We start from the raw sequence: 44,816 nt of genomic DNA, 5'->3' as shown, positions 1-44,816 counted from the left end.
GATTATTAGACACAGTCTAACAATCGGAGGTGCACTTTTTACGGATTCGCCCCCTTGTAGGGATTAATTATATTCATTGAATAATGCCTATTTACTCTAACAGCTAGAATTAGAACCGATAATGACAGTAGCGTCCAGTTCCTTATTTCTAGCGACTTTTGTGCTAAGCCCAGCACCAGCAAAGATTTCAAAAGCCTGGGGTGCCTGAACTTCGCTCGTCTCTATCAAAAGATGTCCATCCAAAGCTAACCAGAGTAAAGCTTCTTCTGCGACTCTTCGCAGAATGTTAAGACCATCCTCCCCCCCGTCAAGCGTCACATTTGGTTCATATAGGCGTGCCTCCCGGGGGAGAAACTTTATTATTTCGGTAGGAACGTAAGGTACGTTCGCAACTAGGATATTTACATGGCCCTTAAGTGAGTCTGGTAGAGCTTTATACAAGTCACCTTCAAAAGCATGACCGCCAAAATTCGTTACATTACGGCTAGCGCATTGTACTGCGATAGGGTCAATATCAACAGAATACAATTCAACTCGTCCCAAAGTTGCTGCCAGTGCTGCACCCACAGCACCTGACCCACAACATAGGTCAACAATGATATCGCTAGAACGTGACAACGCCTCTGTTTGATGAACAAGGAACTCGGTACGTTTACGCGGTACAAAAATGCCTCGATCCACTTCTACTCGTAAACCACAGAACTCCGTATATCCAACAACGTATTCCAGAGGTAAACCGTTGACTCGCATTTCTACCATTTCCATAAGGTCCTCTGAAGTTAGTGCCTCTGAAATAAGTAACCGGGTCTCATCTTCTGCGAAAACACAACCAGCGCTCCGAAGCTTGCTAACTATATATTTTTCCATTTTCATATCCAAAAAGAAATTTGTTTTATTCTCTATATTATCTCACCACTTTTGATAAAGTTTGTTTGTAATTCAGAATTCGTTAAAAATAGCTGATATCCTTCTTCAATAATCTGGCTCTTACATACAGTGAAACTTTAATCAGTGGGGGTTTTGTCCATCCCCCACTGATTATTAGCCCGCACCAATCGGGCGTTTACGGGCAGTTATCTCCCGCCTAACTTCCTAGCATTCGCCGAATTTCGAGGTAGGAGTTTTACTGCTCGCAAATAGCGGGGTAAACTGTAATTTGATGGACATATTCGTCTATGACCACCTCTTTCCCTTGTATATAGAGCATTCTTTTCAATTTCAGTTCAAAATGAAATAACATTTCAATATAAAATATCAATCTACCTAGACATTATGACAACCACCTTAAAAATCTGAATTTTCTATATATTAAAGAATATTACTCAAACAACCTCGAATATTGTAATACAGTGAAACTTTAATCAGTGGGGGTTTGTTCATCCCCCACTGATTATTAGCCCGCAAATAGCGGGATGAACATACATAAGGAGGTTGATTTATTTTGTTTCGTTCATTTACAAATGGATGTGTTGCCCTTGTGCAGCGTTTCTTGCCAGAACCGTTTATTTTATCATGCTTATTAACTGTTTTCGTTATCTTCTTCGGCATGTTTGCAACGCACCAAACACCGGTAGAAATGATTACGCATTGGGGCAATGGAATTTGGGGACTTCTTGCCTTTTCTATGCAAATGGCTCTTGTACTCGTGACGGGATCTGCTTTAGCAAATGCCCCTCTTATTAAAAAAGGGTTAACGAAAGCAGCAAAACTACCGAAAACGAATGGCCAAGGTATTATCGCAATTTCAATTGTAAGTTTACTAGGAGCATACATAAACTGGGGATTTGGTATTGTTGTCTCTGTTTTATATGCAAAAGAAGTGGCAAGACAGTTAGAAGGATTAGATTATAGGTTAGCAATCGCTTCTTCTTACTCCGGATTTCTCATTTGGCATGCAGGCCTTTCTGCTTCTATCCCTCTTACGTTAGCAACAGGCGGTGAAACGTTAATTAAAACGACAGCTGGAAGTATTAAAGAAGCGATTCCAATAACAGAAACGTTATTCTCACCATACGCTCTCGTTCCAGTCATTATCTTTTTAATTACGATGCCTCTCATTAATAAAGCAATGCATCCAGATGAAAAACATACGATTACAGTAGACCCTAGCGTGTTCCATGAAGAGGCTGCTGCTCAAGAAGTAGAGCAAAAAACATTCGCTGAAAAAATGGAAAATAGTATGATTATTACACTTTGCATCGGGCTATTAGGTCTTATTTATATTTTTAACTATTTTAGTACGAAAGGCTTTAACCTTACACTTGATATCGTTATTTTTATGTTATTAATTGCGGGTCTTATTTTCCACCGTACTCCGATTCAATATATTCGCGCTTTCTCTGACTCAACAAAGAGCGCTTCTGGTATTTTACTTCAGTTTCCGTTCTATGCCGGAATTATGGGGATGATGATTGGAGTAAATAGTGAAGGGCTTTCGCTTGGAGGAGCTATTTCTACTTTCTTTATTAGCATTTCAAATGAAACCACATTCCCGCTCTTTACATTTTTAAGTGCTGGAATTGTTAATATTTTCGTTCCATCTGGAGGCGGACAATGGGCTGTGCAAGCACCAATTATGATTCCAGCTGGCGCTGAACTTGGTGTACCTGCTGCGAAAACAGCGATGGCAATTGCATGGGGCGATGCTTGGACAAATTTAATTCAACCTTTCTGGGCATTACCGGCATTAGCAATAGCTGGTTTAGGCGCTCGTGATATTATGGGATTTTGTGTTGTTAATTTACTTTATGCAGGATTTATCATTAGTCTGTGTTTCTTATTTATTTAAACGAAAAGCTAGTTTTATACTAGCTTTTTTACATAATAATTCATTTACCCCGCATTAACGGGCAGTAAACCTTCCCCTATGTTAGGCAGGAGATTAACTGCCCGTAAATGCCCGATTGGTGAAGGCTAATAATCAGTGGGAGGGAACACCCCACTGATTAAAGTTTCACTTTATTTCCCATGCAATTTATAATCTTCTTCCACTCTATCTCCGTAAGATTTAATGCCGCAAATGCAAAAAAATCCTCACATACTTTTTCAATCAGATGTGGATTTTCCCCCAAGAAATTCCACTGTAACGCTTTAGGAAGACAATACGTTTCATATTCTTTACTTCCCCGTACTACCTCATCAACTTCTCTTTCACAAATCCCTCTTATTAAGTAATCATTTCTTAATTGAATCTTCATTTGTTGAAACGTTTCACTACATTTTTTCAATTGAAGTAAACATGTAATATACGTCCGAAAAAGTTCATTATCATACTGACAACAATTTATAATACGATCAAGTTCATTCATAATGTACGAGCCTTTTCTTCTATTTGTAATAACCACTTTTCCCGCTTCTCTAGTTTACTCGTTTTCACAGATTGAAAAACAGACCGTTTTATATCACGAATACCACAAAAACGTAAAACTCCTCTTTTCATCATAATCCAATCCGCTGATCGATATAATAGTGCCACGTACCATAACGGTGAGTCTAACGTATTAATAACCCATGCTTTCTTTCCTTTCAATAAACCTTTCGGCAGGGCTCCTTCATATTTATAAGCAAATCCAGCTACAAAAATACGATCGATAAATCCTTTTAAAATAGCAGGCATGCCCCACCACCATATCGGATATATGAAAAGAAGAGTATCCGCCGCTTTCACTAATTCTCTATATCGCTTCGTCTCTTCTTCATATAGTAAATCCCGTCTTTTTTTCTCTTCATTAAATACAAGCACTGGATCAAATTGTTCTTTATATAAATCAAGTAGCGTAACAGAATGATTTGTTTCCCCAAGTCCTTTTTGCACATGCTCTAAAATCGCTGCGTTAAAGCTTGAAGGACTAGGGTGAGCGTATATAATTAGTACGTTCACTACAAAGCAACTCCCCTCTACAGTTAAATCTTCCCTTTCTTTAACATCGTCTCTACGATTTGGACATTTTTTGAACTTTGTAACAAACGATTTAGTACTGTTAGTAATTCTTCTTTTTCTAAACCTTTCAGTTGTTCTTTAACTGTACTCTCACCAGCATCTTGAATATCATACACAACTGCCGCCATATGCTTACAATAATTTTCATTCGGACACTCGCAGCTGCTTTTTGTAAAATCAGTAAGGTCAATAATTACTTCATAGTTTCCTGCATTTCCAGTAACGAAAGCAAATACTTTCTTTTCTTGTATTTCAACATCTTCTACATGTCCCTCTTCATAATATTCATAACCTTTATCTATAATGTACTTTGGAATCCATTTCGTTATATCTTTTAATAAGTAAGCGTACATCCTATCACCTCTTCCTTTAATTCCCTTTTGACTTCAAAAACCCCACATGTTATTCTAATTACTGTCAAGTAGCGAGTCTACGTGACAAAACGACTGACACCTATTCGGCGAAGGTGTCTCTTTTATTTGCAGCCGATAATGAAGTGCCTCTTTCAGGCACATTCAATCTTTGACACTACACACTCAACACCATTCCCTTGTATCAGGCTGCTTTAGCAGTCTTTTACACTACATACTTCAAAAAAAAAGAGAGCCTAGCTCCCTTTTCCCGCTTTATAAAATACCCCTTTTTCAGCATAGCGATATTCATCATCAGCTAAAGTAATTTTCCCATCCAGTTTGAGTTCATCTAATAGTCTTGATAAATAAAATTGATGTAACATTTTTTTCGTGAATTTTCCTTCATGATGCGAAACGATATGTTCTTGAATATCTAACAATGATATTGGCTTATCTTGCTCTATCATATATTCATAAACTGTACTACGCAGTTTTACGTATTTTTCGAGTGTCACAGTACTTCGCAACCCCTTTCTTCTTATTATATGTTTTCGTAATCGGTTTTTTTGCAACAAAAAAACCTCTCCGATAAGAAGAAGTTACGTATATCTTCGTCTTATCTCCCAGAACAAAAATGTTCTGCTGGAATTAGCACCTGCATCGCGGTTGCTGGGTTTCATCGGGCCAGTCCCTCCACCTCTCTGGATAAGAAAATATTCACTTTATAATAAACTATACGTAATTTCATTTTAATTGTCAAATAAATATAACAAATTATATTTTTCTCCTCAGTGTTCATACTACATGTATATGAGTAAAAAAGGAGGACTATGAAATGTATCAAAACGCCCGCGGATATGTACAAGATTCTTTTCAATCATTAAAAGAAGCAAAACATTGTTTAGAAGAAGCACTACAAACAGTTGAAAAAGATTTTAATCGCGCACGTATTGAACAATCCCTTTACGCCGTAGAGCAAGCATTGCAAAGATGTGATTATACCGTTCACATTTTAGAAAAAGATTGAAAACTTCCCATCAATAGATGGGAAGTTTTTTCAAATGGCATACTTCATTATTATTGCCGTTATGATTAAAAAATATACAGAATTAACAATTTCTAAAACCCCTACTTTTAATATAGAAATTTTTTTACCATACAATATAATTGCTCGAATGACACTTGGTACGAATATAAGAGAACACCATGGATTGATAGCAAATACAATTACCGTCAATACAATATGATACCCCCAAGATATGAGACGATACTTCGGATTATTTTTCTCACGAATCATTGTTTTCACATAAAACGTACTTCCTAAAAAATACAAAAATGAAATAAGCGCAATGATTACTGCGGTTTTATCGATTTGCTTCATTGAAAAATAATAACTTATTAAACCACCTATACAAAACACTATAATCGCACAAATATCATTTAGTAATGCTCGTTCATTTTTTTGACGAGCGTAATACATATTTACAATAAACAATGGAATCATTAATACTGCGAATAAAAGAATTCGCCATTCATATAATAAAGAAATCATCCCAAATACGAATGCAATGATAGAATAAACAATTGTAGCGTGTAGAAACTCTTTGTTTCGTCTTTTCCTTATGTACATAAGAAATGGATACGTAGCTAAATAGATAAAGAACCACGCTAAAAACAGTGGGATATGATAGAAAGTAGGGTTCCCAAGTATGACACTTAATAGAAATGGTATAACAAGCATAGCCCATGCACCATGTTGCTTCGGAATAACTAACTTCATTAACTATACACCTCCTCTTTGAAAATAATTCTCACCTAATATTATACAAATATTTTTATATAATAGCCGACTTATATTGGATCTATTTTTTGACAATAAAAAAATGCTCCTTACAATATGTAAGAAGCATGAAAGAGGCAAACGAATATGTAAGTCGCGACCCTACCTTATATGAGTATGCTTTTCTATGTCACGTTATGCTCATCTAATATACCGTATTTCTTTTTAAATCTTGTGAGGATCGTAATCCATGACGTACTAAATAACAGCAGGAAAATAACATTCGATATCGCGTGACTAAGATCGAAAGAAAAACTTGCGACATAGTAAGCAATAACTGTTTCCCAAGTTGCTTCCTGTATAAAACCGAGAAGACCCCAGAAATTCATAATCCAGCCAAATAAAAATCCAACGACGAATCCGTACAACAGTCTCCCCCACAGTTTTTTCATCAAAAATGTATTTCGGAGTAATCCCGCTATAAATCCGATCATACCCCAAGAGAACATTTGCCACGGCGTCCACGGACCTTGTCCTAAAAAAATATTAGATACAGTGGCCGCCGTTGCCCCGATCATAAAGCCAGTTTCACTTCCAAAAACAATTGCAGAAACGATAATGACAAAGGAAGTCGGTTGTACACTCGGTAATATCGAAAATGGTACCCGGCTAACTGCTGCAATCGCTGCTAACACAGCAACGATAACAATTTCACGTGAAACAAACGCCCTCCTTTCAAAACGGACGTAGAAAGGTAGCATAATGACAGCTAATAAAAACAAACTACTTACCATGTAATACCCGTCCATAATAAGAGTCGTAAAGAGTAGTGTACATATTACAACGGCAAAAATAAATATTATAAACGCAACATATCGTTTGGACACGCTTCGTACACATCCTCCCACGTTAATGCAAATGGCAACTCTCTACGGATGAATCGGTTAATAGATGTTGTATAAAAGAAGTTACCACTAAAGAACTCTTTCGGTGCATCATTCATAATGACTTTCCCGTCAAATAACATCATACATTGATCAACGTATTTCGCTGCAAACTCAATATCGTGCGTTGCCATTACAATTGTTGCACCTTCTTTTTGCAATTGTTTAAACAGCTCTCCTACTCTTTCCTTTTTCCATGGATCTAGTCCCTTTGTCGGCTCATCGAGTAATAATAAAGTTGGTTTTGATAATAACGTTGTACATAATGCAAGTAGTTGTTGCTCCCCGCCGCTACAATCATGCGGATGGCGCTCTTTAAGCGAATCTAACCAGAACTTTTCCAACATTTCTTCTGCTATTACTTTTCCCTCTTCGCCATATAATTCACGAGCACGCTCATAAACCTCTTCCCATACTGTATCAAATGTAAAATGATAGTATGGATGCTGTGATACATACCCAATACTTTTAAATCGTTCTTTCGAATCAATTTTATGTATCACTTTTCCATTCCACTTTACCTTACCTCTTCTAGCTTTTTGCAATCCTGCTAAAATCGTTAACAGTGTAGACTTCCCAGTTCCGTTTTTCCCAACTAGAGCTGTCCATTTTCCTTTTTCGATGTTCACTGTTAAATCTCGTAAAATAAGTGGACTATTTTTTTCATATTGAAAAGATATATGTTCTGCACTTAAAATTACTTCTTGCTTTTCACATTGTTCTACTTGCTCATTCCTATATGATAGCGCTGAAAAATCATTCATTTTCATTTGCGCTTCTCGTACTGTAAACGGAATATCTTCTACATTCCACTCTAAAAACAATCTTGGAATTTGGGGAATGAATGGATGGAACTTTTCTACTTCCCACATGTTCGCTATCACACTTTTAGAAGTACCATCATAAATGATTCTGCCATTATCCATACAAACAACGCGTGTTGCGAGCGGTATAACTTCATCTAAACGATGTTCACTTAAAACTATCGTAATTCCGAGTTCTTCATTAATACGTTTTAACAATCCTAAAAACTCTTTTGCAGCAATCGGATCTAGCTGCGCTGTCGGTTCATCCAGTAATAGTAGCTTCGGCTGCATGACTAATACTGCTGCTAAATTTACTAGTTGTTTTTGACCACCAGATAAAGTATGAACAGATTGATGTAACAAATCTTGAAATCCTAAAAAGCTAATGAGTTCCGCTATTCTTTTTTGAATAATATGTGATGGTAGCCCGATATTTTCTAAAGAGAATGCTAATTCTTGAATAACTGTATCCATTACGAGCTGATTTTCTGGGTTTTGAAATACCATACCAATTTCTTGTGCAGATAATAAATCTGGTACATCTTCTAATAAAGCACCATCATAATATGTATGCCCAGAACGCGTGCCAATTGGAAGTAACTCCTTTTTAAAATGTTTCAATAAAGTTGTCTTCCCAGAACCAGAACCACCAGCAAGTACTATAAATTCTCCTTTTTGAACAGAAAGAGAAATATGCTGTAACGCGTATTCATTTTCATCAGCATATATAAATGATAAATTCTTCATTTCTGCATGCGCCACCATATCCATTCCCTTCCTTCCATTACAATCGGTAAACTAATAAACATCATAAATAGGAAAAACATCATTCCATCATATTGCTGGAACAGTATTGATTCCACTTTCGGATAAATAATCAATTTCCCTCCGCCATAATAACTAAATATGAATGAGGCTATAAATAGAATACTTAAATAACTTAGCGTGTACCAATCGCGTCTTTCCATTCTATACCGAATATAAGTCGTACGTTTCGTTACACCAAATCCACGAGCTTGCATAGAATCTGCTGTTTGTAGTGCATCTTCTAACGAACAAACTAATAACACTTGCAGTAATTTCATCCCATTTTTTATACGCTCAATGAGTGAACCTGAATCTAATTGTACACCTTTCGTTTTTTGGACGAGTGTAATTTTCTTTAACCGCCTAATAAATAAAGGAACAAATCGCACTGTAATCATCGTTAACAATGCAACTTTCGGTGAAATTCTTGAAAACAAATATAAAAATTTATGACTCGAAATAATATCGTTATAAGAAGCAAACGTAAACATAATCGCAACTAATAATAACCCCATTACAAGTCCATACATACAAGCCTCAAGCTTAATCCGGCTATCTCCTAAATAAAATAAAGTAGTCGCTCCTCTATGCGTTAACAAAGAATTGAATAAAATTACCATCAAAAAGAATATAAAAGTACTAGGCAGCATCTTTCTTATTTTCTCACCATTCCCTTGTACTATATTTAAGATTACTATTAGTACAATCGCTCCAATTAAAAAAAGAGGATGAAGACACATCATACATAGTATCATCACCCCAATATAATAGAAAAAATTCACAAAAGGATGTAAAGAAGAAAAGCTTATTTTCATAGTCCTTTACCGAAGATCCTTTCTTAATTTAGTATACATACACCCATTCAACTGTATCTCCTGGTTTAACTGTAACTACACCAGCACTACGGTTTGGAAACGATCCGTTCACACGATATTTCCATCCGCTATTATCATTTACATCTTTTTCATATAAATTTTCAATACCTTTTACGTAAACATCTCCTTTAGAGCCCATTGCATCAACATCTAATCCTGTGCTCTTTAACACACTATACACTGTGTCGCCTTCTTGAACATCAACCTTTTTCGCACCTAATAAGTATCCTTCATTTCCTTTTACGGAGATAGTAACTTGTTTTGGTTTTGGTATTACTGGATCTGGCACTGGCGGTACTGGATCTGGTACCGGTGTTGGTGGAACCGGCACAGTTACCTGTTGCCCTTTATTTGGATCTTCTTTTTGCTCCTGCTTTGGTGTTTCTTTCGGCTGATTAACAACCTTTGCTTCTTCTTTTACTTCTGGTGCTTTCGGTTGCTGAGGTTTCTCTTCTTGTACTTTTTGTTGTTCTGGTTGTTTATTTGCAGCAGGCTGTTCCTTTGGTTGCTCTTCTTTTTTTACTTCCGGTTGTGCCTGCGCTTTTTCTTCTTTTTGTTTCTCTTCTACTTTTTGTTCTTGTTTATCTTTCTGCTCTTCTTGTGGTTTCTGCTCCGGTTCAGCTTGTTTCTCTTCCGGTTTCGGTACATCTTTTTGTTCTTCCTGTTTCGCTACTTCTTTTTGCTCTTCTTGCTTCGGTTCTGCCTTCTTCTCAGGCTTTACAGCCGTTTCTTCACATCCGGCTAATAATCCCAATGAAAGAATTAAAGAAATGAACCATTTCATCTTACTCATGCTGTCCCTCACCTTTCATATTAAAGTGAAACTTTAATGAGTGGAGATTTTGTTCATCCCCACTCATTATTGGCTCTCACTTTTATAATAAAATTAGGAGCAAATGATTGCTCCTAATTTTTGTTAAGCTGCTTTACGTCTCCATAATACATATGCAGAAGCAATACATAATACACCCATACCTACTTCTGTTGCTGCACTATGAGAAGATGCTCCTGTTTGTGGTAATTGATTCTTATTCTTGTTTGTTTCTTTATTAACTCGTTCGTTATCTACAACAACTTTTAGATTTTCATCTTTTGGTTGTTTTTGTAACTCTTCTTGTTGTTTCGGCTGTTCTACAACTTCTTTTTCTTCTACAGTTGTCTCTGGCTCTACAATTGGTTTCGTATCGATTTCATTCTCTACTACATTTGACCAATCATAAATCGATTTTCCAAAATCTTTAAACTGAAGTAACGCTAAAAATGCTTGCTCTGTAGCCATTCCGCTACCTTTTTGATCACTCGGTAACCATTTGAACTCACCATTTGGAAGCTGGTATGACATTAAATTTTGTACCGCTTTATTAAGACGATCGTGATCTACATCTTTAACTAGCGATAGTCCAATAATCGCTTGTGCAGTACTATTAGAATTCTCTTGTCCATCAGCGGCAAAACCACCATTACCTAGCTGCTGCTTGTATAAATAATCAACAGCTTTTTGGATAGATGGCTTTACATCTGCTTGATCTTGATAAGGAGCTAATGCTGCTAATACCATACTTGTTACATCAACGCTACTAGCACTTTCTTTACTACTTGAACTATCATACGTCCAGCCACCGTCTGTATGCTGCGTGTTTAAAAGTGCTTGTACTAAAGTAGCTCGATTCCATTTCGCTTCGGCCGGAACCTCATATTTCTTTGTATCTAATGCAAGTAATGTAAATGCGTATCCAGTAACAGAATTCACTTTATCTGATTCAAATAAATTTTGTACTAAATTTTGTCCCTCTACCTTTGTAGGATCTACATTCATTGCATTCATCATAATAATCGTTCTAGCTAAATCTGTTGCTGAAAAACGATTTAAACGCTTCTTAACCTTTTCAGCTACTGGCTGAACATAGTTTATTTTCGTTTCAAGTGGAATATTTACACCTGAACGAGCGAGTCCAATCGCAACCCAATCACTACCAATTCCATCTTGTAACATCTTTTCTGACGTTTTAGAAATTGCTTCATTTAATTGTGCTGCTGGAATTTCAACTTTCTCTTGCTTTGGTTGTTCTGTTGTTTTATCTTCTGGTTTTGGTTCTTCTGTTTTACCGTCTGGTTTTTCTGTTTTCGGTTCTTCTGGTTTTGGTTCCTCTGTTTTACCATCGGGTTTTTCTGTTTTGGGTTCCTCTGGTTTTGGTTCCTCTGTCTTTGGCTCTTCTACAGTTTTACAAGTGCCAAATTTATCTAACGTTTGTTGCAATGTTTCTTGACTCATATTGCTCCAGTCCGCAACGTAACGAAATGCAACGACATCCCCAGACTCTAATTTATAACTATCTGCCCCAACTTCTGCAGATTTGTCATTTACATCATACAACCAACCGCTCGTTGCTCCGGCCATTAATCCGTCGATGCCCTTTATATACGTTCCAAATGACATACTTTCAGATATTACTTTGTCACCCATGACTTTTTGTAACAAACTAAAAGCTGTTTCTCCATCTTCAATGGAAACTTCTTTTGGACATAACATAATTCCTTTTTGTGATTCACCAATAATTGCAAGTTTCGCCGTCTTTCCTTCAGCAAACGTAATATGTACTGTATTCGCAAAAGAAACAAATACAAGTGCCACTGCCATTAATGATGTAAGCAGCCATTTCTTTAACATTGCCATTCCAAAATTCCCTCCCTTTACTAACATTTACACAAAAAAAGACCCTTTAAGGGCGTGTGATTGACACTCTCTTTTTGTAAGTGTCGAACAAAATGCACAACACCTCCTACCCGCATTATTCGCGGCTATATTTGTATAGGAAAAATAATTTCGTTTATGAACGCACCATTGTGATTACATTCATTTTTCTAGGCAAAATTTACTCCCTTTTCAAGTTATCCCGCTATTTGCCGAGCAGTAAGACCCCCACCTCAAATTCAGCGAAAGCAAAGAAGTTAGGTCGGGGTCGGGCTGCCCGTAAATGTCCGATTGGTGAAGGCTAATAATCAGTGGGGATGAACAAAATCCCCACTGATTAAAGTTTCACTTTATCGTAAAACGATAAACCTATACATTCTGCAAATTTTGATTTTCTGTATTATTTTACTATTGACAAAGAATTTTGTCCATGCTTTATCAGATTTATTTTCTAAGAATAATAGTTTAATAAGCTTCCATTAATAGAAGTCATCCCTCACTATATAAACTTTTATCACTAACAATAATTCCATCTTCATCTACATAAACATATTCATTCGGCTTCCATTCAACTTCACCAAATTGCACCGGAATATTTCTTTCTCCTTTTCCTTCTTTTACACTTCTATTTGGCATTGTCCCTAACGCTACAATACCAATATTAATATTTTTTAATTCACTAGAATCACGAACATACCCATTTACAATAATTCCTGCTAAGTTTCTTTCTTCTGCAATAGCTGCCAAATTATCACCGAGTAACGCACAATTTTTAGAAGCTCCGCCATCAACAACTAATACTGTACCTTCCGGCAGTGTTTGTAACCCCTCTTTTACTAGTACATTATCATCCTTCACTTTTACCGTTGCGATTTTCCCATAGAATTGTTCTTTCTTTCCATAAGATTGAAAAGACTGGCGACATATTTGTAATTCCTTTTCAAATTCATCACATAGATCCGTAGTTTTCCACATCTCTTTCCCTCTTTTCTTTTTATATTACATATTCTTGGATTTTTTTCGTTTCCCTGTCTAATGTTGCAATAATTTGTATGTGCGGTGAAAGTCATATACAAATGAAGGAAAATAAAGCTTACCACTTGAAACTATTGCTTTAAGTAAAAAGCTTTATTATAATCTATTCCACTCCTATGAAAACCATTTATTCTAGCATAAACATAAGAAGGGATTGATCATAATGATCAATCCCTTCTGTCAAAGTATAATGTCACTAAAAATCCTTTAAAAATCTTAGTTCCAAATTTCATTTACCCATTCAGGATGATCAATAAAAGGATTGCGATTATGTTGATATTTTGTAAAAATCACTTCATTACGCTTTCGCTCTAAATCATCGACAGGGTCTTGTTCATTCCATTTTAGTAAAATAGATAGTTTCCCCATGTATGGATCTTTGTTGTTATTCACCTTTTCATTTAGTTCTAAGTCTATTTCGCCGTTGTCTCCTTCGTAACGAACAGCCATGTAAAACAGCATTCTAGCGATATCTCCTTTTACACTATCACGAGGTTCCCAAGAATCACTATCATATTTACATTCTGTCGCTTCCGAATGATTCATACCACCATTATCAAAATCCAGATTTCCACGTGAACTATTTACAGATACATCCGTCGCTCTTAAATGATGTAGATCTGTTCCAGGTCCTGCAGCCGTTCCAAAATCACCGTGAGATTTTGCCCAAACATGCTCTCGGTTCCAGTTATCAACTCCTGAACCATTCGTAAATTTCCCTTGCGAACGCCCAGTATATAAGAGCAACACATTATTTTTATTATTTGGATCTTCATCAGTATCTCTTAGCGCTTCCCAAACCGCACTGTATGATATCTTTGTATGATTATCAATAACATTATGAAGTTCCTTCTTTAATTCTAAACCCGTTTTTCCTATAGCGTTATTATAATATGTATCGTCATAGTTTTTTACAGTAATCTCTTGTGCTAAAAACGCATCTACTTGTGGAGATGTAGAAACTACTTCACCATGTATGATATCTGTGAATGATAGAGATGCAAAACCTAAAATGAAAAATGAAGATAGTGTAACCATAGCAAGTTTTGTGTTTCGGAACTTCATATACCCATTTCCCCTTTAAAATATAATTTGAATTGATTAATCCAAAAAGCCTATGTACATAGTTTCTTTTTCATACTGTTCTCCTAAATTTCAGTTTCTTCAATTACATAAACAATTTTAATTTTCACAAAGAATATTCTTCTCTAGTAAAGACTATTAAAATATTCTCTTACAGTAAAAAGTAGTTTAATGATAACTTATAAACTTCAATTTTTTTATGCAATTTTACATAAAAAAGCTCATTTCTTATCTTTTTCAAATAAGAAACAAGCTTTTCTTTTCCAACTACTAATCCTAATATAGGTCTATCTGTCTCGGAAACTTTTGGAGTTACTTGACGTTTATGGTAAAAATAGTACTACTTTTATTTATATGCTTATTTATTTGGCACCGAATCTATATACTTTCTAACTACTTCATATACATATTCTTGATTTGCTGCTGCTGTATTTGGGTTGTATTTTCCACCGTTTGTTTTATTGTTAGATAATACTCGAATCCCTAAAAATGGTACGTCATAAGCTTTTGCGATTTGCGCTGCTGCTGCACCTTCCATTTCTTCTACAGATGTACCGTATTTTGTATGGAACCACTTAATTCTATCAACTTCATTATTCCAAACGTCTGCTGAACCAATAGTACCTTCAACCACTTTACCTTTTGTATATTTATCTTTTACCGCATTAGCTGCTGCAAGTAAATCTTTATCTCCCTCGTAGTATCGGATTTTCTCAGCATTTGGATCTTCTCCTGCACTCCCTTCAGAAGCCATCAAGTCCATAGATATCCATTTTTCCGGTTCAATTCCTTGGTTCTCATCCATATTTGTTGTTTTTAGTGAACCTATATTCGCGACTTGTTTTCCTAACACAATATCAAATACATTTAAATTAGGATCATGTCCACCTGATGTTCCTTGGTTAATAATTGCTATAGGCTTATATTTTTCAATAGCCACTGCTGTAGCGGCTGCTGTATTTTCCATTCCTTTACCTGTTTTCGCAACGATTACAGGATAATTGTCTACAGTTCCTTTATAAAATACAAAACTCCCAGATTTTTCTTCTTTCACATTTTTTAACCTTTTTGCAAATTTTTCAGCTTCTATTGGCATTGGGCCTTGAATTAAGATAGGGTTTTGATTACTTTTTGCCTCAACTACTTGTTTTGGACTAGCATTACATCCTGCAAGTATTGCGAATGACAATGCGATAGTAGTTGCTAGGGCACCATATTTTTTCAACAGATTTTTCTTCATAAATAATCTCTCCTCTTTCTCTTGTTGTTTTCTATACTCAATGTTTTGGTCCAAAGAAAAAAGTTCTAGAAACTGTAGAAGAATCTCTACTTTCTAGAACTACGGTAGTCAAAGTTAATTAAGCAAAAGATGAGGCCATTGCTTAATTATAGATCGGTAGCGGCTCAATACATCGAACGACCGAATACTTTAACCCGTAGTCCAGTTCTTTCATTGGGAACTAGGTAGAAACGCTCGGACCATATTACCGAGTATATACGAGTGATGTTATTTAAAATTATTATATTGATAATATAACAAACCTATAGTGTATACGCAATCAAAATATGAACATTTTTAATAAAAAACAAAAAAATGTTCGTATTTAAAGGGATAATAAATAAAAATCTCATTTTTAATCGGATTATATCGCAAAAAAATATACTAAACTCGATTCACTCACACCAATCAATCTTTTACAGGTAGTTACTCTCCCTTCTACCTTCTTCATATTCACCCAATTTTGATGCGGGAATCTTACTGCCCGCATATTAATACATCTTTTGTGCCGAATGGTCAATAAATCAAATTTTATTATAACTTTAAAATAAAATTTGATTATTTTAGATTACGAATAATTAAAAATAGCCTCTTATTCTACCGTAAGTGTTATTTGAATTTAATATTTTTTCGTGAGATAGAGAGGAACTAGACATAATTCTTTAAACTAAATGAAAGGAGGTCCTATATCAATAGCTAGACCGCTGAATCTTTTCCACTAACTATGTTTTCAGAATTAGCAAGGGATTTAGACTGCCTAATCGTAAAAAGCAAACCGCTGAAAATTAATAAAATCCCCAAACATTGCAGCCAATCTGGACGAAATTCAGTCAGTAAAATATCTAATAGAATGGCCACAGCAGGATCTACAAATATCATAAAAGAAATGACCTTAGCAGGAAGATTACGTAAGCTATTAAAGAAAAGAAGATAGACAACCCCTGTATGGACAACCCCGGTAAGAATCGAATAGAACCACTCGGTTGAGTTTATCGAAGTGTATGCTGAAAAATCAACAAATGGGATTAGTAACAAAATACCTATGGTCATTTGCAGAAAAGTTGTCGCATATACACTCGTCTTTGTAATACTTTTTCCCAAAAGCATAGTTGCTGCGTAGAAAAATGCAGCAACCACACTATATGTAATTCCATTCCATTCAAGGGATGATGAACGAATCTCACCTAACCCCATAATAAATAAAGTGCCTGTAAAACATAGAGAGATTGCTAAAATCGAATTCCATGTCAATTTCTCTCGAAAGATAGATCTTCCTATGATAAGAACAAATATAGGCGCTAAATGATAGAAAGAAATAGCAATAGTTACAGAAGTCTGTTCAAATGATTTAAAAAGAAATATCCAGTTCAACAAGTTAGCTGTTGCACAAAGAATAATGAACACCAATTCTTTTTGGTTCCATATTTCGTTCTTAAAATCCCCTTTTATAAGCCAAACCGTAAACAAAAATATAGCAGCACATACTAAGCGAACAAAAACGAGTTCAATTGCGAAAAGTCCCGTGAGACGAGAAAAGAGGCCAACAGAACCAAATATGGACATAGCTAGTGCTAGTTGCGTTAATGCTTTTTTGTTCATGATGAATCTCCTTATATCTGCACATATTTGTAAAACAAGATTATCTCTTCTCTGGCATACCACCTCGTGTGATTATGTTAGCCCACATTTGATTAGGAATTTCTAATTTTCTTCTGCTATCTCGAGGCAGGATGTTCACAATATTTTCTTCCCTGCCCTCCTCTACTTTTTTCACCCAATCTGGTTCCATTAATATTTCTCTACCTAATGCAAAGAGTGGTACATCATTCTCCAATACATCTAGCGCTTCATCAGGTGTATGAATGGATCCTAGTGAAATAAAACTGGTTCTTCCAGCAATGACATCTCGAAAGATTTCTGTCCGTGTTAATGTTCGATTTGAACCACTCCGAGGAAGAGACCACACATTCTTTACAGAAAGATGTAGATAGGAAAGCTCTTGGTCAGCCAATCTATTTACAAATGCTACTGTATCATCCATCTTTATACCCGATTCCTCCTGTTCTTCAGGTGAAAATCGATAGCCTATAATAAACTGCTTGCTAGCATACTGATCACGTACACGTTTCACTTCCTCTATAACAGCAAGTGGGAAATTCATTCTTTTCTCCAATGTACCTCCCCAATAGTCGCTACGGTGATTAGAATACGAAGAGAAAAATTGTTGAATTAAATATCCATTCGCACCATGAATTTCTACACCATCAAATCCCGATTTGATGGCCCAATAGGTTGCTCTTCCAAAGTCTTGAATCGTAGATACAATTTCATCTTGGCTTAACTCACGAGGGATATATTCTTCTCCAGCTTCTTTATAAATGCTTGCTACAATACCACTTGGACTAACCATTTGTTCTCCGCCTGTATACCCTGGAAGAGATTCACTGCCGCCATGATGAAGCTGTAAAATTGCTTTTGCCCCTTTTTCTTTAATTGAATTTGCTAGATCTGTAAGACCCCTGATACTTTGCTTGTCATACACTTTCATTTGTCTAGGAAAGCTTGTAGCTACAGGTGAAATCGTAGCTGCAGCTGTAATAAACATACCCGGACCTGCTGCTCTTCTTCTATAGTAGGCAAGCTCTTCGTCGGAAACACACCCATCTTCTTGACCTGAGTAAGTTGTCATAGGTGCAACTACAACCCTATTTTTAAGAGTCGTTCCATTGGAAAGATTATACGGAGATAGTATCTTGTTATATTTTTGTTTCATCATTATATGATTCCCCCATCATTCTATTTTTCTGAAGCTGAATTTATTGTATTCTTGATTTTTGCATAAGTAAAATGAATGTTTTTCATTTATTACATTCGACTTTCTCATGTATAATAAAAAGAAGAAGGAGATGAAAAATATTGAATTTTTTTCAGTTGGAAGTCTTTTTAAAAGTTGTAGAGAATGGAAGTTTTACAAAAGCAGGAGACCAAATAGGACTTACACAATCAGGAGTCAGCCATAATATAACAGCGCTAGAGACAGAACTTGGTGTGAACTTATTAAAACGTGGGCGAAATGGAGTATCTTTAACGACTGCAGGTGAGTATATTATCCCTCATATACGTGCAATTGTTGAAAATATGGCACATATTGAACAAAAGGTTGCAGCTGTGAATGGGATAGAAATGGGGAAACTTTCAATTGGGAGTTTTCCAAGCTTTACTGCTAGGTTTATACCGTTTTTATTTTCTATCTTTAAAGAAAAATTCCCTAACATTGAGATAAGGCTTTATGAAGGTGGTTACGATGAAATCATTAAATGGGTGGAAGAAGGAACAGTAGATTTTGGTTTTGCAGCATTACCAGTCAAAAACGTGGAATTTATTCATCTGTTAAATGACCCTTTATCCGCCGTGATATACGAAGGTCATCATTTTGAAAAGAATTCTATTATCAATTTAGAAAACTTTATTGGAGAAAGCTTTATTATGTTACGATCTGGCTGTGAAACACTGATAGAAGAAAAATTTCGTGAAGCAAAAATAAAACCAAGCATTTCATACGATATTAAAGACAACCAAACAGTACTTTCAATGGTTGCCGGAAAGCTAGGAATTTCAATTATTCCTGACCTTGCTTTATCAAAAAAACTAAAAAATATACGTAGTCTGCCGCTGAATCCAAAAATCTTCAGAGAGATTGGATTAGTTAAGAAATCAGCAAAAGAACTAACTCCAGCCGCAACAGAATTTTCCAAGATTGTTCAAGACTATTTTATAAACCGCTAATGTAAATATTTTCTTAAACTTCAGAACGTTTTTAAGCAATCGGGCGCTTTAATGGAAGAAGACTCACAGAAATGATCAGACTTTTTATAAAAGAATGATTCAATTAAATAATTTAAGAGCGTGTTTTAATCAATCTTTTTTCAAAACACACTCTTAATTTTTGCTTGTTTATTCATAAAAACACTCTCCTGTCCTTTATCTATCTTTAAAAGCACCTCTAATCATAATATTGATAATTATGATTGTTTATTTAAGATCCTCACACCGAGACTTTGTCCTCTTCCCAAAGCCAAACAATTTAAATTACATATACAGATTACGCTGATTAAATTAAATATCCTTTTTCATTTCATTCATTATGTAAATAAAAAAGGATAATCAGCCCTCATAATGGACTAACTATCCTATAAATCATTATCTAAAGTTAATTAAATTAGAACTTCTTTTCCTATGTATGTTTACTTCGTTACCTCACCAAACTGCGCTCTCGTCACTTTCGCCAAGTCATCAACTTTCAGCTCAATTTGCACGCCAATTTTCCCACCGCTTACAATAATTGTTTCAAGTGATTGGGCACTCGCATCAATACATGTAGAAAATAATTTCTTCATTCCGACCGGTGAACAACCGCCGCGAATATATCCTGATACTTTCGTAATATCTTTTACAGGAATCATTTCAATCTTCTTTTCACTTACTGCTTTTGCAGCTGCTTTTAAATTCAATTCCTCATCTACCGGGATTATAAAAACATGATAATCTTTACTATTCCCTTGAGCGACAAGCGTTTTATATACCTCTCTCACTTCTCTACCAATTTTCCCAGCAACTGAAACACCATCAATTTTCCCATCGTCCGGATCATATGACATCATCGAATATTCAATTTTTTCTTTATCTAATATTCGCATCGCATTAGTCTTATCTTTTTTCATAGCGCTCTCCTTAAAAGGTTATTTCATATTATTAAGTTTTATTATACACTCTTTTCCATTTCTCCTACATAACTTCACGTATTTTTCAAAACTGAAAATATTGATATTTCAAAAATCATCTGATATAATTTGGAAAAACTTATTGTTAAGGAGAGATTTCTAATGCAAAATTTTAATACTTCTTTCCAACTTCATCATCATACGTAACGCCGTGTATCCGAAGAAAATTTTTTCTTCGTGGGTACAGGGCTTTTCCTGTTGACCCACGAAGCATTCATAAAGCTATGTGGGTATTTTTATACCTGCATAGCTTTTTTTAATTTAAAAAAGGAGTGATTTGGGTGGAAATGAAAAATGTAAAAGGAACAAAAGACTATTTACCAAAGGAGCAAGTATTGCGAAATAAAATTAAAAGAGCTTGTGAAGATACGTTTGAACGTTATGGCTGTAAACCGTTAGAGACACCAACGTTAAATATGTATGAACTTATGTCATACAAGTACGGCGGTGGTGATGAAATTTTAAAGGAAATATATACACTGCAAGATCAAGGAAAACGCGAGCTTGCTTTACGTTACGATTTAACAATTCCATTCGCAAAAGTCGTGGCGATGAATCCAAATATTCGCCTCCCTTTTAAACGTTATGAAATTGGGAAAGTATTTCGAGATGGTCCAATTAAACAAGGGAGATTTCGTGAGTTCATACAATGCGATGTTGATATAGTTGGTGTAGAATCAGTCATGGCCGAAGCTGAACTCATGAGCATGGCATTTGAACTGTTCCGAACGTTAAACTTAAAAGTAACGATTCAATATAATAACCGAAAATTATTAAATGGTATTCTCCAGTCTATTAACATCCCTACCGAATTAACGAGTGACATAATTTTATCATTGGATAAAATCGAAAAGATTGGGATTGATGGTGTACGAAAAGATGTATTGGAGCGCGGGATTACTGTAGAAATGGCCGATACAATATGTAATACTGTTTTATCTTGCCTAAAGCTCACTATTGCCGACTTTAAGGACACTTTCAATAATACACTTGTCGCCGATGGAGTAAACGAATTGCAACAATTACAGCAATATTTAATCGCCCTCGGAATAAATGAAAATGCTATATTCAATCCGTTTTTAGCACGAGGGCTCACGATGTACACAGGTACCGTGTATGAAATTTTTCTAAAAGACGGCTCGATTACATCCAGCATCGGTAGCGGTGGTCGATACGATAATATTATTGGGTCATTCCGTGGTGATAATATGAACTATCCAACAGTCGGTATTTCATTCGGATTAGATGTTATTTATACCGCGCTTCAAAAACAAGAAACAATAGCATCTACAGCAGATCTTTTTATCATCCCACTCGGGACAGAATTACAATGCTTACAAATCGCCCAGCAATTACGTTCTACTACTTCCTTAAAAATCGAGCTTGAACTAGCCGGACGTAAATTGAAACGTGCCCTTAATTATGCCAATAAAGAAAATATCCCGTATGTGCTTATCATTGGTGAAGAGGAACTATCTACAGAAACAGTTATGCTACGAAATATGAAGGAAGGTAGTGAAGTAAAGGTTCCCCTTTCTTACTTACCTAATTATTTATAATACGAACCATCCTCATTTTGGTGGTTTTTCTTGTGCATAAAAGTGAAACTATAATCAGTGGGGGACACCCCCCACTGATTATTAGCCTTCATCAAACGGGCGTTTACGAGTAGCCCGACTCCCACAAATAGCGGGATAAAGAACTAATCAGTTAACATAATATAATTATCTATTTTCCCGAAATGTGAATACAAAAAAATATCCATTCACCACTATATTTGGTAACATATTCATACGTACATATTATTTAGGAGGAATTAACTTTGAAGACAGTCATAAAAGCATTGAAGTGGACTACAGGTATATCCCACCTTTTATTAATTCCTTATTATTTACATCAAGGAATAGTTGACTTATACGGGATACCGCTACTTATAGTAATCACTTTACATATCATTACAATTTTATTGGCTAAAAAGAAAGGCATGAAAACCTATTCTAATTATATAGGTATCCTAACTATTCTAGTTGCCTTCTTTCCTTATATAGCAATCGTTCTGCATATTATAGCAGCGATTTTCCTTTTATTAGATGCGGCTTCCGCGAACACAAAAGAAGTGTATGATTCATAGTAGATTGAAAAACAGAAGTTCGAGAAAAATTTTTCAATCATATACAAAAAAGAGGGCAGATATACATCTCCCTCTTGTGTCAAACTATTCTTGTTCTTGCTCGTCCAAAATCTTCTCAAACGCAGCAGATACTTTTTCAAATACTTCGTCACTCTCAATGTATGAGAATTCACTATCTTCTTCTACTTTTAAAAAGAAGATATCAATGTCTTCCTCAGTTTCTGTTTGAATATCTTCAACAAAGGCAACCGCAATATATTCTGCTCCTTCGACATCCATCGCTCCAAGTACTTCAACTTCTTGTTCTTCATTATTCTCGTCGCTAAGGCTAAAAACTTCGCCTACTTCAATATCTGACATATTCATTCTCCTCCTATCACACTCTAAAAAATAGAACGTTCAAATCGTATACTTACTAACATATCTTTCCATAAAAAGTTAAATTCATACAGAAAGAACAACAAATTTTCGCTGGTTTAGCATAAGTATCCAATTAATACTATAATCGATAAATATATATTTTCATACTAAAGAGACTTATGCAGCAATTCCAGTACATCTTTCATCGCAAAAGGCCCATCTTTTTTCACATGCTCAGCGAATTCCGAAACGAGACGTAACGTTTTCACACTTTCGATTGGATGCTCCCCTGACGCACTTTCAGCAGAAAGCATAACAGCATTCGTCCCGTCCAGTACAGCTTGAAATACATCAGTTACTTCAGCTCTTGTAGGAATAGAATGATCTACCATAGATTGAAGCATTTGTGTCGCTGTAATGACATATGTATTCGTTCGATTGCACTCACGAATCATCATTTTTTGCAAAAGCGGAATAAATTGATACGGTAATTCCACACCTAAATCTCCCCTTGCGATCATAATGCCATCCGCTTCTTTGCATATGTCTTGAAAATTCTCGATCGCTTCCATCGTTTCTATTTTTGCAATTAAATTAGGAGATGTTTCTTTATGTTCATGTATAAAACTTCGTATTTCCTTTATATGACTAGGTTTTCGAACGAAAGAACACGCAATAAAATCAACATTCTCTTCTAAAAGAAACTGAATATCTTTTTTATCTTTTTCTGTAATAGCTGGTAAACTAACTATTGTACCTGGTAAGTTTACCCCCTTATGAGAGGCAATATTTCCACCTGTTTTTATCCTCGTTTCTATTTTGTCCGCACTTACCTTTTCAACAAGTAGTTCAACTTCTCCATCATTAATAAGAATTCTACTTCCAACTTTCACGTCATTCACAATCCCTACATAATCAACACTTGCTTCTTCTTTACTCCCTTGTACTGGATTGGTATGTAAAGTAAATAACTCCCCTGCTTCAAGTGTAATTTGTTCCTCTTTCATTTCACCCAATCTTATTTTAGGACCTTGTACATCCCCTAGAATTTTAATAGAATCATCTAACGATTTTACTAAACGCATGATTGTTTTATGACTTTCATGCGTGCCATGTGATAAATTTAACCGAACAATTTTCATACCATTGTTTATTAACTGCGTTAATGTTTCTTCATTATTACTCGCTGGCCCAATTGTACAAACTCGATCAATTGTCATGTTCCCACCATCCTTTTTCTAATGTTTCCCATAAAATAAAGAGAAGATTCTTTTTATAGAAAAGACTGTGTAACTAAGGATGCAAAGAGGTTTTATATGAAGAAAATATTTTGCTGAAGAAATAGCTTGAATTTAACTTTTTGTGCCCAGTATTTTGACTCAATTATTATTGTTAGTTTCGTGGTAATAGGGTACTACTAATAATAAATTTTGTTTACATACGAACGGTAGATTGGGATATCGAAAACAACCTATGGAGGAACCACAATGACTAATCTTCGTAAAAAGATAATAGGACTAACTTTAGCAGGAACGATAGTTATAGGTACATTGGCAGCAGGAATCATGATGAACGATAACGAGGTAAAAGCTGAGGTGAAAAAAGCAGAAAAGCAACCTAAAAATGTAATTTTCATGGTTATAGATGGGACAAGTTCTTCTGCTACAACATTGGCTCGGTGGTATAAAGGTTCACCTCTTGCACTAGATCAAATTGTATCCGGAGGTGTTCGTACGTATTCCGCAGAATCAGCTATTACGGACTCTGCACCGGCAGCCACAGCTTTAGCGACAGGAAACAAATCAAATTCAGGTTACGTGGGCGTATTACCTTCTGTTGTGAATTCACCTGGCTTAGAACCAGTGAAAGAAGAATGCAAGTTTCGTCCAGTTGCCAACGTCTTAGAAGGCGCAAAACGTTCCGGCCGTGCGACAGGAATCATTGCTACCTCAGAAATCCAGCATGCTACTCCTGCTAGTTTCTCTGCCCACCACGTTAATCGTAAAAATTTCGAAGTGCTTGGTGAACAGCAAGTTTACCAAAATATAGCAGTTGTTTTAGGTGGTGGAAAGGCAGCGCTTCAGCCGACGACAAGCAATGGAATTCGTAAAGACAACGAAGATTTAGTAAAAGTCATTCGAGACAAAGGCTACGACTTTGTCGAAACAAAAGATGCGTTATTAAACTCTAAATCAAATAAAATCTGGGGTTCTTTCTCTAATACTGCCCTTGCGTTCGATATGGATCGTAGAATAACCAATCCTAAGCAGCCAACTCTTTCCCAGATGACAAGCAAAGCCATTCAAACATTATCAAAAGATAAAGATGGCTTCTTCTTATTCGTTGAAGGCAGTAAGGCAGATTGGGCAGCACATGCAAATGACCCAATCGGGATGATTAGCGATGTATTGGCGTTTGATGATGCAGTTACAGAAGCATTAGAATTTGCGAAGAAAGATGGTAACACTATGGTTATTGCTTTAGCGGATCATGGTAATAGCGGTATTTCCATTGGTAACAGTAATACAACAAAAGGATATGATACTACACCAGTATCAGCTTACATTGCCCCACTGAAAAAGGCGAAAATGACACTTGAAGGTGCTACAAATAAACTAAAAGATGATTTATCTAATATAAAAGAAGTAGCTGCACTTTATGGTTTAGACAACCTAACTAATGATGAAAGAGAAAAGTTAAAAACTGCAAATAAGAAAACTGATGTAGGTCCAATTCTTACTAAATTATTGGCCAACCGTGCGAACATCGGTTTTACAACTGGTGGGCATACAGGTGAAGATGTATTCTTATACTCTTACGGTCCTCAAAAGCCATACGGTTTAGTCCAAAATACAGACATTGCGAAAATAATGGCTAAAGCAATGGGCTTTCAATTAGAAGAAATAACTAAGAAATTATTCTTAGATGCTGAAACATCCTTTAAACAAATTGGTGCAAATGTAACGATTGACAAGCAAGATGCACTTAACCCTGTGCTTGTAGTAAAACGCAATAATACGGAGGCCAAATTGTTTGTTAATAAAAACATTATCTATATTGGTGGAAAAGATTATGAATTAGGAGGCATCGTTGTAGAGAGCAACGGGAAATTCTATGTACCTGAAAAAGCAATTCAACTATTTTTAAGACACTCTCTCTAAAAAAGATTGCCTCTTAAGAGGCAATCTTTTTTTCTTTTTCAAATTTTTATTAAGTATGAAATTTATGTTTTTGTAGCCTCTCTCCATCAAAGAGCTATTTCTGTTTTGGCATTGTTCACTATAAAACATATACAGTTTCATATGGTAACGATCGAAAATAAATTCCATCCTTGTATAATCCACATCACATAATACGATTATAATGAATAATAACTACGTTGCATATGTTGTGCTTGTATAGCCTGATAAACAAGCTAGAATTATACTTTGCGCTGGCCCCTGTCCTCCTAAAGGGCGCATTTGCGTTTCATTGTAAAAATAATTGCAAAGCATTCTTTATTCACCTCACCTCTGCATATATTTTTGTCTTCATGTTTCATACTATGAATATTGAATTAAAGTGGACAATTCCTGGGACTTATCATCTTGCAATCCCTAAATTTCTTTCTATTCAATAAGATTAATCAAATGTAAAATAAAAGTTAATTTCAAGACAAATCATTGAGATTTTTGAAATTTTCATATATTGTTTTAATCGGGTTTAAACTCTTGAATGTAAGAGGTGTTATTTATGAAAAAGGTATATCTTATTATCGGTATTTTACTAGTTTCGATACTTATAATTTATAATTTGTTCAATACTTCAATTATACAAAGCCCGAATTTATCTCACGCACCTTCTAAAGAAAAGATGAAAGAAGAAAAACAGAGAGAGCCGCAAACTAACACCGTTTCTTACGGCTTAAAGGATGATCAAGGTCAACATATCGACAATGGAAGTGAAATTATTAGTGAGAATAATAAGATCAACGTATCGTTATCATTTGTACATAATATTAATGAAGACCGAAAATATGGATTAATTATTTTAGAAGATTACGAACAAAAGCCTTTTAAAATAGACGACACTCCAAATGCGGTATCCCACTATTCTTTCGATATAAAGCCAAACAGTTCGCTCACTACTAAAATCCATTTACAAATTTCTCCTACTGCTAGGGAATTAACCTTTTTAATAATTAAAAAACCTGAATATAAATTAATAGATAATGACCTAAATAAAGCCGCTATATTAGAAGAGGTTCTAAGTATGCGATATTCGATTAATACTCATCATAAAGATACTGAGAAAATACAACTTACTCCTGTACAGCCGAAAACTGTTTTAAAAGATGATCTTTATGAACCATTATTTGTTACTAGAAATGAGGAAAAACTACAAGCGGTGCTCTCTGAGAATGAAGGTAAAGAGCTAACTATATCTAGCGGAAATGAAACGACAGAAGAAATGAGTTATGCAATCGTGGCCTTTAAAGATTGGGAGCAAGTTGAACTATTAAATAACCAAAAAGTTGCTTATGCTACGGTCGCTCCTGAAACGAGACAAATTTTTAATTTCACATTACCTATAGTGGAACAAGAAAGTAATTTCCAATTAGTTGCTTTTCCATTTCCTTATAAAGTCAGCAAAAATAATTATATGAGCCAACAAGCATTCGGTTCATTTCGCATCGTAATTAAAGATGAACATTAATAGAGTCAGACTAGCTATGGCCAGCCTCACATACTACCTCAACAAACTAAGAAGGCCTACTCATACGAGTAGGCTTGTTTGAAACTATGAAAGCTTAGTCAATAACTGATTTAAATCCTTTTTCGTTTTCGTCGTTAATGACTTCATTTTATTAACATCTATCTTTTCTTTTTCCGCTCTTATAATTAATGGATACAAACTTTGTTCAATTGTTTTGTATTCAGTTGGATGTGATGCCTCTATATCTTTTTCAATTACATCCCACTTCTCATTAATTTGTTTTCCAAGTTTATTTACTGTTTCTAATTTAGGATTCGCAGCTAATTGCTTGTCTAAGCTGTCAACTAACGCAACAACTTCTTTTACACTTGTTTTCACAGCAACACTTTTCTTCGGATCTTTCGTTGTGTTCCCACTAGTAGTTTGATCATTCGTTTTTCCTGTCGTTTCTTTTTCTTTTGTTTTCACATTCTCGTTTTGAGTTGATGTTTTACCGTTACTTTCTGTTCCTGATGATTCTTTTGTATTTTTTGCATCCTTATCTGTTTTTTCATTTGAAGAAGTATTTGTTTCTTTTTCATTATCTTTCGTTGTTTTTGACGTTTCGTCTGTACTTGTCGTTTTTGCTTCTCCATCATTTTGTGCAGTTACTTGCTCCTTCTTTTCTGTCTCTTTATCTGCCGAAGGGCTACAAGCTGCCATAGTAAGCATTGTACCAATTGTTATCGATGCGATAGCGACCTTTTTCATTTTCATATAAATCCCCCTATGTTTACGTAATTTATCCTCCCCTTTACGATTCGATTTCCCCTTAAAAAATCCCTTTTCACATGAATTACCATCTTTCCGACAGTAATCTTCATAATAATACGTACAAAAACTGATAAGCCGATTTGAATATTCGAGTTTCTTCTACTTCATTTTTCTGCTCTGTAGTAAAAGAAAAAGAGTATATTGTCACATCAAGAATTACTATCTTCATATGACGATATGCTCTCCTATCAAATTTTTATCTTTCTTGACATTTTATTTATACAAAAAAATAAAATTTTCTTTTATTTTTTTGTTTCTCAACAATTGTTAACATAATATATTTATGAGTAACCACCATTTGAATGAATGACTTGCCCGGTAATCCATTTTGCTTCTTCGCTTACTAAAAAAGAAATTAAGCGTGCTGCATCCGCCGGTTCTCCTACTTTACCTTGCGGGAACTTCCATACTAAATGATGCTTCAGCTCCTCTGTAATCCATCCTGTATTCGTCGGTCCTGGATCAACAGCATTCATGTAATCCCCTTCTCCATCGCAACTGGTGCTACTGATTTTGTAAATGCTTCAATTGCTCCCTTTGTTGCTGCGTATGCCAATTCATCTGGCATCGGTCCCAATGATTGCCCAGAAGTAAGATTTATAATACTACCACTCGTTTTAAGTGAAAAATGTCTAATAAATAATGAACTTAATAACATAGTAGCACGAACATTGACCGTGTAATGTTTATCTAACTGTTCTACATCTAACTCTTCAATTTTCGTATGAGTAGAATACGCCGCATTATTAATAAGAATAGATGGCTCACCTAAACGTTCTGATACCATATACAATACACGATTAGGCGAATAAGACTGCGATAAGTTGATCTCTGCCATTTCACATCGAACACCGTAACTTTCAATCTCCTTTTTCAACAAAAAGGGCTCTTGATCATTTATTCCCCATGGCATCGCTTTATCATACTGAGACCAGTACGTGAAAAAAATGTCTATCCCCTTTTGAGCAAGCACCTTGCATACAGCTGCACCAATTCCATTCAGACGAGTTGCCCCTGTTACAATTGCTATTTTCTTCACCTTTTCTCCTCCATCTATGGATAAATCCCCTGCACGAATACAGAGGATCTACCTTCTTAATTAATATTTGACAATATGCGTTCTGCACCTATTTTTAAAATTTTAATAAAGATATAATTTACAATCGTAAACATTATAAATAAAACAATAAACATAACCCACAGTCCTACTTGAAGGAAGAAGTATAATACACTTACTCCCGCTACAATAACTAAAGCTATTAAAATATTAGCTAAAAAATTCCATAAAGTTGTATATCGACTTTTAAATAATTTCTGTTCGGTATCCCAATGTATATCTGCAGTTTGTGCATCCCAGCGTGTACCGATTAAATTAATTAACAATAACCCGTTCGCACTTAGCAAGTACCAAAGTATCATAAAGACTGGTGAAACTCCCGCTACAACTGCCATCGTAATACCGAATACTGCTAAAATGATTACATTAATTAACCAAGCGGTGATTGCTTTCGCAAAAAAGATATCTGAAGCTTTTACTGGTAAGTAACGATTCACAAACCAAGAGCTTCCATCTCGTGAAAATGACGTTGTTGCAATAACGTTACTCCCCATTAAAAATAAGGATGCACAAAGGCCAACACCAATCGCGAAACCTGCTGATTCTGGATTATTAATGTATCCTGTAATCCACTTTAAATTTCCATCTTGTACGAATAAAACAAAGAACAGCATAATTGGCATAACGAAAGTTTGCACAATGCAATTTAAGAAAAATTGCGGTGTACGGAATAACGTATTAAATTCTTTTTTCATATATGCTTTTAAATGTGAACTTTGTACCGTTGATTTCTGTAAACCTTCCGACGTAATAGCTTGTTTCTTTGCTGTACTCGTTGAAAGTCCAATAACCCCTTTTAAATATGTACGCTCTGAAATATAATAAAACAACACAAAAAATACAAATGAAATAACTGCAAAGATCATTACGTATAAAGGACCCTTCCAATTCGCATTTTCTACCAATGCGACTGCTCCAAAATATGTAGTTGGAAAATAATTTGTCATTTGTATTAAAAGAGAGGATTCGTTGTTCGCAAGGTAATTCGTAATTGCATCTTCAGAAAACGAACTTTTATTTCTCCACTGCAAAAATACATTAATTCCTACAATAAATAGTATACTTACGATTCCAATAAATATATTGCCTCGGTCTTTATTTTTCGCTATATTTGTATACCTCATAATAACTGTCATCAGTAACGAAGCTAATACTAACGGCACAATCGGGAAGAGTAAGTAAATAAAAATCATGTATATGTAATATGTAATAAATGCGCCACTTTTCAAACCGTACGTAATAAAGATTGGTAATAAAATGAATGAACTCATTACGTATTGTGTAATTAATACCGTTAAAAATTTTGCCGAGATAATTTGTGCTGGTTTTAATGGTAACGGCAGTAACATTTCAATGTCATTACTGTAATAAAATACGGTTAAAATGTTCGTTATACTCATTAAAAATACCCATATACTCGCAATCGCAAGTCCCATTGCGATAATCATTCCTGGGTCTTGCCCTAAATGTTTCATCCCCTCATACATCGCGTGCGTTATAGAACCAAATATTAAAAAGCCAACAAATAAAATAGCTGCAAAGGAGAATAAATATGCCCATCGTTTCTTCTTATCAGTTATAAAATCTGCATAATTTAATTTCAATAATACCTTCGTTAACGTCCAAATTTTACTCATTACCCGTCATCTCCAAGAACATTTTTTCAAGTGATTCATTGGATTTAAAATGATCTCTCATTTCATTTAAATTTCCTTTAAACTGAAGATTTCCCTTATTAATAATAGCAACACGGTCACATATTTTTTCCGCAACTTCTAATACGTGTGTAGAGAAAAATACAATCTTCCCTTTATCTGCATGTTCTCTCATCATTTCTTTCAAAATATATGCAGATTTCGGATCAAGACCTGTTAACGGTTCATCTAAAATCCATACATCTGGCTCGTGCACGAGCACACCAATAATAACGATTTTTTGTCTCATACCGTGCGAGTAACTTTGAATTTGATCAGATAAAGCATTATAAAGATCAAACTTCTTCGCTAACGACTCTATTCGCTCTTGCCTTTGCTCTTTCGGCACTTCATACATATCTGCCATAAAGTTTAAATATTCGATTCCTTTCAATCGCAAAAACATATCTGGACTATCCGGAACATATCCAAACGTCTTTTTCGCTTCCATCGGCTCTTTCATAATATCTTTGCCATTGATCGTAATGGTCCCTTTGTCCACCCCATGAATACCAGTAATCATCTTAATTGTCGTTGATTTACCAGCACCATTCGGTCCTAAAAATCCAAAGATTTCTCCGCTAGGCACAGATAAACTTAAATCTTTTACTGCATAGGTAGACCCATTATAACTTTTTGACACATTCGTAATTTCAATCATTATATCCAATCCTTTCCTTAATTACCAATTAACTATATTAATATTATAGCATAATTCTATTTTTAGATTTTTACATTTTTCAGTTTATTTAACCTTTAAAATAAATGTACACTCCTAATCCAACGATTAAAACAACGGCTAGTATAATATAAATCATCGTAAGCCGTTTAATATTCCCTTTCGTCGCTTTACTATAATTCGCATCACCATTTCGCCCAATTAACACCGTTGCAATTACAGTAATCACTACAAGTAATATAACGATCATTATCCCAGTTAACATTCCTTCCTCCCCCTCCTCACAACCATTTTACAATATTATCCTCTTTATTTCGCAGTATATTTAGTCTTTTTACTATTATTATGAAAAGAATCGGAAAACTATTATTACCATTCATATCCATATGTGATATATTTATAACATAACGTGATTTATTTCTAACATCGAAAGGAGAATCTATCGTGAAAACAACTTGGATAAAATATTTAGGATTTCTCGGTTTCTTCGGTTTCCTCGGCTTTTTTTATGAAAAAGGATTGTTTACTATGTTCTGTTTCTTCTCCTTTTTCACAACATATAGAACGGTTCAACACGATGAACTGTTTGAACAAATCGTCAATAAATCGTGCCGCAATGCATTTATCGTTACATTACTAACTACCGCTATCATTATGTTTATTGAAATGTTATTTCCAAACCCGGCGCTACAAGAGATTGATATCGCTCTTATTTTCGGCACACTTATTCTTACGTTTGGGTTCTCTATGTTCTTTTACGATAAACCTGTTGATGAAATGGAAGATGCACCATGGCGTTCGTAACGAAGATAAAAGAATACCGCGCCAAATTGAATATGACACAAGAAGATTTAGCGAAAAGTGTTGGTGTACGCCGTGAAACGATTAGCCATCTCGAAAAAGGGAAATACAACCCTTCCTTGCAGCTTGCTCATGATATTGCGAAGGTACTTCATAGTACGATTGATGAGATTTTTATTTTTGAGGATTAATGTAAAAAAAGCCCTTATAATAAAGGGCTTTTTTGTCATAACATGTCGTTAAAACGATATCTCTTGTCGAAACGTCGATACAATTTCATTCAGATTAGGAACAGACTACACTTTTTTCCGCAATATCTACAATCCCTAAAATTTGCAGCAAACTCTCCACTTCATAAGTCGGCTTAACACTTGTCTTGTTTTCTTTCAGACTCGGATTATACCAACAAGTATCAATACCGTAATCTTCTCCGCCTTTCATATCAGAAGTTAAGGAATCTCCAACCATTAGTACACTGGATTTATCAGTAATTCCTAACTTTTCAAATGCATAATCAAAAATCTCACGTGCTGGTTTTTGATGGCCAACCTCTTCTGAAATAATAATATGTTCAAAGAGGTTACATACAGGCGAATTTCCAATTCTTGATTGTTGCACCTTAGTATATCCATTCGTAATAATACCTAACTTGCAATCTTGAAGGTTCTCACATAATTGCACTGCACCTTCTATAAGATGTACTTCTTTCCCTAAGTTTTCAAGGTATACATCACTAAATTGCTGTGCATCTACTTCTATATTATGAAGTGCAAATAATTGTCTAAATCGGTCTACCGCTAATTCACTTAGCGTAATCATTTTATTTTCTAAATCTCTCCATAATCCATTACTAATCTCTTTATAACTTGCAAGATAATCATCATATCCTGTAGGCATGCCGAACTGTACAAACGCGTTATGTAATGCGTTCCTTTCCGTTTCAGGGAAATCTAATAATGTATCGTCTACGTCGAATAGTATTACTTTGTATTTCATGATGTTCTCCTCAATTCCTAATTTAAAAACTTCATTCTCATAGCTTAATTATAAGCTTATATATATTTCATTATAAAGTGCTTTGACTCGCTCTTTATAGAATACACCTTTATCTTCTATTTTCAAATGTGCTATAAATAAGTTTGCAAGCATGACCGCTGTATCTAACCTATAAAATAAACTAACAATATGCGGGGTAGCGTTAAAGATACTATCATTCTTATATCCCGCTTTAAATTCTTCCCAATTAACCTCATTCGTTTCAGCTATTCTCATAAGCTCCAATAATGGATGACCAATTAGAGCGTTATCCCAATCAACTATCGCTTTAACTTCTCCATTATATCCAATTAAGTTTGCTGGTCGAATGTCCATATGCAATAAACTCTTTATATGATCAGCCCTACTAAGAATATGTTTAATTGTTTGTACATCCGGAAGTTTAATCCCACAATCTGTAATTGTATTAAACCCTTCCACTCTTTTCACAATGCGTTCCGCTATATACTTACTAATCGGCTCTCTAATGTTCTGCTCATATTGTAAACCATCGATTGGTATACTATGAAGCTCACTAACTAACTTCCCTATTTTACATGCAGAAATTGGCATATGATCAGTAGATACATAATCCGATATTAAAAAATCAAGTTCGGCAGAAAGATGCAATTCATGTATCTTTGGCACTGGAATACCTTTTGAATAACAAAACTTAGAAAGCTCTGTTTCCTTTTGCAAAGAAATCCGGCTATTAAATAAATCTTCATTTATATTTTCTACTTCACGTTCCCACGGCACTCGAAAAGCTAAAGCTCCCTTTTCTGAATCTCCGCGAAAAACAATATTTTGCACTCCCGTTCCAATCACCTTTAAATTCTGAACAGCTAGTTCCTTATAATCTTGACTTAGTATTGTTGATAGCTTTCCTCTTAACCCCTCTGCTTTTAAACGTGTATGAATCATTTTATCCCCCGATTCGTAAGTTCTTTTCATCCATTTTCTCCCCGGTGCACAACAATCCTCATAAGCAAAATTATAGCAACAATAATAAAAGGAGGCTAATCCAATCAGCCTCCCTCCTCATTATTTATCTTCTAGCAATAATTCTTTCATTTCCTCTAACGATTCCTTCGTAAAGCCAAGAGCTTTTTCAGCGTATACTTCAACTGATCCATATTGCTTTTTAACTTCATCAATCGCAGCTTGTAAATATTCAGCACGAGCTTCAAACATCGCACCTAATATTGCTCTACTTTCATCGTTTTGTAATTTCGCACCTAAAAAGGCCATCATTTTTTCATTTAACTTTTCACGGAAGCCGTTACTTAATAAATAGTCTTCCATGACTGTTTCTTCTGATACACCTAATAGAAGTAATAATAATGCAGAACCAAATCCAGTACGGTCTTTTCCAGCTGTACAGTGGTTTACTAACGGTAAGTTTTCTGGATTTCGAGCTAGTTTTAAGAAGCTCACAAACGCCTCATTACCATTTACAAAATCTTGATTCATTTTCACAAGGTATTCGCCTGGTTTGCCTAATACTGATAAATCACCAACTTGGAAAAACTCATTTATATTTAAATCTTTCGCTAATTCTTGCATAACTGGTAAGCATATTTGACGAGCGCCTGTAATACCTGGATTTGGCTTATGTTTCACTTCAAAATCTGTACGATAATCACAAATTAATTTTAAGCCAGACTTTTGTAAATACTCGATATCCCACTCTGTTAATCCTGCTAATTCTTCAGAGCGGTACAACTTGCCCCATTTTACTTTACGGCCTTCTGTCGTTTCATATCCGCCCATATCACGGAAGTTAAACGCGCCTTGTAATGGCAGTCTACGCTCAGCTACTGTTACTGCTTGTCCATTACTACCTACTAGTCTAAAATATGGACGCTCATTTCCGCTTAAGTTTTCAATTGTATATGATGATTCTCCATTTACCGTTGCAAGTAATTCTCCAGTTTCTTCAATATGATCTGGTGAAGTACTCCAATAAATACGAACTTCTTCTATATTATTTTCCCACTTTATTTGTAACGTATTATCTTCGTTTCTTTCTACAGTTGCTTGTAGCCAATTTCTTTGCTGCTCCATTCTTTCACCAACGCTTTCTCTTATAATCGAATCTTACTCTATTGTATTATAGGAATATCTACTTTGTCGTTCTCATTTTTCTTTTTATCTTACAAACAGGCAAAAAGTTCTTTTACTTGTTCAAAATTTGTACACGGAGTCCCTCGAAATACATATGCGATTTGCTCATCATCTAAATCTTCATATACAACTGTTCCCCGATCTGGGTGCGAATAAAACTCTAACCCGTTTATCATCTGTTTAACGCTATAATTCGTTGTCCATGAAGAAACAGGATAGTACGCTTTGTTTTTATGCCTACAAACCCAAAGTGCATATAGTTTACTATCTTCATCCCAGTATACATACTGCGTTTCGTCATTTCCTAATCCGACCGATTCGAGCTTCCAACTTAACTTTTCATGAATTGGCAATTTCGAATAGATTACGTCATCTGGAGCATTCCACTCACGACATCTTCCTATCTCACCCATTTCACCTCTCTTCGCTTGAAAGCTTAATAAGTGAAATGGTGTATGTAATATCGTTTTCGCAAACTCCATATTTACCGGCTGTAACCCAAATAGAAATCTTTCCATTTCATCTTGGTTTACATACCCACGATCAATAGAAATTTCAATTTGCGTTTTCCATTTAGATGTAACGTAACTTTCTTTTCCCTTATAATTTACACCTTTCCAATACACAAGCCCTTTATATTGAAAACAAGCTCCTTTTGCTTGAGAAATACAACTATCTGGAAATACCGGCTCCATTATATCGAGGAAAAACTCTTTTACCCGAAACATACTAGTTGGCGTAACAACTTGAAACCAAAATGTTTCCCACTTTTCACCCTCATAACGCTCTGAAAATTTTTCGATGTTCCAACCTTCTAACAAGATCTCTGGATACAGTAAAACAAAAGAATGGAATTGTTTTTCCAGCATATATAACCCTCCCGCTAAATGAGTTCGAGAGAGTAAGCCATCCATCCTTCTAAAATATTCTCACATATCGCTCAGTAGAGCTCAGTTGCTGACATCCGTTCTTTTCAAAGACATCCTTCATCCACTCGTTTTGCACATTTGTCTCACCAATATAATAAGATGCGCCTATTTCCTTTAAGACAAACATTGCCCCTGTAAAGAATGCTGCTTCATACCCTTTATTTCGCATATTTGGAGCGACTGCGAAATACATAAGTTTTCCTTCTTCTAACGTACCTCTTTCAATATGCGGGATTACAATTCCTATTGGCTCTTCTTCATCGATACTCGCTGTTAAACAATGTTCTTTCCATTGCCCACCAATTTCTTGTAGCATCATATTTACAAATTGATCATAAGTGACTTGTTCTTCCGTCATTTCGTTCCAAAGAGAATAAAAAGTATCTTCTCCTACTTCTTCAATAAGCTTAAAATCAATTTCACTTTCTACAGCTTCTACTTCATATATATCCTTAAATACGATCATGTTTTCAGTAATATATTCAAATGAATACGTTTCGAAACATTTTTTATACACATCATAATTTGGGCTTTTTGAAGAGATTTCAAAATGTAGTTTTTCTAATCCATCTTTTTCAGCTTCAGCAACGCAATATTGCATCATCTCTTCTAATTGCTCTTCTGTAAAAATCTCTGCATTATTTTCTTTTATCATGACAGAAGAAGCATTTCTTCTTATTTTAAAATATTTTTCTAACTGTTCTATAGTCATCATATACTTCCCTCATCTATGTCATACCCGAATTTCTACTTGTTCTCCTTGCATGAGCAGGATTGTCCTTGAATATATAGAATACTAGAAAACATCGCATCTTTAAAGTGCGGAGGAGGTTCTCCATTGGATATTACAGCGCTGCAACAACAGTTAGAGCTTATACAACAAAATGACTATACGCAACTGCAACATATAGATATTAATGAGTTAACGTTGAACATGCTTCAGTATGTCGGAACGACTGATAGTTACGTTCGTTACCAACTTATCTATAAATGTTTTTCCCATTTTATTCATCACGAATTTCTTATGGATGATCAACTAAAATTACTTTTACAAACTTGTTTAAGTGATGAGTATTTATATTGTGACATTCACTCCCCACATACAGATGGGGTTTTCACACGTTCTTACACTGTTTCGTTAATCGCGTTAATACTCCAATTCGCTAACTCGCACTACTTTTTTACAGAGGAGGATATCGAAGAAATAAAAAACAAACTCATTACATACACAAACTTAGAAATGGATTTTCGAGGCTATATTGAAAATAAAGGATGGGCTCATTGTCTTGCACACGTATCTGATGCCTTCACTGAAATTGTTCATAATTCCTATACGACCTTTGAGTGGTACGAAGAATTAATTCATTGTTTATTAAATAAAATGTTCATTCCATCGGATCTATTTCATAATAACGAAGATGAACGCATTGTTACGCCGTTACTATCGATGCTATATCATGACTTTCCGCAAGATGAGTTAATTTCAATTATTTATAAAAAAATAAAAAGGCTTCCTCAAATTAGAAAACGCCTTTCCCTTAATGAGTATTGTATTTTATGCGCAAACATTAAACTCTTTTTACGCACATTATTTTTTAGAACAAAAGATGATCATAACTTAGCATTTACAGCACGTAAAACAGAAAAAATGTTAAAAGAACTGCCTAATTATTATTAAATATAAGGAGAAGAAATATGGGGTATATTGAAGACATGAGAAATCTAGTAGGAAATCAACCACTTATTTTAATCGGATCACACGCCATTATATTAAATGAGAAAAATGAAATATTATTGCAGCTCCGTACAGATTTTAAGCGCTGGGGCATTATTGGCGGCGCCTTAGAATATAACGAAACGTTAGAAGACGCGTTAAAACGAGAAGTATTTGAAGAAACTGGACTTATTATCAAAAATCCAGAACTTTTCCGTACATACTCAGGACCTGATTTCTTTCAAACCTATCCAAACGGTGATCAAGTACATGGTGTACTCGTTGTTTATATTTGCCGAGAATTCCACGGCGAGCTTGTATGCGATCAAACGGAATCGAAAGAACTGCGCTTCTTTTCGCTTGATAAGCTGCCTATTAATCTTCATCCAGTCATTGAGCGGATTATTAAAGAGTTCCAACACTCCAATTAAAAAACATTACATATTTTATATAGAAATAAAACAACCTCATCTCCCGTCATTATAACGTGAAATGAGGTTGTTACCGTTCACCATAAATTCCAATTTCCCCAAAATGATATTAACGCTCTCTTTCTACAGCTTTATATTCCTTTGCAAATAAGAGTGTTATATAAGAAGTAATAAATGAAAAAATAGTATACATGCCCACCCAAAAGAAAAATGATGGATCGTATAATGTAATATTTAACATAAGAAAAATAAGAAATGTTACCATTGGCATCATATAAAATGTACCTACTTTATATGTCACAGCTATTGATATAATACAAATAAGCAATGGATATATACAGAAAATAAAAATTGACTCACTCAATGTTATGTCCCCCTTTCTGAAGAAATAATAGGTTTCTCGTAAACATTTTGGGGAACAACAAAGTTTTATATTTTTATTCGTTATTAGTAAATAAAATGTTAGATTGTTATCTCAATCTGATTTCCTTCAGGATCACTTACTACACTTTCGTAGTAACCATCCCCTGTAGTACGCGGGCCGTTTAATACAGGGTATCCTGCTTCTCTTAATGTATTAGTTAATTCGTTCACTTTTTCTTTACTACCTACAGAAAAAGCAATATGTGCATATCCTATTGTTTGTGTTTGTAATGCATCATCTATCCCTACCTGCTTCATAAGTTCTAGACGCGCACCACCTTCAAAAGTTATAAAATAAGATTCAAACTGCTTTTTCGGATTGTGATATAAGCTATTTTCTTCACCATTAAAGTACTGTTTATAGAAATCACGCATTCCTTCTAAATCATTCACCCAAATTGCTATATGTTCAATTTTCATAATCGACACCTTTTCTTTTATGTTATTCAACTGACAATTGGATGCTTCATTGCCAGCACATTTAATTTTCTTTATTTGTTCTCGTAATCATAAGATCAAGTCCAAGACTTTTTAATCCATATAAATAATCTTCTTTCCAATTACTCACTGTTATTTTCGGAATATGTTCTGCCGGGATATACTGCGGACAACTTTTTACAATTTGATCTATTACGAATTGGTTCACTTCATCATCACAGAAGATGAATCCATGAGGGTTAATAATAGCTATACATGTAGCTATTAATCGGGTAATAGCATCTATATTATATTCCTCTGGATTATTAGAATTTTCAACTTCGTCTCCACTTCTCAAAGCTTGCAAGAAATTTTTATTATCGTACTGCGGGACGAAAGATATCTCTCCTGAGAAAAATGTACTTCCGCGTACAACATCTCCATTTACCATAATCCCCGCACCTGGCCCATTTTGACCTGAATACAAATATACAAGAGATGAATTGTCATTACTTCCTGTGTTTTTATGATAGCCGAGCACAGCAGCATTCATATCGTTTTCTATTACTACTGGTATAGAAAACAGTTCCTCCAAATGACTTTTCAAATTAAAATTTTGGAACTTTTCATATCCAGGAATATAGAAAATACGCCCATTATCGACCGCACCAGGAACACCAATTGATATAGAATTTATTTTTGGAAACGTAGCTATAAGACTTTCTATATGTTCTGTTAATACACTTAGGCCCGTATCAATTAATGCACTTGAAGTACTCCCTTGTTCTTTTACTTCCCCTAAACAGTTAAAAATTGTATAGTTCGTCTCATTTCTCTCTAAAAATATCGCTAAACCTAACATATATTCTGGATTATATTCATATCGTTTTGCTCTTCTTCCGCCACTTGAATCATCTAAACCGGCTAAAGTTACTTCACCGTCTTGTTTCATTTTTTCTATAAATTTACTTATCGTTGGAAAACTAATTTCTAATGTATTACTAAGTTCAATTTTCGTTGCACTACCTCGCTCTAGAAGAGCTGTACGAATGCCGCGAAAGATTGTCTCTTTAATCGATTTTTGAGTAACAAATTGTTCACTCAAATCGCTCACCACCTTAATCAACATACTTATTAAACACTTTTAATAAGTTGCGTTGACAATATATCATACATCATTTTCTAAAGCAATAGAGATGATATATTTCTACTAGCGGCACTCCGTATTTAACTCGATGTATTCTCTCTCGTAACAGACGATACAATTCCAGACAAGATAACAAATAATAAAACAGCTAGCAAAGCATTACGTATTCCAAATGCTTCTCCAAGTATCCCTAAAAATGGTGGTCCGACTAAAAACGCTGTAAAACCGATTATAGAAACTGTAGCAACATTAGAAGTCGCATTTTCGCCGCCATCTCCAGCAGCAGAAAGCCCAATTGGGAAACCTAACGACGCACCAATCCCCCATAGTACGACACCAACTGCTAGAAAATACGAGTTACTCCCAAATATGACGATTGAAATTCCTATAATCGCCATCATAATAGTAGCACGCATAACAGCGACACGACCGAATCGATCAAGAAAATAACTACTACACATACGAGCTAACGTCATTGCCAATACAAAAATAGTGTACATAATAGAACCTGTCACTACACTTTGCTGATGTCCGTCTACCATCACGATAGGTAGCCAATCATTAGCACTCCCTTCTGCAAATGCCATTCCAAGTACAAAAAGACCAAGTAAAAGCACCTTTTTTTCCATACGTAAGGAAGTATGCTTTGCTCGCTGTTTGTTCCGCGATTTCTCCTTCTTTCCTGTTCCATGCGGAAGAAAACGATACAACATACATACAAGTAATACAAATACGATCGAAATTGCAAGAAACTGATACAGAATTGGGATGTGAAGCGAAGCCGCGACAGAACCACTAAGCGCGCCTACTAAAGTTCCTACGCTAAAAAAACCGTGAAATTTCGGTAGAAGTGTTGTTCCTAATTTCCGCTCAATGGAAGAACCTTCTACATTTAATGCGACTTCTGCTAATCCATATCCTACCCCAAATACTAGTAAGCTACCAAAAACCCCCATACTAGAAACAAAATAAATATTAATACCTAAACAAAGCAATCCAACAATCATAAAAAACATACTGCCTATAATAACGTCTCTAGCTCCCTTACAGTCAATGAAGCGACTTGCACTCAGTAAACCAATTATTGAACCGACTGATAGTCCGAACAAAATCCAGCCCATTTCTGCATTTGACACTCCTAAAATCTCTCGCACCGCTGCCGTTCTCGAAATCCATGTAGCAAACGCGACACCTGGCAAAGCAAATAAGAGAAAAAGAACGTTTCGGGAGGCAAGTAATGTCTTTGTATGATTGTCCGCACTATATTTCTCCATATGAAACACCTTTCAAATTGTCTATACGATAATTTACACACTAATGAAAACGCCTTTTATTCTTCTATCGTTTTAATAACTTTAGCTGGATTACCACCAACTACTACATTATTAGGTACATCTTTTGTCACAACTGCTCCTGAAGCAATTACAACATTGTCTCCAATTGAAATACCAGGGTTAATAATAGCTCCCCCGCCAACATCTTTTCTTTTTCCGTTTTCATAGAATCATCTCCTTCGTTATAGAATGAATTACACTTATTAAACAACTTTAATAAGTGACTTTAATTATACTTATTAAACACGTTTAATAAGTATCCCTATATTAGCATACTTTTTAATATATGCAACTAATAAGTTTTGAAAGGAAATATAAAACCCCTTACTTTACGTAACAATATGACGAATAAATCATTAAATCTTATATAGAAAAAAACAAGGGAACGCTCAGCGTCCCCTCTCAAATCCAATCCGTTTTTTAATTTCCGCTAAATTTACCTTCGCGATAGCTCGTGCCCTCTCAGCACCTCTCTCTAACGCTTCATATAATAAATACGGCTCATTCATATACATTTCGTATTTTTCCCGAGGACCTGCTAATTCACGGTCAACAACACGGAATAGTTCTTTTTTCACATCGCCCCATCCAATGCCGGTTCCATACTTTTCACTCATCGACTGAATTTCATCTTCTGTCGCAAATTCTTTATAAATTGTAAATAACGTTTCTAGCTCTTTCGGTTCATTTGGAAGTGAAGAATCTGTTTTTATTTTAAATATTAATTTCCGCAGTTTTTCTTGCTCTGCAAATAACGGGATCACATTCCCATAACTTTTACTCATTTTTCTTCCATCAAGACCAGGTAAAATAGCACCCTCTTCTTGTATTACATACTCTGGAAGCGTAAATGTTATGCCAAATGTATGATTAAAATACGTCGCAATGTCACGAGCGATTTCAATATGCTGAATTTGATCCTTTCCGACAGGTACATGAGTAGCTTGAAATAATAATATGTCAGCCGCCATTAAAATAGGATATGTGTATAACCCCATATTCACACCTGCATCGATCTCTACTCCTGCTTCTTTATTATGCTCTACCTTCGCTTTGTACGCGTGAGCGCGGTTCATAAGTCCTTTCGGAGTTAGGCAAGATAGTATCCACGTTAATTCCAAAATCTCCGGTATTTCTGTTTGGCGATAAAAAATAACGCCTTCACTAAGTCCAAGCGATAACCAAGTTGCTGCTACCTCTTTCGTATAACTATTGAACTTCGCCGGATCATGCACAGCATTTAACGCATGATAGTCAGCTATAAAAAATAATGCTTTTCCTTCATTATTTTTTGACATTTGTAATGCTGGTTTAATTGCACCAATATAATTTCCTAAATGCGGATAACCTGTTGGCTTAATTCCTGTTAACATTATTTTTTCACTCACACTAACTCCTCCTTCCTCAAAATAAAAATAAAAAGAGCCCCTCATCCTATAAAAAGGACGAGAGACTCCCGCGGTACCACCTTAATTAGCTATCATTAGCTCACTTCATACTTCGATAACGTGAAGTAACCGTCTTTACCTACTCATTTCAGTGAGAAGCTCCAGAGCCCATTCCATATCCATCCCTTACTGATTCCCACCACATATCAGCTCTCTGAAAAGTTTTGAATATGTACTCTTCTCTTTCATTGCTTTTTAGTTATTTTTTACAGTTTATCACATTTTCCCTTCTCATAAAACTAAATTTTCTGGTTTTCTATATTTGGAATTTTAACAATAACCATCACCAATTTATTCCACACCATATATAATCAATATATACAGAATTTCTTTACAATAGAAAAACGGGGTGAAGTTATGGGTTGATGTACTAAAAAAATCGATAAGTTTAAGAGAAATATTCAGACTAACGATGATACTTTAGGGGTAATTATACATTTCACACTTATTGCTATATATTTATACACCTGCGATGAGTATATAGCAATATTTGACGGTGCGCTCACTTTTGAGACTGAGAACGGAAAGCAAGTAGAAATCGGGGGTACTCTCATTTCTCTTGAAGTTGATGTGAATTTTCGCATGGACGATATAATATTTAATTACAAACTAAAGGAAAGTAATCTACCTATTGTTGAACTAAAAGCCTACGCATGAGACTAATTTGTTTACTATAAACTAAACAAGAGTAATTGATTTCTCCTCCCCAAAAGTCCTTATCGCTACCAAAACTGGAGATAAAAGAATCTTCTCGAAATGATAATACTATATCTTTCGATTAAAGAATTGATGATAACAAACTCTAACATGAACAGATTGCCCAGTTTATCAATTCATTGTATAAATTATTAAATTCTTATTCGAAGATTGAAAGTCCTTTTATCTATATCCTATACATACGAAGTTCACATAACCCCACTTATCAGTAGCTAGTTTGCCTAATTTCAAATGAGAATAAGCTCCTTTATTTTCTTTAAGCATAGCATGTAAAAGAGTATGAAATATTTATAAAAAGTAGGTGGAAACATGACATTAGATTCTCACCGTATTATAGGTTTTCCTGGAATGGGTATAGGTGGCTTCCCTGGAACAGGTATGGGCGGTTTTCCTGGAATGGGTATGGGTGGCTTCCCTGGAACAGGTATG

The 44,816-nt window shown here is 35.2% G+C and carries 46 protein-coding genes, 3 pseudogenes, 2 riboswitches and 1 other annotated feature; of the genes and pseudogenes, 12 read left to right on the top strand and 37 right to left on the bottom strand.

Annotated elements, in window-relative coordinates:
- Nucleotides 1–96: 96 nt before the first annotated feature.
- Nucleotides 97–867 (bottom strand): putative protein N(5)-glutamine methyltransferase, encoded by a 771-nt coding sequence (locus BAQ49_RS03180; RefSeq protein ID WP_071744164.1) that lies wholly within the window; start codon nucleotides 865–867, stop codon nucleotides 97–99.
- Between the two features lie 574 nt (nucleotides 868–1,441).
- Between BAQ49_RS03180 and BAQ49_RS03175 the strand changes: the two genes are divergently transcribed.
- Entirely contained in the window at nucleotides 1,442–2,788 is a 1,347-nt protein-coding gene (locus BAQ49_RS03175) for a short-chain fatty acid transporter (protein ID WP_071744162.1), read from the top strand.
- 157 nt (nucleotides 2,789–2,945) lie between these two features.
- Here the strand turns inward: BAQ49_RS03175 and BAQ49_RS03170 are convergent, their stop codons facing one another.
- The 4 genes from BAQ49_RS03170 to BAQ49_RS03155 form a co-directional block, all read right to left on the bottom strand.
- Complete coding sequence (locus tag BAQ49_RS03170; RefSeq protein WP_071744161.1) at nucleotides 2,946–3,308, bottom strand: group-specific protein; 363 nt, start codon at nucleotides 3,306–3,308, stop codon at nucleotides 2,946–2,948.
- Nucleotides 3,305–3,880 carry an NAD(P)H-dependent oxidoreductase gene (locus BAQ49_RS03165; protein WP_071744160.1) on the bottom strand — a complete coding sequence of 192 codons (576 nt, stop codon included), beginning with the start codon at nucleotides 3,878–3,880 and terminating at the stop codon, nucleotides 3,305–3,307. Before BAQ49_RS03165 ends, BAQ49_RS03170 begins: the two co-directional genes overlap by 4 nt.
- A gap of 23 nt (nucleotides 3,881–3,903) precedes the next feature.
- Nucleotides 3,904–4,293 (bottom strand): SWIM zinc finger family protein, encoded by a 390-nt coding sequence (locus BAQ49_RS03160; RefSeq protein WP_071744159.1) that lies wholly within the window; start codon nucleotides 4,291–4,293, stop codon nucleotides 3,904–3,906.
- Nucleotides 4,294–4,547: 254 nt separating this feature from the next.
- Entirely contained in the window at nucleotides 4,548–4,868 is a 321-nt protein-coding gene (locus BAQ49_RS03155) for a hypothetical protein (RefSeq protein WP_002110869.1), read from the bottom strand.
- Between the two features lie 38 nt (nucleotides 4,869–4,906).
- A riboswitch (SAM riboswitch) is annotated at nucleotides 4,907–5,005 on the bottom strand.
- 123 nt (nucleotides 5,006–5,128) lie between these two features.
- Between BAQ49_RS03155 and BAQ49_RS03150 the strand changes: the two genes are divergently transcribed.
- Nucleotides 5,129–5,320 (top strand): hypothetical protein, encoded by a 192-nt coding sequence (locus BAQ49_RS03150; protein WP_071744158.1) that lies wholly within the window; start codon nucleotides 5,129–5,131, stop codon nucleotides 5,318–5,320.
- 30 nt (nucleotides 5,321–5,350) lie between these two features.
- Here BAQ49_RS03150 and BAQ49_RS03145 read toward each other — a convergent pair whose 3' ends face one another.
- From BAQ49_RS03145 to BAQ49_RS03095, 11 genes are all read right to left on the bottom strand, one after another.
- Entirely contained in the window at nucleotides 5,351–6,073 is a 723-nt protein-coding gene (locus BAQ49_RS03145; RefSeq protein WP_071744157.1) for a YwiC-like family protein, read from the bottom strand.
- A gap of 185 nt (nucleotides 6,074–6,258) precedes the next feature.
- Nucleotides 6,259–6,960, bottom strand: a complete 702-nt coding sequence (locus BAQ49_RS03140) for an ECF transporter S component (RefSeq protein ID WP_071744156.1) — start codon at nucleotides 6,958–6,960, stop codon at nucleotides 6,259–6,261.
- Nucleotides 6,933–8,594: an ABC transporter ATP-binding protein gene (locus tag BAQ49_RS03135; protein WP_071744155.1), complete on the bottom strand. Its 1,662-nt coding sequence runs from the start codon at nucleotides 8,592–8,594 to the stop codon at nucleotides 6,933–6,935. Before BAQ49_RS03135 ends, BAQ49_RS03140 begins: the two co-directional genes overlap by 28 nt.
- Nucleotides 8,567–9,445, bottom strand: coding sequence for an energy-coupling factor transporter transmembrane component T (locus BAQ49_RS03130; RefSeq protein WP_071744154.1), 879 nt, complete (start codon nucleotides 9,443–9,445; stop codon nucleotides 8,567–8,569). The genes BAQ49_RS03135 and BAQ49_RS03130 overlap by 28 nt, the downstream gene beginning before the upstream one ends.
- Before the next feature lie 28 nt (nucleotides 9,446–9,473).
- A complete protein-coding gene (locus BAQ49_RS03125) occupies nucleotides 9,474–10,298 on the bottom strand; it encodes a DUF4430 domain-containing protein (RefSeq protein ID WP_071744153.1) in 825 nt (274 codons plus the stop codon).
- A gap of 123 nt (nucleotides 10,299–10,421) precedes the next feature.
- A complete protein-coding gene (locus BAQ49_RS03120; RefSeq protein WP_071744152.1) occupies nucleotides 10,422–12,179 on the bottom strand; it encodes a DUF4430 domain-containing protein in 1,758 nt (585 codons plus the stop codon).
- Nucleotides 12,180–12,686: 507 nt separating this feature from the next.
- On the bottom strand, nucleotides 12,687–13,172 hold the full coding sequence (gene rraA / locus BAQ49_RS03115; protein ID WP_071744151.1) for a ribonuclease E activity regulator RraA: 486 nt from the start codon (nucleotides 13,170–13,172) through the stop codon (nucleotides 12,687–12,689).
- Nucleotides 13,173–13,448: 276 nt separating this feature from the next.
- Entirely contained in the window at nucleotides 13,449–14,297 is an 849-nt protein-coding gene (locus BAQ49_RS03110; RefSeq protein WP_071744150.1) for an endonuclease I family protein, read from the bottom strand.
- A 376-nt stretch (nucleotides 14,298–14,673) separates the two neighbouring features.
- Nucleotides 14,674–15,555 carry a 5'-methylthioadenosine/S-adenosylhomocysteine nucleosidase gene (locus BAQ49_RS03105; RefSeq protein WP_071744149.1) on the bottom strand — a complete coding sequence of 294 codons (882 nt, stop codon included), beginning with the start codon at nucleotides 15,553–15,555 and terminating at the stop codon, nucleotides 14,674–14,676.
- Between the two features lie 177 nt (nucleotides 15,556–15,732).
- A riboswitch (purine riboswitch) is annotated at nucleotides 15,733–15,836 on the bottom strand.
- A 454-nt stretch (nucleotides 15,837–16,290) separates the two neighbouring features.
- Nucleotides 16,291–17,193, bottom strand: a complete 903-nt coding sequence (locus tag BAQ49_RS03100) for a DMT family transporter (protein ID WP_071744148.1) — start codon at nucleotides 17,191–17,193, stop codon at nucleotides 16,291–16,293.
- Nucleotides 17,194–17,233: 40 nt separating this feature from the next.
- Nucleotides 17,234–18,370, bottom strand: coding sequence for an NADH-dependent flavin oxidoreductase (locus tag BAQ49_RS03095; RefSeq protein WP_084667316.1), 1,137 nt, complete (start codon nucleotides 18,368–18,370; stop codon nucleotides 17,234–17,236).
- Between the two features lie 155 nt (nucleotides 18,371–18,525).
- Between BAQ49_RS03095 and BAQ49_RS03090 the strand changes: the two genes are divergently transcribed.
- A complete protein-coding gene (locus BAQ49_RS03090; protein ID WP_244159065.1) occupies nucleotides 18,526–19,380 on the top strand; it encodes a LysR family transcriptional regulator in 855 nt (284 codons plus the stop codon).
- Nucleotides 19,381–19,838: 458 nt separating this feature from the next.
- Here the strand turns inward: BAQ49_RS03090 and ybaK are convergent, their stop codons facing one another.
- Nucleotides 19,839–20,315 (bottom strand): Cys-tRNA(Pro) deacylase, encoded by a 477-nt coding sequence (ybaK, locus tag BAQ49_RS03085; RefSeq protein WP_071744146.1) that lies wholly within the window; start codon nucleotides 20,313–20,315, stop codon nucleotides 19,839–19,841.
- Nucleotides 20,316–20,656: 341 nt separating this feature from the next.
- Here ybaK and BAQ49_RS03080 point away from each other — a divergent pair, with 341 nt between their 5' ends.
- Both BAQ49_RS03080 and BAQ49_RS03075 read left to right on the top strand, forming a co-directional pair.
- Nucleotides 20,657–21,934, top strand: a complete 1,278-nt coding sequence (locus tag BAQ49_RS03080) for a histidine--tRNA ligase (protein WP_071744145.1) — start codon at nucleotides 20,657–20,659, stop codon at nucleotides 21,932–21,934.
- A gap of 263 nt (nucleotides 21,935–22,197) precedes the next feature.
- Nucleotides 22,198–22,506, top strand: a complete 309-nt coding sequence (locus tag BAQ49_RS03075; RefSeq protein WP_071744144.1) for a hypothetical protein — start codon at nucleotides 22,198–22,200, stop codon at nucleotides 22,504–22,506.
- A gap of 84 nt (nucleotides 22,507–22,590) precedes the next feature.
- On the opposite strand, the gene BAQ49_RS03070 is transcribed toward BAQ49_RS03075, so the two are convergent.
- Together BAQ49_RS03070 and BAQ49_RS03065 are read right to left on the bottom strand one after the other, a co-directional pair.
- Nucleotides 22,591–22,866 (bottom strand): DUF1292 domain-containing protein, encoded by a 276-nt coding sequence (locus BAQ49_RS03070; RefSeq protein ID WP_071744143.1) that lies wholly within the window; start codon nucleotides 22,864–22,866, stop codon nucleotides 22,591–22,593.
- A gap of 167 nt (nucleotides 22,867–23,033) precedes the next feature.
- Nucleotides 23,034–24,086 carry a pyruvate kinase gene (locus BAQ49_RS03065; protein WP_071744142.1) on the bottom strand — a complete coding sequence of 351 codons (1,053 nt, stop codon included), beginning with the start codon at nucleotides 24,084–24,086 and terminating at the stop codon, nucleotides 23,034–23,036.
- Between the two features lie 267 nt (nucleotides 24,087–24,353).
- Here BAQ49_RS03065 and BAQ49_RS03060 point away from each other — a divergent pair, with 267 nt between their 5' ends.
- A complete protein-coding gene (locus BAQ49_RS03060) occupies nucleotides 24,354–26,027 on the top strand; it encodes an alkaline phosphatase (RefSeq protein WP_071744141.1) in 1,674 nt (557 codons plus the stop codon).
- A gap of 118 nt (nucleotides 26,028–26,145) precedes the next feature.
- Here BAQ49_RS03060 and BAQ49_RS34025 read toward each other — a convergent pair.
- Nucleotides 26,146–26,360: pseudogene (locus BAQ49_RS34025) on the bottom strand (DUF3947 family protein).
- Between the two features lie 238 nt (nucleotides 26,361–26,598).
- Here BAQ49_RS34025 and BAQ49_RS03050 point away from each other — a divergent pair.
- Nucleotides 26,599–27,561, top strand: a complete 963-nt coding sequence (locus tag BAQ49_RS03050; protein ID WP_071744140.1) for a hypothetical protein — start codon at nucleotides 26,599–26,601, stop codon at nucleotides 27,559–27,561.
- A gap of 84 nt (nucleotides 27,562–27,645) precedes the next feature.
- Here the strand turns inward: BAQ49_RS03050 and BAQ49_RS03045 are convergent, their stop codons facing one another.
- The 6 genes and pseudogenes from BAQ49_RS03045 to BAQ49_RS03025 all read right to left on the bottom strand — a co-directional run bounded on the left by BAQ49_RS03045 (nucleotide 27,646) and on the right by BAQ49_RS03025 (nucleotide 32,129).
- A complete protein-coding gene (locus tag BAQ49_RS03045; protein WP_071744139.1) occupies nucleotides 27,646–28,317 on the bottom strand; it encodes a hypothetical protein in 672 nt (223 codons plus the stop codon).
- Between the two features lie 103 nt (nucleotides 28,318–28,420).
- Nucleotides 28,421–28,543 (bottom strand): hypothetical protein, encoded by a 123-nt coding sequence (locus BAQ49_RS33845; protein WP_083596109.1) that lies wholly within the window; start codon nucleotides 28,541–28,543, stop codon nucleotides 28,421–28,423.
- 112 nt (nucleotides 28,544–28,655) lie between these two features.
- Nucleotides 28,656–29,413, bottom strand: a pseudogene (locus BAQ49_RS03040) (SDR family oxidoreductase).
- Nucleotides 29,414–29,469: 56 nt separating this feature from the next.
- Nucleotides 29,470–31,128 (bottom strand): putative ABC transporter permease subunit, encoded by a 1,659-nt coding sequence (locus BAQ49_RS03035; protein WP_071744138.1) that lies wholly within the window; start codon nucleotides 31,126–31,128, stop codon nucleotides 29,470–29,472.
- On the bottom strand, nucleotides 31,121–31,846 hold the full coding sequence (locus tag BAQ49_RS03030; RefSeq protein WP_071744137.1) for an ABC transporter ATP-binding protein: 726 nt from the start codon (nucleotides 31,844–31,846) through the stop codon (nucleotides 31,121–31,123). The genes BAQ49_RS03035 and BAQ49_RS03030 overlap by 8 nt, the downstream gene beginning before the upstream one ends.
- 88 nt (nucleotides 31,847–31,934) lie before the next feature.
- Nucleotides 31,935–32,129: a hypothetical protein gene (locus BAQ49_RS03025; RefSeq protein WP_000955218.1), complete on the bottom strand. Its 195-nt coding sequence runs from the start codon at nucleotides 32,127–32,129 to the stop codon at nucleotides 31,935–31,937.
- 179 nt (nucleotides 32,130–32,308) lie between these two features.
- Between BAQ49_RS03025 and BAQ49_RS03020 the strand changes: the two genes are divergently transcribed.
- Together BAQ49_RS03020 and BAQ49_RS03015 are read left to right on the top strand one after the other, a co-directional pair.
- Nucleotides 32,309–32,668, top strand: coding sequence for a DUF2178 domain-containing protein (locus tag BAQ49_RS03020; protein ID WP_000859232.1), 360 nt, complete (start codon nucleotides 32,309–32,311; stop codon nucleotides 32,666–32,668).
- Nucleotides 32,656–32,856, top strand: coding sequence for a helix-turn-helix transcriptional regulator (locus tag BAQ49_RS03015; RefSeq protein ID WP_071744136.1), 201 nt, complete (start codon nucleotides 32,656–32,658; stop codon nucleotides 32,854–32,856). The genes BAQ49_RS03020 and BAQ49_RS03015 overlap by 13 nt, the downstream gene beginning before the upstream one ends.
- A gap of 94 nt (nucleotides 32,857–32,950) precedes the next feature.
- Here the strand turns inward: BAQ49_RS03015 and BAQ49_RS03010 are convergent, their stop codons facing one another.
- The 5 genes from BAQ49_RS03010 to BAQ49_RS02990 form a co-directional block, all read right to left on the bottom strand.
- Nucleotides 32,951–33,661, bottom strand: a complete 711-nt coding sequence (locus BAQ49_RS03010; protein WP_071744135.1) for a YjjG family noncanonical pyrimidine nucleotidase — start codon at nucleotides 33,659–33,661, stop codon at nucleotides 32,951–32,953.
- Nucleotides 33,662–33,709: 48 nt separating this feature from the next.
- Nucleotides 33,710–34,654: a phosphotransferase family protein gene (locus BAQ49_RS03005; protein ID WP_071744134.1), complete on the bottom strand. Its 945-nt coding sequence runs from the start codon at nucleotides 34,652–34,654 to the stop codon at nucleotides 33,710–33,712.
- Between the two features lie 90 nt (nucleotides 34,655–34,744).
- Nucleotides 34,745–35,767, bottom strand: a complete 1,023-nt coding sequence (locus BAQ49_RS03000) for a tyrosine-protein phosphatase (RefSeq protein WP_071744133.1) — start codon at nucleotides 35,765–35,767, stop codon at nucleotides 34,745–34,747.
- Nucleotides 35,768–35,856: 89 nt separating this feature from the next.
- Nucleotides 35,857–36,696 carry a hypothetical protein gene (locus BAQ49_RS02995; RefSeq protein ID WP_071744132.1) on the bottom strand — a complete coding sequence of 280 codons (840 nt, stop codon included), beginning with the start codon at nucleotides 36,694–36,696 and terminating at the stop codon, nucleotides 35,857–35,859.
- A gap of 49 nt (nucleotides 36,697–36,745) precedes the next feature.
- Nucleotides 36,746–37,471 (bottom strand): GNAT family N-acetyltransferase, encoded by a 726-nt coding sequence (locus BAQ49_RS02990; protein WP_071744131.1) that lies wholly within the window; start codon nucleotides 37,469–37,471, stop codon nucleotides 36,746–36,748.
- Between the two features lie 123 nt (nucleotides 37,472–37,594).
- Between BAQ49_RS02990 and BAQ49_RS02985 the strand changes: the two genes are divergently transcribed.
- Together BAQ49_RS02985 and BAQ49_RS02980 are read left to right on the top strand one after the other, a co-directional pair.
- Nucleotides 37,595–38,434, top strand: a complete 840-nt coding sequence (locus BAQ49_RS02985) for a DUF2785 domain-containing protein (protein WP_071744130.1) — start codon at nucleotides 37,595–37,597, stop codon at nucleotides 38,432–38,434.
- A 17-nt stretch (nucleotides 38,435–38,451) separates the two neighbouring features.
- On the top strand, nucleotides 38,452–38,901 hold the full coding sequence (locus tag BAQ49_RS02980; protein WP_071744129.1) for an NUDIX hydrolase: 450 nt from the start codon (nucleotides 38,452–38,454) through the stop codon (nucleotides 38,899–38,901).
- 109 nt (nucleotides 38,902–39,010) lie between these two features.
- Here BAQ49_RS02980 and BAQ49_RS02975 read toward each other — a convergent pair whose 3' ends face one another.
- From BAQ49_RS02975 to BAQ49_RS02950, 6 genes and pseudogenes are all read right to left on the bottom strand, one after another.
- Nucleotides 39,011–39,265 carry a YbeF family protein gene (locus BAQ49_RS02975; protein ID WP_071744128.1) on the bottom strand — a complete coding sequence of 85 codons (255 nt, stop codon included), beginning with the start codon at nucleotides 39,263–39,265 and terminating at the stop codon, nucleotides 39,011–39,013.
- A gap of 98 nt (nucleotides 39,266–39,363) precedes the next feature.
- Nucleotides 39,364–39,744, bottom strand: a complete 381-nt coding sequence (locus BAQ49_RS02970) for a VOC family protein (RefSeq protein WP_071744127.1) — start codon at nucleotides 39,742–39,744, stop codon at nucleotides 39,364–39,366.
- Between the two features lie 61 nt (nucleotides 39,745–39,805).
- The gene (locus tag BAQ49_RS02965) at nucleotides 39,806–40,846 is read right to left on the bottom strand and encodes an ROK family transcriptional regulator (protein ID WP_071744126.1); all 1,041 of its coding nucleotides are present in this window, start codon (nucleotides 40,844–40,846) and stop codon (nucleotides 39,806–39,808) included.
- Between the two features lie 122 nt (nucleotides 40,847–40,968).
- Entirely contained in the window at nucleotides 40,969–42,162 is a 1,194-nt protein-coding gene (locus BAQ49_RS02960) for an MFS transporter (protein WP_071744125.1), read from the bottom strand.
- A gap of 56 nt (nucleotides 42,163–42,218) precedes the next feature.
- Nucleotides 42,219–42,365, bottom strand: a pseudogene (locus BAQ49_RS02955) (acetyltransferase); the annotation flags it as partial.
- 246 nt (nucleotides 42,366–42,611) lie between these two features.
- On the bottom strand, nucleotides 42,612–43,655 hold the full coding sequence (locus tag BAQ49_RS02950; protein ID WP_116733426.1) for a tryptophan--tRNA ligase: 1,044 nt from the start codon (nucleotides 43,653–43,655) through the stop codon (nucleotides 42,612–42,614).
- A 5-nt stretch (nucleotides 43,656–43,660) separates the two neighbouring features.
- Nucleotides 43,661–43,868: a binding site (T-box leader), on the bottom strand.
- A gap of 180 nt (nucleotides 43,869–44,048) precedes the next feature.
- Between BAQ49_RS02950 and BAQ49_RS34020 the strand changes: the two genes are divergently transcribed.
- Entirely contained in the window at nucleotides 44,049–44,327 is a 279-nt protein-coding gene (locus BAQ49_RS34020) for a hypothetical protein (protein WP_098889810.1), read from the top strand.
- Nucleotides 44,328–44,816: the final 489 nt, after the last annotated feature.

Source organism: Bacillus proteolyticus, from assembly GCF_001884065.1.
Taxonomy (GTDB): Bacteria; Bacillota; Bacilli; order Bacillales; family Bacillaceae_G; genus Bacillus_A; species Bacillus_A proteolyticus.
This window is presented reverse-complemented; position numbering and strand designations above follow the sequence as displayed.

Bases quoted from the DNA above. Each gene is read 5' to 3' on its own strand.
- BAQ49_RS03180 (WP_071744164.1), bottom strand. From the start codon at position 867: ATGGAAAAATATATAGTTAGCAAGCTTCGGAGCGCTGGTTGTGTTTTC.
- BAQ49_RS03170 (WP_071744161.1), bottom strand. From the start codon at position 3,308: ATGAATGAACTTGATCGTATTATAAATTGTTGTCAGTATGATAATGAA.
- BAQ49_RS03160 (WP_071744159.1), bottom strand. From the start codon at position 4,293: ATGTACGCTTACTTATTAAAAGATATAACGAAATGGATTCCAAAGTAC.
- BAQ49_RS03150 (WP_071744158.1), top strand. From the start codon at position 5,129: ATGTATCAAAACGCCCGCGGATATGTACAAGATTCTTTTCAATCATTA.
- BAQ49_RS03145 (WP_071744157.1), bottom strand. From the start codon at position 6,073: ATGAAGTTAGTTATTCCGAAGCAACATGGTGCATGGGCTATGCTTGTT.
- BAQ49_RS03135 (WP_071744155.1), bottom strand. From the start codon at position 8,594: ATGGATATGGTGGCGCATGCAGAAATGAAGAATTTATCATTTATATAT.
- BAQ49_RS03130 (WP_071744154.1), bottom strand. From the start codon at position 9,445: ATGAAAATAAGCTTTTCTTCTTTACATCCTTTTGTGAATTTTTTCTAT.
- BAQ49_RS03125 (WP_071744153.1), bottom strand. From the start codon at position 10,298: ATGAGTAAGATGAAATGGTTCATTTCTTTAATTCTTTCATTGGGATTA.
- BAQ49_RS03120 (WP_071744152.1), bottom strand. From the start codon at position 12,179: ATGGCAATGTTAAAGAAATGGCTGCTTACATCATTAATGGCAGTGGCA.
- rraA (WP_071744151.1), bottom strand. From the start codon at position 13,172: ATGTGGAAAACTACGGATCTATGTGATGAATTTGAAAAGGAATTACAA.
- BAQ49_RS03110 (WP_071744150.1), bottom strand. From the start codon at position 14,297: ATGAAGTTCCGAAACACAAAACTTGCTATGGTTACACTATCTTCATTT.
- BAQ49_RS03105 (WP_071744149.1), bottom strand. From the start codon at position 15,555: ATGAAGAAAAATCTGTTGAAAAAATATGGTGCCCTAGCAACTACTATC.
- BAQ49_RS03100 (WP_071744148.1), bottom strand. From the start codon at position 17,193: ATGAACAAAAAAGCATTAACGCAACTAGCACTAGCTATGTCCATATTT.
- BAQ49_RS03095 (WP_084667316.1), bottom strand. From the start codon at position 18,370: ATGATGAAACAAAAATATAACAAGATACTATCTCCGTATAATCTTTCC.
- ybaK (WP_071744146.1), bottom strand. From the start codon at position 20,315: ATGAAAAAAGATAAGACTAATGCGATGCGAATATTAGATAAAGAAAAA.
- BAQ49_RS03070 (WP_071744143.1), bottom strand. From the start codon at position 22,866: ATGTCAGATATTGAAGTAGGCGAAGTTTTTAGCCTTAGCGACGAGAAT.
- BAQ49_RS03065 (WP_071744142.1), bottom strand. From the start codon at position 24,086: ATGACAATTGATCGAGTTTGTACAATTGGGCCAGCGAGTAATAATGAA.
- BAQ49_RS03060 (WP_071744141.1), top strand. From the start codon at position 24,354: ATGACTAATCTTCGTAAAAAGATAATAGGACTAACTTTAGCAGGAACG.
- BAQ49_RS03050 (WP_071744140.1), top strand. From the start codon at position 26,599: ATGAAAAAGGTATATCTTATTATCGGTATTTTACTAGTTTCGATACTT.
- BAQ49_RS03045 (WP_071744139.1), bottom strand. From the start codon at position 28,317: ATGAAAATGAAAAAGGTCGCTATCGCATCGATAACAATTGGTACAATG.
- BAQ49_RS33845 (WP_083596109.1), bottom strand. From the start codon at position 28,543: ATGAAGATAGTAATTCTTGATGTGACAATATACTCTTTTTCTTTTACT.
- BAQ49_RS03035 (WP_071744138.1), bottom strand. From the start codon at position 31,128: ATGAGTAAAATTTGGACGTTAACGAAGGTATTATTGAAATTAAATTAT.
- BAQ49_RS03030 (WP_071744137.1), bottom strand. From the start codon at position 31,846: ATGATTGAAATTACGAATGTGTCAAAAAGTTATAATGGGTCTACCTAT.
- BAQ49_RS03025 (WP_000955218.1), bottom strand. From the start codon at position 32,129: ATGTTAACTGGGATAATGATCGTTATATTACTTGTAGTGATTACTGTA.
- BAQ49_RS03015 (WP_071744136.1), top strand. From the start codon at position 32,656: ATGGCGTTCGTAACGAAGATAAAAGAATACCGCGCCAAATTGAATATG.
- BAQ49_RS03010 (WP_071744135.1), bottom strand. From the start codon at position 33,661: ATGAAATACAAAGTAATACTATTCGACGTAGACGATACATTATTAGAT.
- BAQ49_RS03005 (WP_071744134.1), bottom strand. From the start codon at position 34,654: ATGAAAAGAACTTACGAATCGGGGGATAAAATGATTCATACACGTTTA.
- BAQ49_RS03000 (WP_071744133.1), bottom strand. From the start codon at position 35,767: ATGGAGCAGCAAAGAAATTGGCTACAAGCAACTGTAGAAAGAAACGAA.
- BAQ49_RS02995 (WP_071744132.1), bottom strand. From the start codon at position 36,696: ATGCTGGAAAAACAATTCCATTCTTTTGTTTTACTGTATCCAGAGATC.
- BAQ49_RS02990 (WP_071744131.1), bottom strand. From the start codon at position 37,471: ATGATGACTATAGAACAGTTAGAAAAATATTTTAAAATAAGAAGAAAT.
- BAQ49_RS02980 (WP_071744129.1), top strand. From the start codon at position 38,452: ATGGGGTATATTGAAGACATGAGAAATCTAGTAGGAAATCAACCACTT.
- BAQ49_RS02970 (WP_071744127.1), bottom strand. From the start codon at position 39,744: ATGAAAATTGAACATATAGCAATTTGGGTGAATGATTTAGAAGGAATG.
- BAQ49_RS02960 (WP_071744125.1), bottom strand. From the start codon at position 42,162: ATGGAGAAATATAGTGCGGACAATCATACAAAGACATTACTTGCCTCC.
- BAQ49_RS02950 (WP_116733426.1), bottom strand. From the start codon at position 43,655: ATGAGGGGCTCTTTTTATTTTTATTTTGAGGAAGGAGGAGTTAGTGTG.